Origin of the sequence: Polaromonas sp. (genome assembly GCF_029945895.1) — a bacterium.
Lineage (GTDB): Bacteria > Pseudomonadota > Gammaproteobacteria > Burkholderiales > Burkholderiaceae_C > Polaromonas.
On record NZ_JAQSDL010000041.1, the window covers coordinates 1 to 46110 of the forward strand.

Below are 46110 nucleotides of genomic sequence, written 5' to 3' on the forward strand. Positions count from 1 at the left end.
GCATCTGCGACGGCAACATGCAGGAAGGCAGCTTCCGCTGCGACGCCAATGTGTCAGTGCGCAAACCCGGCGCCGAACTGGGTACGCGCCGCGAGATCAAGAACCTGAACAGCTTCAAGTTCATGCAGCAGGCCATCGATTACGAGATCCGCTGGCAGATCGAACAGATCGAGGATGGCCATGCAATCCAGCAGGCCACCGTGCTGTTCGACCCGGACACCGGAGAAACACGTGCCATGCGCACCAAGGAAGACGCAGCGGACTACCGCTACTTTCCTGATCCGGATCTGCCGCCGCTGGTGATTGGACGCGACTGGGTCGAACGCACGCGCGCCGAGATGAGTGAACTGCCGCGCGTGATGGCCGCGCGCTTTGTTTCCGATTACGGCTTGCCCGAATACGATGCGGGTCAGTTGACGCAAAGCAAGGCTGTGGCGGCCTACTTCGAAACCGTCGCCACGACCAGCAGGCAAGCCAAGCTGGCCAGCAACTGGGTGATGGGTGAATTGTCCAGGCGACTGAACAATGAAGAAAAACAGATCGAGGCCTCGGCCGTCGGTGCGGCGCAACTCGCCGCCCTGATAACCCGGATCGCCGATGGTACGGTTTCAAACAACGCTGCCAGGCAGGTGTTCGAGGCCTTGTGGACGGGCGAAGGCGCGGAGGTGGATGCCCTCATCGAAGCCAAAGGCCTCAAACAGATGAGCGACACCGGCGAGCTTGAAAAAATCATTGATGACGTGCTGGCGGCCAATGTCAAAAACGTTGAAGAGGTGAAGGCCGGCAATGCCAAGGCCATGAATGCCCTGGTCGGTCAGGCCATGAAAGCCACCAACGGCAAGGCCAACCCCGCGCAGGTCAATGAGTTGCTGAAGAAAAAGCTGGGCTGAAGCGTGGCCGGGATGGCAGCAGATTGCTACTAAAAACGTAGCATCTTCCGCAATAACAGCAAGGGCTGACGGCCCTTTTTCTCTGTAGTTTTACTTTTTGGCAGTGGGCGCTGCCGCAGCGGCGGGCGTCGCACCGCCCATCGCCCACAACTGGTTGAGCTTGACCAGTTCTTCGTCGAAACGCATGTTGACGCGTTTTTTCTCTGCCTCCTGGTCGGCAATAAAACGTTTCTGTACCGCCACGCTGCTGTCGTTTTCTTCCAGCCGGCGCTTGAGCGAAGCCGGCGCCTTGGCCGGATCGGATTTGTAAAACTCGAAATCGGCATCAATCGCCTTGCGCTGGCCGGCCAGTTCAGTTGTGCGTTTGCTGGCGGCCTTGATGACTTCGTCGATCTGCTCCAGCGCCTCGGCGCGTTCCTTGTCGTGCACGGTCCGGCTCGGATAACGCAGCAGCAGCGCCCGGTCGCGGCGCTTTTCCTCTGCCTCGCGGGCACGCACTTCGGCGGCCACCCTGTCTTTCTGCTCCTGCGCGGCTTTTTCCTGCGCCGTCAGCGAGGGGCCGACGACACGTTTGACGGTGCCCGAAGGATTGATTTGCCGCTGCGGACGGTCGATACATTCGGCAATCGGACGGTCGGCGGTGATCTTGCGGCCCGCAGCATCGACACAGCTGTAGATGCCCTGGGTCTGGGCGATGCTGTTCACACCTGCGGCCAGTGCGATCCAAACCACAGCCGCCATCATCTGAACACGCATTTGCATCGCCGAAGGTCCTTAATCCACGCCGTAGCGCTGTCGGTAAGCCAGCACATGCTGGTAATGGGTCTGAAGCGAATCGCCGACCACAAGTTCCGCGCCGTCTTGCGGCGCAGGACTGGCCTCAGACAGATACTGCAGCAAGTCGGTCAAACGGGCAATCGCGAAAACGTGGAGGCCCAGTTGATTCGTAACATATTGCACGGCGCTGTAGTTCACGTCTTCGCCGCCCTCCGTGGCTTTTTCCTGGCGGTCCAGCGCAATCGCCACCGCATGGGGGGTCGCCCCGGCCGCCCGGATGATGGCGATCGACTCGCGCGTGGCCGTGCCGGCCGAAATCACGTCGTCGATGATCAGCACCCGCCCCCTGACCGGCGCGCCGACGAGTGTGCCGCCTTCGCCGTGGTCCTTGGCTTCCTTGCGGTTGTAGGCAAAAGGCACGTTGCGGCCCAGCCGGGCGAGTTCCACGGCAACCGCCGCCGCAAGCGGAATGCCCTTGTAGGCCGGGCCGAAAATCATGTCGAACTGAAGGCCGCGCGTTTTCTCCTCGAGCAGCAGGCCGCGCGCATAAAATTGTGCGAGCCGGCCGAGCTTGGCGCCGTCGTCAAACAGCCCCGCATTGAAAAAGTAGGGGCTCAGCCGCCCGGCCTTGGTCTTGAACTCGCCAAAACGCAGCACGCCCGACTCGATGGCAAACTGCACGAATTCCTGCGCAAGCCGGCCCTCTTCGGCGCTTGGGCGGCTGTCCTGTTGCTGCGCTGGCGTACCCTTTGTGATGCTCATTGGAAGTCCCATGTTTAAATTAACCAGCCTGAACCTCAACGGCATCCGTTCCGCCGCCACCAAGGGCATGCCCGAATGGGTGGCTCAGACCCAGCCGGATTGTATTTGCATGCAGGAGCTCAAGGCCCAGGCGGCCGACGTGGCCGGCCGTTTCGAAGACATCGCCGGGCTCAAGGGGCATTTTCACTTCGCCGAGAAGAAGGGCTACTCCGGGGTCGCGGTGTACAGCCGCCATGAGCCCAGCGATGTGATCACCGGCTACGGCTCGCACGAGTTCGACGCCGAGGGCCGTTATGTGGAGCTGCGTTTTGACAGGCCTGGCCGCAAGCAGGCGCCCAAGCTGTCCATCATCAGCTGCTACTTTCCGAGCGGCTCCTCCGGCGAGGAGCGGCAGGCGGCCAAGTTCCGCTTCCTGGCCGAGTTTTACCCCTACCTGGCCAAGCTCAAGGAAACGCGCGACTTCGTGCTCTGCGGCGACATCAACATCGCGCACCAGGAGATCGACCTGAAGAACTTCAAGGGCAACAAAAAGAACAGCGGCTTCCTGCCCGAAGAGCGCGCCTGGATGACCGAATTGCTGCGCGATGCAGAGGTCGCCGAAGAAGCACTTGAAGCAATGACCGGTGGCACCGGCCAGCCCACATCAAAGGCCACACGCGGTGGCGGCATGGTCGACGTGTACCGCAAGCTGCAGCCCACGGCCACCGACGAGGCCTACACCTGGTGGAGCAACCGCGGCCAGGCCTATGCCAAGAATGTGGGCTGGCGGCTGGATTACCACTTGGCCACGCCGGCCGTGGCAGCCCTGGCCCAAAGCGAAACGATTTACAAGACCCAGCGTTTTTCCGACCATGCGCCGATCACGGTGGACTACGCCTTCAAGCTCTGACCTCTGCGCTGGCGCCGGGCGCCACGGCGGCCGGCAGGCGCAAAGTGGCATGCAACCCGCCACCAGCGGCTGGCTGCAAACTGAGCGCACCGCCGTACAAACCCACCAGATCCTGCACGATGGCCAGGCCCAGCCCGGTGCCGGGAACCGACTCGTCCAGGCGCACACCCCGGGCGCCGACCAGCGCGAGGTTTTCAGCATCAATCCCGGGGCCATCGTCCTCGATATGGATCTGCATCTGGAGCGGCGCACTGCCGATGACGGGTTCGGTCTTCACCGTCACGTTTGACCGCGCCCACTTGCAGGCGTTGTCCAGCAGATTGCCCAGCATTTCCTGCAGATCCTGCTCCTCGCCGGCGAAAAACAGCGGCGCATCGGCAGCCAGCAGGGTGATGTCGATGCCTCTTGCGGCATGGACCCGCTCCATCACCCGCACCAGGCCGGCCAGCACCGGCCCGAGCGCGGTGCGCTGGCCAGGCAGGCGCTGGGTCGCGGCCACACGGGCACGGGCCAGGTGCCAGTCAATGTGGCGGCGTGACAGCCCCACCTGCTCCTTGACCAGCCGGGCCAGTTCGCTGCCCGGCGCTGCCAGCGTCCCCGTCGCGGCCTGATCCAGCACCGACAGCGGCGTCTTGAGCGCATGGGCCAGGTTGCCCGCCTGGGTGCGCGCGCGCGTCACCACCTCGGTGTTGCGGTCAAGCACGTCGTTGAAATCGTCGATCAGCGGCTGCACTTCGGTGGGAAAGCGCCCCTGCAGGCGCTGCGTCCGCCCCTCATGTACATCGGCCAGCGCGCGCTGCATGGCATGCAGGGGCGACAGCCCCACCGCCACCTGTGCCAGCGCCGCCAGCACGAGCAACACCAGCAGCACCGCCAGCGAAGCCGCCATCACACCATTGAAGCTGGCTACGGCCCCGGTGATTTCCTGCATGTCGGCCGCCACCACGATGCGCCAGCGGGCATCGGGCTGTTCAGCGATTTTTACCTTGCGCTCCAGGATCAGCAGCGGGGCGTCGAGCGGACCCCTGCCCTGGTGCACATGCACCGCGCCATCGGCCAGCTCATCGGCGAGCAGCGGCAGGCTGGTGTCCCACAGCGAGCGCGAGCGCAGCACGCCCGCGCGGGACAAACCATCAGCAGTGGTGCGGTCCAGCTGCCAGTACAGACCCGAATACGGTTTTTGCCAGCGCGGGTCGGACAGGGCCTGGGGGTCGATCTGTGGCTGGCCGGTGGCATCGAACTCGAGCCGGGCGGTGAGCTGGTCGAGCTGCAGCGTCAGCGCAGACTCGAACTGCCGCATCACGTGGTCGCGGAACAACCCGCTGAGCAGCACGCCTGCGAGCAGCAGCGCCAGCGCCAGCGCCACCAGCGTCGCGGCCAGCAGCCGAAAGCGCAGCGACGTGGCCCGGCGCCAGATGCTCATGGCGGCAGCACCAGCCGGTAACCCAGCCCGCGCACCGTTTCGATCAGTTCGGGCGGCAGCTTGCGGCGCAGGCGGCCCACAAACACCTCGATGGTGTTGGAGTCGCGCTCAAAGTCCTGGGCGTAAATGTGTTCGGTGAGCTCGGTGCGTGACACCACGGCGCCGGGGCGGTGCATCAGGTAGTCCAGCACCTTGTATTCATGGCTGGTCAGGCTCACGGGCTGGCCGGCCAGCGTGACACGGCCACTGCGTGTGTCCAGCGCCAAGGCGCCGCATTGCAGCACCGCCGAGGCCAGGCCGCCGGCGCGGCGGATCAGCGCGCGCACGCGTGCCAGCAGCTCTTCCATGTGGAAAGGTTTGGTGAGGTAGTCGTCGGCCCCGGCGTCGATGCCGGCCACTTTTTCGTGCCAGTTGTCGCGCGCCGTCAGGATCAGCACCGGCATCGTTCGCCCGCCGTCGCGCCAGCGCTTGAGCACGGTCAGGCCGTCCAGCACCGGCAGGCCCAGATCCAGCACCACGGCATCGAAGGCCTCGGTATCGCCGAGAAAGTGGGCATCACGGCCGTTGTCGGCCTCGTCCACCGCGTAGCCGGCGTCCCGCAGGCCGGCACGCAACTGGGCGCGCAGCGTGGGTTCGTCTTCAACCAGGAGGATGCGCATGGACGGGTCGCGGGGTGTCAGGGACGCGCATCGCGGCTGCTGCGGCGCTCGTCGCCACTGCCATGGCCCTTGCCGGGCAACAGCGCACCGGTCCGGGCGTCGAGCTTGAGCTTGACCAGCTGGCCCCCGGGCTCAAGCAGTTTGACTTCGTAGATCCAGCGGCCGTCTCCTTCTTCCTGTTCCAGTTCGACTTCCATGACCTGACCCGGGTGCTCGCGCTCCAGCCGTTCCAGCACGCTGCGCAGCGGCAACACCTGACCGGCCTGAACCGCCTGGCGCGCACGGTTGTGGTCGTCCTTGCTGCCGGACCAGGCCGGCTGCAGCCCCAGGCTGCCAACCAGCAGCACCAGCAGCACCAGCCCGCCCGGCCGCGAACCGCGGCGTTTGCCGGTGCTGAGGGAAGACGGGTCGGAGGTCATGGCGTGATTGTCCTGCACCTATTGTGAACCGCAGATGAACGGCGCCTTCAGGAAAGGTTCAAGCGGCCCTGCCAAAAATACATGCCCACACCCAGCCACAACGCAGGAAGCCCCCGCCATGACACTGCTCCGCAGCTTCTTTCCCGCCGCCTTGCTGCTGGCCGCCATGCTGGCCAGTGCGCTGCTGCCGGCCATCAGCCAGGCGAGCGACATCACGCCGGCAGCGCAGCTCAGTCGCTGGAGCGCCAAGGCCGGGACCCCGGGCAAGGCCGACAAGGGTTATTTCAACGACGACAACATCCGCTTCCCGGCCGGGCTTGACACCCCTTACCGCCGGGCCTGGAACGACTGAACACAAGGAGAACCACCATGCATGCCACCCCCTCCACCCACACCATCCCCACCACTGCCCAGGCAGCGCCGGCAGCGCCCACGCCGGGTCGCCGCGTGACCGACGCGCCGACGCGCATGTTCCACTGGCTTTTCGCGCTGAGTTTTCTCGGCGCCTACGTGACCGCTGACGGCGAAAGCTGGCGGCTGCTACATGTCACGCTCGGCTACACCCTGGCCGGCCTGCTGGTCTTTCGTGTGCTGTATGGCCTGCTGGGCCCGCGCCAGGCAGGCCTGGGCCTGATGTGGCGCAAGTTGGCCGGCGCGCCGGCGTGGCTGCGCTCGCTCACCCAAAGCCAATCGCCGGCCAGCATCAACTGGCGGCAAGGTCAGAACCTGCTGATGGCGCTGGCCGTGGTGGCCCTGCTGCTGATGGTGGTGCCGCTGACGCTCAGCGGTTATGCCACCTACAACGACTGGGGCGACTTTCTCGGCGGCGACTGGCTGGAAGAGGTCCACGAATTTTTCGGGGAGGCGTTTTTGTTTGTCGTTCTGGCCCACCTGGCGCTCATCGCGGGCCTGAGCCTGCTGCGGCGCAAAAACCAGGCCCTGCCCATGCTGACCGGCCGGATCGACGGCAAGGGGCCGGATCTGGTGCAGAAGAACCGCGGCTGGCTGGCCGCCCTGCTGCTGCTCGCCGTGCTGGCCTTCGGTGCCTGGGAGTGGCAGCAATCACCGAACGGCCTGATTTCCAACAAAGCCTGGAACAGCCCGGCGGCCGGACATGCCCACGATGACGACTGACAAGGCCTCTCCCGGCTTCCGGCTTCCATCATCACCAGCGAGGAAAGAATGTTGCGCAATGAGAATTGATATGGCGCAAGCACCTCTTCAATACAGCGGCCTAAAGTGGTTCATGGTCCGGCAACGCACGGACGGTCGCCCGACATCTCCATTAATTGGCCCCGCGCAGGGCAACCCGAAAATATCGGAACATGAAAAGGTCATCACTTTCATCTTGTTTCGCTACTTCCGTGCTGCACTGGCAGTTATCTGGCGGACACACCGCCAACCCATGAGGAAACCGGAATGAACCGATACTTTCGAACGCTGATCTGCAGCATGGCCTTGGGCGCTTTTGCATTGTTGGCAGGTTGCAACAAGCCGCCTGAAGCCGGCGGAGTTGCGCAGACGACCGCAGCCCATGTTGCAGATGCCGACGTGACAGCAAACGTCAAGGCGGCTTTGCTGCGGGACCCTGTCCTGACGAAGTTCGCCATCAGCATCATCACGCTGAAAGGGGATGTGCGCCTGACGGGTATCGTCAACACCCAGAGCCAGATCGATGCTGCCATCAAGCTCACCCGGGGGACCGACGGCGTTCACTCCATTCACGATGAACTGACCCTGAAGAAATGAATAAAACGACAGGCATATCGACATGAGCGTCACTATCTCTGAGAATCCAGGTGCTGCCCGGTACGGCAGGGCTTCCATCGCACTTCATTGGCTCATGCTCATCGTGATTGCCGCCATCTATGCCTGCATGGAACTGAGTGAAAACTTCCCAAAGGGCAGTGATCTCAGGGTCGGGCTCAAGAACTGGCATTTCATGCTGGGGCTCTCGGTTCTGATGCTCGTTGCCGTGCGTATGGTTCTCCGTCTGTCCAGCGCAACGCCGCCCATCCAGCCCGCTCCACCTCGGTGGCAAGTTGTGCCGAGCCGTCTGATGCTCGTGGCGCTCTATGCCCTGATGATCGGCATGCCGCTGCTTGGATGGCTGACGCTCAGCGCAGAGGGCCAGGCGATTCCGTTCTTCTTCGTCCAGCTCCCGGCACTCGTCAACGAGAGCAAGTCCGTCGCTAAATGGGCCAAGGACCTTCACGAAACTGGCGCCGGGATCGGCTACTTCCTGATCGGGATGCATGCAGCCGCAGCCCTGTTCCATCACTACTTCGTTCGCGACAACACGCTGCGCCGGATGCTTCCCTACTGACACTTGGACAATGGCTACAGCTCGCTCACCCTCCACAACCCTTGCAGTTGATCCATCCCGTGAAGATCTGTTGCCACCGATGGCGCGACACGGAGCACTTGCCGTGATGACACCGGCAAAACACATGTTGACCGTGACAGGCGATACCTCGTGAATGAGGAATCGCCCGCGGGCCTGACCCCGGCCACAGCTGCGCAACGCCTGCGCGACGAGGGTCCCAACGAACTCGGTGTGAGCCAGCGGCGCACCCTGCAGGGCATGGCCTGGGAGGTGGTGCGCGAGCCGATGTTCCTGCTGCTGCTGGGCGCCGGCGCGATCTACCTCGCCATGGGAGACGCGCATGAGGCATTGATCCTGCTCGGCTTTGTGGTCATCATCATGACCACCACCGTTTTGCAGGAGCGTCGCACCGACAACGCCCTGGAGGCTCTGCGCGACCTGTCCAGCCCGCGGGCCCTGGTGCTACGTGGCGGCGAGACGCTGCGCATCCCTGGACGGGAGGTGGTGCGCGAAGACGTACTCCTGCTGGCCGAGGGCGACCGCGTGCCTGCCGACGGCGAGCTGCTGCAGGCGCATGAGCTGGCAACGGACGAGTCCATGCTCACGGGGGAGTCCGAAGCGGTGGCCAAGCAACTGCCTGGAGAGCGGGTGTTCGCCGGCACGCTGGTGGTCAGGGGACAGGGCCTCATGCGCGTGACAGCCACCGGACGCCGAACCGAACTGGGGCGCATCGGCCAGTCGCTGCAGACCATTGAATTGCAGGCATCGCCCCTGCGTGAAGAAGTGGCGCGACTGACACGCCGTCTGGTGGTTATCGGCCTGTCTCTGTGCCTGGCGCTGTCCCTGCTCTTCTGGGCGCTGCGCGGCGGCTGGCTTGACGCGCTCCTGGCCGGCATCACCCTGGCCATGGGCATTCTGCCGCAGGAACTGCCGGTCATCATGATCGTGTTTCTGGCGCTGGCCGCGCGCCGCCTGGCCGCTCAGCAGGTGCTGACGCGGCGACTCAACGCCATCGAGACCCTGGGGCAGACCACCGTGCTGTGCGTCGACAAGACCGGCACCCTGACCGAAAACCGCATGGCCGTGGCGGCCCTCGCCGTCGGCGAGCAGACACTGGACCTGCGGGATCTGGCGCCAGCAGGTCTGCCTGAAGCCTTTCATGAACTGCTTGAATACGCCGTGCTGGCCAGCGAGATCGATCCGCACGACCCGATGGAGCGGGCCCTGCACGCGCTGGCCGCCGCACAGCTGGAGGGCAGCGGCCACCTGCATCCGCAGTGGACGCTGGCACGGGAATACGAACTGTCGCCCCAGCTCCTTGCCATGAGCCACTTGTGGCGCAACAGCACGCTTGCGGACGACGTCGTCGCCACCAAGGGGGCGCCGGAAGCGGTGGCTGCGCTGTGCCACCTGACCGATGTCCGTCGGGACCGGCTCGCTGCGCAGGCGGCGCGCATGGCCGATAGCGGCCTGCGTGTGCTGGGCGTGGCGCGGGCCCGCCACCACAACACCGGCGGCGGCTGGCCGGACAGGCAGCACGACTTCGATTTCGAGTGGGTGGGGCTGGTCGGTCTGGCCGACCCCCTGCGGGCCGAGGTGCCTGCGGCCGTGGCAGAGTGCCGGCGCGCCGGCATCCGGGTGGTGATGATCACGGGCGACCACCCGCGCACCGCTGCGGCCATCGCGGCCCAAGCCGGCATCGAAAGTACCTCCGTGCTGACGGGCGACGACATCGCCGCCATGGAGGAACCTGCGCTGGCACACAGGGTGGCGTCGGTCAACATCTTCGCTCGCGTCAAGCCACAGCAGAAACTGGCGATCGTGCAAGCCCTGAAAGCCCAGGGCGAGGTGGTGGCCATGACCGGGGACGGGGTCAACGATGCACCCGCGCTCAAGGCGGCACACATCGGCATCGCCATGGGTCAACGCGGTACCGACGTGGCGCGTGAAGCCGCTGCGCTGGTGCTGCTGCATGACGATTTTTCCTCCATCGTGCAGGCCATCCACCGGGGACGCCGTACTTTCGCCAACCTGCGCCAGGCGATGGTCTACACGCTGGCGGTCCATGTGCCCATCGTGGGCCTGGCCTTGCTGCCGGTACTGTTCGGTCTGCCGCTGGTGCTGGCACCGCTGCACATTGCCTTTCTGGAGCTGGTCATCGATCCGGCGTGCTCACTCGTGTTTGAGGCCGAGGAAGGCGCCGACGATCTGATGGCGCAACCGCCCCGCCGGATCGCCGAGCCCCTGCTGTCGGGGTGGCATGTCGCCTTGAGCCTGATTCAGGGTGGGCTGGTCATGGCCGTGGTGGTCGGCCTGTATGCCTGGACACTGGTGCAGGACGTGCCGGCCGGCATGGCCAGCACGGCGGCCTTTGTGGTGCTGGTGACGGCCAACGCAGCGCTGATCGTGCCCAGCCGGTCCAGCCTGAGCAAGTGGCGCAGCCTGTGGTCCGGCTTCACGCCGGTCAGCCTCTGGGTGCTGGGGGGTACCCTGCTAGCGTTGACGGCGATCACCACCGCGCCGCCGCTGACCCGGGCCTTCGGGTTTGCACCGCTGGCTGCGGCTGACTGGCTGGCCGCGCTGGCCGTCGGCCTGAGCCTGCTGGTGCCCTTGCACCTGATTAAAACCGTGCTGCCTGTCCGCAGCCGGCCGATGGGCCCTCCGGGAAAGCAGGCGCCCGGGCCGTGATCTCCGACTTCGGCCCACTCAGGTCATATGGCGCGGAGCACCGGATTCGGCGGCCACCGGGTCGCCAGGGTGATGCCCCAAGGTGTAGGGAATGGAAACAAAGGCCATCATCGCCACCAGAAAAACCGCCGGCAGGACGATGCGCACCATTGAAAATATGAAAGCCCTGAGATCCTGATTCATGATGAACTCCGTTGTAGCGGCTCAATATCAAGCCGCAAACGAATGATGAGGGTCGGCGCATGAACACGACCTGAACGGATCATTCCGCAAGAACTTTCCCGTCATGCTTGCCGGACGCCAGTCGCCATCCCCGGCACATCGGCGGAAAACAACTCAACGGTCCAGCGAATCGCACCGGCTCTAAACTCAAGCCATGCACATCCTCTGGACCTACCTGCGCCCGCACCGTACCCTGGCAGTGCTGGCACTGGTGCTGGCGGCCATCAGCCAGGTGCTGGCGCTGGTTGACCCGATCATTTTCGGCAAGATCATCGACGGCTACGCGGTCGGCCACCCCGGCATGTCCGATGAGGAGCGGGTCTCGGGCGTGCTCTGGCTGCTGGGCCTGGCGGTGGTGGTCGCCGTGGTGTCGCGGCTGGCCAAGGCGCTGCAGGAGTATGCGACGCGGCTGGTGGTGCAGCGCTTCGGCACACAGATCTTCAACGACGGCCTGCGCCAGGTACTGCGCCTGAAGTTCCAGGAGTTCGAGGACCTGCGCAGCGGGGAGACCCTGTCGCTGCTGCAGAAAGTGCGCGCGGACTGCGAACGTTTCATCAACACCTTCATCAACACCGTGTTTGCCGCGCTGGTCGGCATGGGCTTTCTCTGCTGGTATGCCATCACCACCCACTGGCTGCTGGTGCCGGTGTTCCTGGTCGGCGTGCTGGTGATGGGCGGGCTGACCGGGCTGCTGAGCCGCGAGATCAAGACGCAGCAGCGCTCCATCGTGCGCGAGACCAACCGCAATTCGGGCTTTATTGCGGAGTCGCTGCGCAACATCGAGCTGATCAAGAGCCTGGGCCTGACCTTCACCGAGATCCGGCGCCTGCAGACACAGACCCTGCAGGTCTTCGCGCTCGAGATGCGCAAGGTCAAACGCATCCGCCTGTTGTCCTTCCTGCAGGGCACAACGCTGAGCCTGCTCAAGCTCGGCATCCTGTTTGCCCTGTTGTGGCTGATCTTCCGCGACGTGCTGAGCACCGGCGAGCTGATCGCCATGCAGTTCATCTCGGTGGCGATTTTTGCGCCCCTGCAGGACCTCGGCAACGTGATCGTCGCCTGGCGCGAGGTCGAGGCTTCGTTGCTGAACTTCGACGCGTTGATGAAAAAACCGGTGGAGCGACGGCCCGAGTCGCCGCAGGACATCGGACCCGTCACGCACCTGCGCTTTGCCAAGGTCAGCTTCCGGCACAAGGGCGCACCCGACAACGCGCTGGAGGACATCTCGTTTTCCGCCGGCCTGGGCGACACCATCGCGTTTGTGGGCCCGTCCGGCTCGGGCAAATCCACGCTGGTCAAGCTGCTGGTGGGCCTGTACACACCGGCCGGCGGCGAGGTCTTCTACAACGACATCTCCACGCGCGAGTTGCGCTACAACGAGGCGCGCCGGCAGATTGGTTTTGTGACGCAGGAGACACACCTGTTTGCCGGCACCATCCGCGACAACATGCAGTTCGTGAAGGCCGACGCCACCGATGCGGAGATTGTGGCGGCGATGGAGCAGGCGTCCTGCGCCTACCTGCTGGACAAGTCCCCCGAGGGCCTGGACACACAGATCGGCGAGATGGGCACCAAGTTGTCCGGCGGTGAAAAGCAGCGCCTGTCGATTGCGCGCGCCCTGATCCGTCAGCCGCGCCTGCTGATTTTCGACGAGGCCACCTCAGCACTCGACTCCATCACCGAAGAACAGATCACCGACACCGTGCGGCGCGTGTCGGCGCGTAGCAGCCAGATCACGCTGCTGATCGCGCACCGGCTCTCGACCATCATGCATGCCAACACCATCTTCGTGCTGGAAAAGGGACGCATCGTGGAAAGCGGCAACCACGCCGCGTTGCTGGAGCGCAAGGGCCTGTACTACGCGATGTGGCGCCAGCAGATCGGCGAACGACCGGACCCGCGCCGCGCCCTGGAGCCGTTGCCGGAAGAAGAAAAAGATGACGTTCTGTCGCCTCCGGATGCTATGGATATATGAGCTATTAGCGCCCATTTCACAAGGGCTGAAGCCGATTTTTATTCTGATTTTGCGGGCGAATGCGCCTACCGAACCGCCTGGCCCAGCTGGCGTGCCAGGTGCACCTGGTGCAGCGTGATCTTCCGCACCTCGGCCTGGCTGGCCTGAATGTGGGCGCGCAGTAGCAGGGCTGCCTGGTCGCCGCGCCGGCGCTGGATCGCCTTGAGGATCTTGGCGTGTTCTTCATAGGTTGCATCGATGCGCGGCTGCTTGGTGAAGTCGAGCCGGCGGATCACGCGGATGCGTTCGGTCACGTCGCGGTGCACGCGGGCCATCTCGGCATTGCCGGCCGCCGCCACCAGTGCGCAGTGAAAGGCCTCGTCCCACTGCGCGACCTGAACGGTGTCGCTGCTGCGCTGCTCGGGGCTGACCAGCCAGATCGCGGCCAGGTCATCCAGCAGCGCCGGGTTGACCTTCAGGGCGTCTTCACACAGGCGATGTGCGGCGGTGGTTTCCAGCACCATGCGCAGGTCATAAAGCTCTTCGAACTGGTTGAAGTCAAAGGGCAACACGCGCCAGCCACTGCGAAACAACACCTCGACAAAACCTTCGTGCTGCAGACGGAACAGGGCCTGGCGCACCGGTGTGCGCGACACACCCAGGCGTTCGCTGATTTCAGTTTCGGTGAAGCGGTCACCCGGCACCAGCTTGAACTCGGACACGTCGCGCTTGAGCTGTTCGTACACCTCGTCGGCGCGCGAGCGGTGGGCGGCGGCCTCGACGAGGGCAGGCAAAGGGCGGGCAGCGGTGTGCATGGCGGAACTCTAGCAGTCTTGCAGCAAAGCCAGCAGTTGGGCGCTGGCAGCGGTCCAGCCAACAATGGCGCCCTGCGCCCGCACCATCTCCACCGCCGCCGCCCTGAAGGCCGGGAAGTAACTCTCGGTGCAGTCTTCCAGCAGCAGGCTGTCGTAGCCGCGGTCGTTGGCTTCGCGCATGGAAGTCTGCACGCAGACTTCGGTGGTGACCCCCATGAACAGCAGGTGCGTGATGCCTTCCTGCTGCAGCAGCTCGTGCAGCGGTGTGGCGTAGAACGCGCCCTTGCCGGGTTTGTCGATAACGATCTCGCCGGCCAGCGGTGCCAGCGCGGCAATGATCTGGTTGCCCGGCTCACCGGTGATCAGGATGCGGCCCATCGTCCCCATGTCGCCGATACGCAGCGAAGGATTGCCGCGGTTGCGCTTGGCAGGCGGGCAATCGGACAGGTCCGCCCGGTGCGCTTCCCGGGTGTGCACCACGAGGCCGCCGGCGCTGCGCCAGGCTTCGAGCACCGCCTGGCAGGCCGGCACGATGGCCTGCAACAGCGAGACATTGTTGCCCAGCGACTCGCCAAAACCACCGGGCTCGATGAAGTCGCGCTGCATGTCGATGATGACGAGTGCCGTTGACTTCATCTCGAAGTCGTAGGGGAGGGGTTGGGCCTGGGTTAGTTGCATGATGGATTCAGTACGGGTTTCATGCTGCCGCTGGGGGAATTTGCCAGTGCGGGCTGTTGAGATGCTTCGGGCTGGCCGGGGGTTGCCCGGCTTGTTGGTAAACCACACGCGCTACGAGCAAACCGTCTTCGACAGGCTCAGCCCGAACGATGGATCTGCGCAGGCGTCGGATCCCGCAGTCCGCCGGGGCGAGACCCGGCCTGCAGCTCACACCACCCCCCCTGCCGCAGGCTGATGATGCCCTCCACCCATGTGCGCGCCAAGAACATGCCGCTCGGCATCCGCGGCGGAAGTTTCAAAAACAATGCGGCCTTCGCTCATCACCACAATGCGGTCAGCCAGCTCGAGCAGTTCGTCCAGGTCCTCACTGACCAGCAGCACGGCGCCGCCCTGCTGCGCCACGCCTCGCAGGCGGATGTGGATTTCCTTGACGGCGGCAAAGTCCAGGCCAAAAACCGGGTTGGCGGCAATCAGCACATTGATCTCACCATGCAACTCACGCGCCAGCACGGCACGCTGCACATTGCCGCCCGACAAGCTGCGGATCGGCGCGTTTTCGCCCTGGGTCTTGATGCCGTAGTCCGTGATCCATGCGCGCGCACGGCTGCGCCAGTGGCCGAATTGCAATCGGCCGCCGGCGCACAGGGGCGGCCGGTCGAAGTCGCGCAGCGCCATGTTCTCGGCCACGCTGAGATCGCCGACGCAGGCATTGCGCAACGGCTCTTCGGGCAGGCTGCGCACCTTGAGCCGGTGGTTCTCTTCGCGCGTGGCAGCGTAGGGCTGGCCGTTGACCCGCACGGTACCCGCGGCACGTCCGCGCTGGCCGACCAGCGCTTCGACAAGTTCACGCTGGCCGTTGCCGGAGACGCCAGCGATGCCGAGGATCTCGCCGGCGGCGACCGCCAGGCTCAGGTCGCGCACAGCCAGCGTGCCGCGGTCGCCCATGACCTGCAGCCCCCCGATTTCCAGAGACACGACGGGCGCTACATAATTTATAGCTACTGACGCTCGTCCGCTATGGGCTGGAGGCACTTTTTCTTCCATGCCCAGGCTTTCGGGACGGGCCGCAGCCGCATCACCCACCATGGCCTGCGCCAGCCTTGCAGGGTCGCTCGCCGCGACCGACGTGGTGTGCACCGCCTTGCCGCGGCGCAGCACGGTCACGTCGTCGGCATAGGCCATGACTTCGCGGAACTTGTGCGTGATGATGAGCACCGTGCACCGTCCGCTGCGCGCGAACTCGCGCACCTGGCCGAGCACCTCGTCGGCTTCCTGCGGCGTCAGCACCGAGGTCGGCTCATCGAGGATCAGCAGGCGCGGCCGGAGGTAGAGCTGCTTCAGCAACTCGAGCTTCTGCTTTTCTCCCGCCGCCAGTTCCGACGGCCGCGCATCCAGGTCCAGACGGAACGGCGTGTGCGCAAGAAAAGCCTTGAGTTCATCGCGCTTGGCACGCCAGTTGATCACCGCGGGCAACTGCCCGCCGGCCAGCAGCAGGTTCTCCGCCACAGTCATGCCCGGCGCCAGCGTGAAGTGCTGGTAGACCATGCCGATGCCCAGGGCGCGCGCCACCACCGGGTTGTCGATCGCCTGCTCGCGGCCGTCGATCAGGATGCTGCCTTCCGAGGGTCGCTGGAAACCCGCCACACATTTGACCAGCGTACTTTTGCCGGCACCGTTTTCGCCGAGCAGCGCATGCACCGTGCCCGGCGCCACCTTCAGACTGACGCTGTCGAGCGCCGTGAAGTTGCCGAAGCGCATGCTCATCCGGTAGGTGTCCAGCGCCAGCGCACCGGTGGCTGGCGGCAGGCTGCCGATGGCTGCCGCTGCGCGACTCATGGCATGGCCAGTGCATCCAGCACCGCCTTTGACACCGCATGGGCGCCGAACACACCGCCCTGCATGGTGATCATCTTCAGCGCCGCCGCGTGGTTGCCGGCGTCGGTGGCAGCGGTGCAGTCCGACAGCAGCAGGCATTCGAAGCCGCGGTCGTTGGCGTCGCGCATCGTGGTGTGCACACACACGTCGGTGGTGATGCCGGTAAGAATCAGGTTGCGGATGCCGCGCGTGTGCAGCACCATCTCGAGATCGGTGGCGTAGAACGATCCCTTGCCGGGCTTGTCGATCACCACCTCGCCGGGCAGCGGCGCCAGCTCGGGAATGATTTCCCAGCCCGGTTCACCACGCACCAGGATGCGGCCACAGGGTCCGTCGTCGCCGATGCCCACACCGTTCGTGCCGATCTGGCGCGAGCGCCAGCGTTTGTTGGCCGGCAGGTCCGACAGGTCGGGCCGATGGCCCTCGCGCGTGTGGATGAGGGGGTAACCTGCGCCGCGCATGGCGGCCATCAGGATCCTGAGTGGCTCGATCGGCGCACGTGTCAGCGAGATGTCGTAGCCCATCTTGTCGACGTAGCCGCCTTCGCCGCAGAAATCGACCTGCATGTCGATCACGACAAGCGCGGTGTTGCCGGGCAGCAGGTCACCGTTCCAGGGCCAGGCGTAGGGGTTGGCGTTGACAAAGCGTGTCATGGCCATGTTCTCCTTTTCAGGCCTTGTAGCTGCGCGTCGGCGCATCGAAACCGCAGGAGCTCCCGTCGGTCACCTCCACCGTCCAGGGAAGCTGGTAAGTGCCGACCATCATGTCGCGCATGTAGGTGTAGGGGCAGTCCTGGGCGCCGCCCTTCACCGCCACGTAACCGCGGTGGTAGAGCTGGTAGATGTTGTTTTCCACGCCCCAGCCGCTGCGGGCCTCCCGCACCAGGTCGGGCCGCACTTCGGCCGTGATGATTTCGTCGGGCCGCCCGCCGCCTTCGACCAGCACCGTGCCATCGAAGTTGCAGAACATGCCCTCGCCCATGGAGTCAAAGGTGCCGTCGCTGCCGCACATGCAGACGTTGGCGGTGATCGCCAGGTTACAGAAGGCGTTGGCCTGGTTGGTGATCTTCCAGCTGTGGCGGATGGGCGCGGTGTAACCCGCAGTACGGATGATGATTTCGGCACCCTTGTAGGCGGCCTCGCGCGCCATCTCGGGGAACATGCCGTCGTGGCAGATGATGAGCGCCAGCTTGCTGCCGTTCGGGCCGTCGCAGACGGGAATGCCCAGGTTGCCCGGTTCCCAGGGCTCGACCGGGACCCACGGATGCAGTTTGCGGTAATACAGCTTGATCGCACCGGTGTCGTCGATGATCAGCCCGCTGTTGTAGGGGTTGCCGCCGGGGTTGCCCTCCATGATGGAGAAACATCCCCAGATGCGGTTGTCCACACAGGCCTGCTTGAAGGCCGCCACTTCGGGGCCATCGAGCGACACCATCAGTTCGGGCGCGATCGACATCGACAGGCCGTGCAGCGAATATTCCGGAAACACCACGAGGTCCATGGTGGCCTGGTTGCGCCTGGCCTTGGCCACCATGTCGCAGATGCGCTGCGTCTGCGCAGCGAGCTGCGCCGGTGTCTCGACCACCGGCAGCTGCAACTGCACCAGGCCCAAGACCACGCCATGTTTCGATTTGTTGAGTCCGCCGAGGCCTGTCATCATGTTTCCTTGCTTGTGTTTAACGGGTGGAGGAGAGTTCGCCCGGGCTGCCGCTCACCGTAGTGCCGGGCCGGCAGGTCATGACCAGAATCAGCAGGGTCAGCGCATAGGGAACAATGTTGAACAGGTGATAGCCCCAGCTGATGCCTATGGACTGCAGGGCAGGCCCAATGGCACCGGCGCCGCCGAACAGCAAGGACGCGTAGACGCAGCGGATCGGGCTCCAGCGCGCGAAGATCACCAGCGCCACAGCGATCAGACCCTGGCCGCTGGAGACGCCCTCGTTCCAGCTACCGGGGTAAAAGAGTGTGAGACAGGCGCCACCCAGGCCGGCGACCATGCCGCCGGCTGCGGTGGCCGCAATACGGATAGCCGACACCGAATAGCCGAGGGCGCGCGTGGCGTTGGCAGAGTCGCCCGCCATGCGCACCAGCAGGCCGGCGCGGGTGTTGGCGAAAGCCCACCACAGTGCCACGGCCAGCGCGATGCCGATGGGTACCAGCGCATTGACCTGCAAGGCCGAACGCACGGCGCCCGAATCGCTCCAGTTGCCCAGCGCGATAGCCGGCAGTTGCGGCGCCTGAGGCTGGATCAGTGGCTTGCCCAGGTAAAAAGCCAGGCCCATGCCCAGCAGCATCAGCGCAATGCCGGTGGCGATATCGTTGACGCGCGGCAGCGAACACAATACGCCGTGCAGGGTGGCCAGCAGCGCGCCGGTGGCTGCGGCTGCAAGCACGCCGATCCACGGCGACCCGCTGAGCCAGGAGGCACCGAAGGCCGACATCGCCGACAGCACCAGCACGCCTTCCAGCCCCAGGTTGATGCGTCCCGATTTTTCGGTGATGCATTCGCCGAGGCTGACAAACAGGAATGGCGCCCCGACACGCAGCGCGCCACCGATGATGCCGGCAAAGAAGATCAGCAGCTGGTCGGCGGTCATGGCTTGTCCTGCGGCAGGAGGATCGGACTCGGCTCGGACGGGCCGAAACGGTTGATGCGTGAGGAGAATGCTTTCCAGTCCACATCGCGCAGGGCCTCGCTGGCCAGGATCAACACAAAAGCAATGCCCTGCAGCACCAGCACCGAGGCGTCGGGCAAACCAAGGCGGCGCTGCAGCAGGCTGCCGGCCGCGCCGAAACCACCGAACAGGATGGCCACCGGGACGATGGCCACCGGATGCTGGCGCGCGATAAATGCCACCAGGATGCCGGCGTACCCGTAACCGGCGATCAGCGAGGCGTTGGCATTGGTGTGCACGGCTGCGACCTCGACGGCGCCCGCCAGCCCGGCGCAAGCGCCGCCGAGCGCGCAGGCCAGCAGGATCAGCCGCGAGGCCGGCAGGCCGACCAGTTGCGCCGCGCGCGGGTTGCCGCCTACAACACGCACCGCAAAGCCCGAAGGTGTCATGCGAAACCACAGGCCGGCCGCCAGGCAGGCGGCCACGCCGATCACGAGCCCCCAGTGCACGTCGGAGCCACCGATGCCGCTGATGCGCAAACCTTCGGCCAGCGACGGCGTGGACGGTTTATTCAGGCTGGCCGGGTCGCGCAGCGGCCCTTCGACCAGGTGCTTGAACAGACCGATGGCCACATAGGCCAGCAGCAGGCTGCTGATGGTTTCATTGATGCCGCGGTACTGGCGCAGCGCACCGGCCAGCATGATCCACAACGCACCGGCCAGGGCACCGGCCAGGCACACCAGCGCCGTTCCCACGAAGCCGGCCGGCAACGGCATGGCGGCGGCCAGCGCCGCGCAGCCGAGCCCGCCCAGCACCATGGCGCCCTCACCGCCGATGATGACCAGGCCCGCACGCGCCGGCACCGCGACACACAGGGCCGTGAGCATCAGGGGCGCGGCGCGCTGCAGCGTGTTCTGCCAGGAATACCAGTCGCCAAAGGCGCCCTTGAACAGCAGCAGCCAGACGTCCAGCGGATTGACACCCGCCAGCGCGACGAACACGCCAAACAGCAGCAGCGCTGCGGCAATGGCGGCCGTGGGCAGCAGGACGTTGGCGAGGGAGTTGCGCATCGGTCTGGCGTCAGCTACTGACGTGCATGTTCAGAGCCACCGCGGAACCGGCTTTGCCGGGCCGCTGGTGGCACCCCCTTTGAGGGGGAGGCGCCGCAAGCGCTTCGGGTGCGTTCGTCAAACACTGCCGATCACGCCTTCAACCAGGTAATTCATCTTCTCGAGTTCCAGGTCAGTCTGCTTGTGAACCTTGCCGGCCGGGATGATGGTTGCGCCCTTGTTGTCCTTGAGCGGACCCTTGAAGATATCGAACTTGCCGGCCACCATGCTGGCCTTGATGCTGTCGGCGTTCTTCTTCGCGGCGTCCGGCACCATGGGGCCGTAGGCGGACATCTTGACGTAGCCGTCTTTCAGGCCACCACGGATGAAGTTGGGGTGCGGCTTGCCGCTGCGTGCGGCGTCCAGGAAGGTGGTGTAGGCGGTCAGCCAGTTCCACTCGGCACCGGTCAGGTAGGCGTTGGGCGCCAGTTTGGCCTGGCTGGCGTGGTAGCCGCACACCATCTTGCCGCGTTTGGCGGCCGTTTCGACCACTACCTTGGGACCGTCCACATGCATGGTGAACACATCGCAGCCCTGATCGGCCAGGCTGTTGGTGGCCTCGGCCTCCTTGACGGCCATGGACCAGTCGCCAGTGAAGATCACGTTGCAGGTGATGCCGGGCTTGACCGAGCGCGCGCCCATGGTGAAGGCATTGATGTTGCGCAGCACCTGTGGAATCGGCTTGGCAGCGACAAAACCGATCTTGTTGCTCTTGGTCATGTGGCCGGCGATCACACCATTGAGGTACTGGCACTCCTCGATGTAGCCGAAGTAGCTGGCCGCATTCTTGGGATGTTTGCCCTCGGTCCAGAGACCGCCGCAGTGCGCAAAACGCACGTCAGGAAACTTGGGCGCCACAGCCAGCACATGCGGATCAAAATAACCGAAGGACGTGGGGAAGACCAGCGTAGCGCCGTCCTGGGCCACCATGCCGGTCATGGTTTTCTGGACAGCGGCCGTCTCCGGAACGTTTTCTTCCTCGACCACCTTCACGCCGGGCATCTTCTTGAGCTCGGCAGCGGCTTGGGCCTGGGCCTGGTTGTAGCCGTAGTCGTCGCGCGGGCCGACATAGATCACGCCGACGGTGATGGGTTTTTGCGCAAAGGCCAGTTCGCTGAAAGCGCCCAGCGTGCCGGCAGCGCCGAGCGCGGCCAGGGACTTGAGGGAATCGCGGCGGCTGAATTGTCGGGTGGTCATGAGGTCTCTCCTTGGATGAAGTTAAAGAAGTACTGCGGCAAACGGGAAGCAGGATTCATGCGAGCAGGCTCACATGGGCAGACACCACACGCCAGCCCTCGGGCGTACGCAGCCAGGTCTGGCTTTGCCGGCCGGCCCTCGCGCTGCCGGTGCGCCGGAACTCGACATTGGCGGTCGCCATGTCCTGGCCAAAGGTGGTGATGACGGTTTTGATCAACGTGCGCTCCAGCCCCTGCGCGGGGCGCCCGGCGCGGAAGGCCCGGATCGCGTCGTAGCCATAGAGGTTTTCGGTCGCGCCGTAACGCAGGGTGTGCGGGCTGTTCCAGAACAGCTCGTCGAGCACGGCCACGTCGTTGCCGGTCAGGGCTTTTTCGTAACGCTGGAACTGGACCGTGACTTCGGCCAGGACATCGGGAAGGTTGATGGCGAGCATGTCTGTTTTCTCTAGAGCTGGACCGGCCGGACATGCGCCACACCGGCATCGCTGAGGGTCCGGGCGGCGCGGAAAGCCAGGTCTTCGCGCCACGGCGCGGCAATCAGCTGCACCCCGATCGGCAGGCCGCCGGTGCCTGCAGGCCACAGCGGCGCGGTCACGACGGGACAGCCGGCAAAAGAGATGGGCTGGGTCAGCAGACCCATGGAAGCGCGCGCGGGCTGCTGCGTGCCGTTGATGTCCAGCCACTCGGTGCCGATGACAGGCGCGCTGACCGGCGTGGCCGCCGTGAGCAGCACGTCCCAGTCGCGAAACAGGGCGTTGACCTTGTCGCGGTAGATGCAGCGAAAACGCTGGGCACGCAGGTACCAGTCGACCGGCTGCAGGGCGCCGGCGATGAAGCGGTCCACCGACAGCGGCTCGAAGTCATCGGCGCGGGTGCGCAGGTCGTCCAGGTGCAGGCTGCCGCCTTCGCTGGCGGTGATGATGAAAGCCGCCGCACGCGCGATGGCGGCGTCGGGCCAGGTCACCTCGGCACGCGCCCCCAGGGTGCTGGCGGCCAGCGCCACCACCTCGCGTGCGGCCGGCGTGGCGTTGTCATGGAAGTAGCCGCCCAGCACACCGATGCGCAGGCCTTCGATACCCCTGCCGATCAGGGGCATGACCGGCTGCACGCGCAGGGCCTGGCAGCCCGGGTCCAGGGCGTCGAGGCCTTGCAGGGCGTCGTAGACCAGCGCCAGGCCGGCCACACTGTCGGCCAGCGGCCCGAGGTGGTCGATGCTGTGCACAAACGGATAGCTGCCGCGGCGCGATAGCCGACCGAAGGTGGGCTTGAGGCCCCAGACGCCGCACAGCGAGGCCGGCACGCGGATGGAACCGTTGGTGTCCGACCCGAGCGACACCGGCACCTGGCCGGCCGCGACTGCGGCGCCGGATCCACCTGACGAACCGCCGGCAATCCGCGTGAGGTCGTGCGGGTTGTGGCAGGGACCGTAATGGGTGTTCTCGGTGGTAAATCCGTAGGCGTATTCGTCCATGTTGAGCCCGCCCACCAGCACGGCGCCGGCCGCCTTCATTTGCCGGACCAGAAAGGCGTCGGCGGTCGCCGCCGCATCGCCGCGGTTGACCTTGGAGCCGGCCAGGGTCACCACCCCTTCGATGTCGAACAGGTTTTTGACGGCGTAGGGCACGCCTGCCAGCGGCCCGAGCGGCTGCGACGCCGCCCGCTGCGCATCCACCGCATCGGCTTCGGCGCGGGCACGGGTTTGCGTCTGGTCGGTGAAGGCGTTGACCCGGCCCTCGGTCGCCGCGATGCGCGCGAGACTCGCATCCAACAGCTCGCGTGCGCTGACCTCCCCCGAGGCGACAGCTGCAGCCATGGTTGCGGCGTCAAATGCTACATTTTTCATAGCTATTGGCGCCCGTCATCATTGGGCGGAAAGGCTGCCGGCCTATATATTTCCGCGAGTTCGTCGTGCGCGGCCAGGGGTGCGGCCTCCAGCAATGCGGCCATCACGGCGGTGCGCTGCAGGTTCAGCGCGACGCGCTGGGTGCGCGCCGCATCCAGTGGAAGTTGGAGCAGCGCGGCCGTGGTTTCGACGTAAGCCAGCATGCGGGTGTCGTTCATGATTGCCCTGCCCTTCAACGCCGCACTTCACGCTGGAAGATTTCCAGGCTACGCTTCTTGGTGCCGATAAAACTGGCCTCGGACAGCGTTTCCACCGTGCGCGGGCGCGCATCGCCATACGGCAGAATTTCGGCCACACGGGTGGGCCGCTTGGTCAGCAGCAGTACCTGGTCGGCCAGGTAGACGGCCTCCTCGAGGTCGTGCGACACCAGCAGCATGGTGGTGCCGGTCTGCATGAACACTTCCTGCAGCTTCTCGCGGATGAACAGCGTCATTTCAAAGTCGAGCGCTGAAAACGGTTCGTCCAGGAACAACACCTCTGGGTTGTTCGCCAGTGCCCGCATGATGGAAGCGGTCTGCTGCTGGCCGCCCGAGAGTTCGTAGGGGTAACGCTTGAGGTCAAACTTCACGTCGAAGGACGCGACCAGTTCGGCCATGCGCCGGTCCACTTCGGCCTTGGACCGGCCTTCGAGCTTGAGCGGGTAGGCGATGTTGTCGATGGTGCGCATCCACGGAAACATCGCTTCGCGGTAGTTCTGGAACACATAGCCGATCTTGGTGTCTTTCAGAGACTTGCCGTCGAACAGGATCTCGCCCGCGTCGATCGGCACCAGCCCGGCGATCATGTTGATCAGCGTGGACTTGCCGCAGCCGTTGGGGCCGAACACCGACACGATCTTGTGTTTCGGGATGTCGAGGTTGAAATCTTCATACAGCGGCCAGCCGGCGAAATACTTGGTCAAGCCGCGGATGGTGATGTGCGTGCCGGCCGGCCCGGGCTTGAACGCGGGCACCGGAACGTCGGCGTCGTAATTGGATGCATTCAGGACAACGCTCATCTTCCGCTCCAGTGGACAATTTTTCGTTCAATGACCAGAAAGAAAATGTTCAGCGCATACCCGAGCGCGCCGGCGGCCAGGATGGACGCGTACATGTCCTTCACGTTCATGACCTGCTGCGAGTTGATGATGCGGTTGCCCAGACCACTGTCGGCACCGATGAACATCTCGGCCACGATCACGATGACGAGCGCCATGGACACAGCCGAACGCAGGCCGACAAAACTCGGCTGCAGGCTCTCCCAGATCAGCACGTCCTTGAACACCTGCCAGCGGGAGGCCCCCATCACCTTGGCCGCCATCACGCGCTGCTTGCGTGCATTGATCACGCCGTAAGCGCTGTTGAAGACCACGATCAGCAGCGCACCGAAGGCGGCGATCGCCACCTTGTTGATGTCGGACACGCCGAAGATCATCAAAAAGAGCGGGATCAACGCCGAGGACGGTGTCGAACGGAAGAAGTCGATCAGGAACTCGACGCTGCGGTAAGCCTTCTCGTTGCTGCCCAGCAGCACACCCAGAGGCATGCCCACGGCGGCGGCAATCATGAAAGCCTGCACCGTGCGCCACACCGTGACCGCAAAATCCTTGAGCAGCGGACCGCCGGCCAGGCCGTTGACCAGTGCGCCCAGCGCATCCAGCGGCGGCGGCAGCAGGATGGCTTTGATGAAGCCCAGGCGAACCACCAGGTCCCAGACGATGAACAGCACCACCGGACCGATGAAGGGTAGCGCCCTGTCCAGCGCCGGTGTGCGCTGCACAACGGCCGCCGGTGCGCTGGCCGGTGGTGCCCAGGGCTTGGCGGGCGCCGCCGTCGCAGAAGAGGTGCCGTTCATTTTGTTCAGCCCTTGTAGAGCATCGAGTCCACCATCAGGCGCGAGCTGAAGATGCCTTTTTCGGAGAAAAGGTCGAAGAACTTCTGGAAGTGCGCAACGTCGGCCGGCTTGAATTCGTTGTACATCATGTAGGCCGCCAACGGCACTTCGCCGGTCAGCGCGCCTTCGATGGGGGTGTAACCCTTGAGATACTGGCGCGCCTCGACCGACTTGCTGCGCACATAGGCCACGCCCTTGCCGTAGGCGGCAACAAACTTTTTGGCTGCGTCGGGATTTTTCCTGATGAAGTCCGAGGACAGTGAGGCCGAGCCGCCGAACCACGGCGCCATGTTGTCACCGAGCACATATCTGGAGATCACGCCGGCCTCGAGCACCCGCGTGGTGCCGTTCATGCGGCCTATGGTGCCGGTGGGCTCCAGCGTGTAGGCGGCATCGATCTGGCCGGCGGCCAGCGCGGCCACATGCTGGCCGATCGGCAGCTCGACCACGGTTGCGCCGGTGGCGCCGCCGCGCTCCAGGATGGTCTTGGCGAGCGTCACGTTCTGGATGCCGGGGCCGGAGCCGACGCGTTTGCCCTTGAGGTCGGTCATCACCTTGGCCTGGCTCGCCACGGGAACGATGACTTCGTCGAGCACGTTCTTCACATTGCTCGGGTTGGCGCAGAAGATCTTGAAGGTGCCCGGCTGGGCCAGCTCGCCAATGGCGATGTTGGCCGAACCGGTGCCGTTGGCGGTGCCGTCGGAACGGCCCGACAGCACGGCCTCCATCACCTGCTGCGCGCCGGCAAATTTGAGTGCCTCGACGTCCAGGCCAGCCTCCTTGAAGTAGCCCAGTTCGATCGCCGCGTAAAACGGCAGGCCGGCGGCGATCGGCCAGTAGCCGATGCGGATCTTCGGTGCGGCCTGGGCACGCACGATGGCCGGCATGCCCAGTGCGCCAAGCATGGCCGCGCCGGTTTGCAGGACTTTCCTGCGTGAAGCCGTGGTGGAGGATGGAATGCGGGGAGAGGTCATGAAAAGCTCCTGGAGTGAAGGGGTGAAAGGGTGAGGATCTGCGGAAGGTGTCAGGCAGCGGCCGTCTTGAGCGAAGTCATGTAAGCGCGCCAGCCGCCCAGGTGCGAGATGTCCAGGGCCCCTTGCAGCGCTTGCGGCTCGCAGACAAAACCCTGTACCGTGCTGCCGTCGCGAAGCGCCAGCGTGCCTATGCCCAACGGCGCGGGGATCAGCGCCACAAACGAGCCGTAGGCCGCAAGCGGCATTTCCCAGATTTCAAGCGCGATACAGGCCCCCTGGCCGGCTCCGACCCGGAGCAGGCCGGGCTTGGGCGGGGTGGTACCCGGCAGCGCGAACAGCCTGTAATCCGGCGCGGTTTCGGCAGGACCTGCCAGCACGGCGCCGCGCTCGGTCAGTTGTGTGTTCAAAGGCATGCCCGACAGGTGGGCACCCACCACCGCCACCCGCACCGTCACCGGCGGGCGCAGGCCCGCGATGGTGCACATGCCGGGCAAAGGCAGTCCGGTCGCGCCCTGGCTCAAGCCGGTGCTGTGGTGGTAACGCTGGCCGAGCTCGGCCAGTTGCCAGTCGCTGCCGCAAGGCGCGATCAGGGTGATGCCGAACGGCAGTCCGTCCGCGCGCACGGCACTGGGCACCGACAGCGCGGCGTAGTCGAGCAGGTTCACGAAGTTGGTGTAAGCACCCAGCCTGCGGTTGAGCACCACCGGGTCCTGCTGCATCTGCGCAATCGTGTAGTGCGTCGGTGCCGTCGGCACCAACAGCACATTGATGTTGGCCCCCACACTCCCCACTGCGTGTGGATCCGGGTACTCGCTGCCCCTTTCATGGGTGCAGGGGGCTGGCCTTGCTTGGGGCGGCCCTTCGCTGCGGCCGTCGGCGGAACAAGACCACATCGCGTCGGCCTGCTGACCCAGGCGTTTTACTTCAGTCTGCACTTCGTAGAGATCGGCCGCGCTGTACTTTTGGCCTGCGGCAATGATGCTGCGCACCGGCTCCACCACCTCGGCCTCATGGGCGTCGAAGAAGCTGCGGATGGCGGTGTAGCGTTCGGCCACCAGCGCGCTTTCATAAAGCAGGGCCGCGACCTGCGCCAGCGGTGCAAAGTCGATGGCCACCGCCACGCCGCCCAGGGACTGCAGTCGCACCACGGCTTCGGAGAATGCCGCTTCGGCGGCAACGTCCCCGTAAAACTCCAGCGTCGCCGGCACGCCGAAACGAAAGGCCGGCGCAAACGGCTCGCTGGCAAGCACCAGCCGGCGCGAATACGGATCAAGCGCGTCATGCGACATCGCGTTTTCCAGCACCTGCACCGCGGTGGCCACCGTGCGCGCAAAGATGGAGACGCAGTCCACGCTTTGCGCGGCCGGCACCACGCCACGCGCACTGAGCAGGCCGCGCGAAGGTTTGAGGCCGACGATGTTGTTGAGCCCCGCCGGCACCCGGCCGGAGCCGGCCGTGTCGGTGCCCAGCGAGAAGTCCACCTGGCCTGTTGCCACCACATAGGCCGAACCGGAACTGGATCCGCCGGATACATAGTCGGGATTGAACGCATTGGGCACCGCCCCGAAAGGGGAACGCGTGCCGTTCAGCCCGCAGGCAAACTGGTCGAGGTTGGTCTTGCCGGCCAGCTGCGCACCAGCATCGAGCAGCTTCTGCACAACAAAGGCACTGGCCGGCGGCGTGTAGGCGAAAGCCGGACAGCCCGCGGTGGTGGGCAGGCCTGCGGCATCGATGTTGTCCTTGGCCGCAAAGGTCAGCCCCGCCAGCGGCCCGGCCGAGGCAGCCTGCGCACTGGTGGTTGCCGGCGCCGCAGCGCGGCAGATCCAGGCCTGCGGCGCCAGCACCATGCCGTCCGCAGTGGCCGGCATCTTGTCCGGTGCCGGCGGCGTGCCGGTCAGCTCAGGGGTTAAGGAAACTTGCACCAATTTAAAGCATCCATACTTGTGTACAAGATGAGATGCAAGAGGTGTGCCAAGTTCTGACGGCCGGTTCGGGCCGAAGGCGCCTGCGGGGGTGGCCGCTGATCTGCTATTTAATTAATAGCTGCATGGGCTTGAGGAGAAAGGACTGACAGCGGTTTTGACCTAGGTCTGCAGTTCGCCGGCAGCACTGCCCGCTGGCAGGCGGCGCCTGGAGACGCGACCGAATCGATTCGGAAAAACTGCGCTGATCCGGCGTCCCGGCAAGCAGGCGCCGTCAGCTCTCCAGCACCAGCCGTGTCACCACAGGCGGCGCCTCGCCCAGATGAAACGCCAGCTTGCGATCGCGCAAGGCCACGTCGCCCGCCGTCACGCGGTCAAAGCGGCGCAGGTGTTCGGTCCAGGATTCGTCGGTGATCTGCTCGACGTAACGCCCCGGGTCCGAGATGTCGCGTAGCAGCTCCCAGGCCAGGGCCCCCTGGCGCAGCCGGCTGCGCCGGCTTTCCTGCATCAGCGTGCGAAATTCCTGGGCTCGGGCCGGATCGACGCGGTACTCGATCATGGTGCGCACCTGGCCGGTCAGGGGTGGCGCCTCTGCGCTGGGTACCTTGAATTCGCGCGAAGGCGTCAGGTCCTCCTCGATGCTGCGGTCACGCAGCAGCAGTTGGGTGGCGCCCATGGCCACCATCGCTGTGGATGCCGCGATCAGCATGCTGGTAGGGACACTGGTGACGGTGGCAATCTGACCCCAGACCGCCGCGCCCAGTGCGCTGGCGCCCATGATCGCCATCTGGAAAATCGACATGCCGCGCGCGCGTACCCAGTCGGGCAGGGCGAGCTGCGCCGACACACTCAGGGTGTTGGCGGTGGTGATCCAGGCCGCGCCCGCCAGAAACATGGCCGGCGCAGCGACATAGGCATTCGGCGCAAAGGCGATGACGGCCGTGGCTGCCGACTGCAGGCCCATGCCGCCCAGCACCATCGCGTCGCGGGACAGGCTGCGGCGCAGCCGCGGCAGCAGAAAAGCCACCACAAAAATCGCGCCCGAGCCCATGGACGCCAGCAGCAGCGTGAAGGTGCCGGCACCGCCGCCGTGCAGGCCGCGGGCCACGAGCGGCAGCAGGGCCATCAGGGCGGTGGAATGAAAGAAGAACAAGGCCACCCGCAGCATCACCGCGCGCAGGCGCGCCGACTGGCGCACGAACTGCACACCGACACGCATGGCGCTGATCAGGCGCTCGCGGCCGAGCGGGCTGGGCACGTGTTCGCGGCGCCAGCGCATGATCACAAAACCGGACACCAGCGAAAGCACGGCGTTCAGGATGAAAACGTATTCGCTTCCGGCACCGGCAATCAGCGCGCCCGCCACCAGCGGACCGATGATGCGTGAGGCATTCATGGCGATGCCATTGAGGGCCAGGGCCGCCGGCAACTGCGCGCGCGGCACCAACTCCGGAACAATCGCCGAAAACACCGGCCAGCGCATGGCCAGCCCGACGCCGTTGGCAAAGGTCAGCGCCAGCAGCAGCGGCGCGGTCATGGCACCCATCACGATCGTGAGGCACAACACCAGGGCCACCACAGCCACCCAGAACTGCGTGATGATGAAGTAGCGACGCCGGTCCAGGATGTCGGCGAGCGCCCCGCTCGGCAAGCCCAGCAGGAAAACCGGCAGCGTCGAGGCAGACTGCACCAGCGCCACCCAGATCGGCGAAGTGGTCAGCGAGGTCATCAGCCAGGCCGCAGCGACGTCGTTCATCCACATGCAGATGTTGGCGGCCATCCAGGTGCCCCACAACATGCGAAAGACCGGCAAACTCAGGGGCGCCCAGGCCGACAACGAGGCCGGGTCGTGACGGCTCAGCACTGGCGCGCCGGGCAGGTCCGGCGGGAGGGAGTTGGGCATGGGGCGGTGTCCTGGAACGGGTCTGGCTTGAAGGGCCGGCAGCGAATCCGTTTCTGGTCGGGAACCGTTGCTGCCGGGCGGCAGACGCAAATGACCTTTTACTGCCCTTGCTGCGCCCAGATGCGGCTGATCTGCGCCGACAGCTCCATCGGATCAAAGGGCTTGTGAATCACGTCGATCGCACCGAGCTCGCGGTACTGCGCCACTTCGGCGGCCTGCACCTTGGCCGTCATGAAAATCACCGGCGTGCCAGCCGTGGCGGGCAGCGCCCGCAGGGCCTTGAGTGTGCTCGGGCCGTCCATACCCGGCATCATGACGTCCAGCAGCAGCAGGTCGGCCTGGGCGGTCGGTGCCGCGGCCAGGGCTTCGCTGCCGGATGGGCAGGCGATCACGGTGAAGCCGCCGACCGCTTCCAGGGCCATCTGCGCCACCATGCGGATATCGGGCTCGTCTTCGACATAAAGAATGCGGGCAAGTGTTTTGATCATGGCTATCGTCCTTGGTCAGGGAAGAGGTTCATCGGCCGGCAGGCTGGCCTGCAGCGCGGCAACGGCCAGGGCAATATCGGCGCACCGGGGTGACAAGCGTACCTGACCGGCGGACGATGCCTGTTCGAGCAGCAATTCCAGCGCCTTGGCGGCTGCGCCGACTGCATGAAAGCCGAGGGTGCCGGCCGTGCCTGCCAGTGTGTGCACCAGACGCTCCAGCTCCGCCCGCGGCGCCGTCTCGTCGCCGCTGGCCACGGCGTTCCACAGCGAGCGGATGTGCGCGATTTTTTCCGGCAGGGCACGCCGGTAGTCGGCGCGCTGCTGATCGAGAAACTTCTGGAAATCCTGCTGCGGGGTACTCATGCCATCAGCTTTTTCGCGCCCGCTCGTACAGCGGCATCACTTTGGGCAGGTTGCGCTCCATGTCGGCAATCCGCGTGGCGCCGGCCGGATGGGTGCTCAGCCATTGCGGCGGTGCACCTTTGTTGGCGGCGGCCATTTTCTGCCAGAGTGTGATGCCGGCGCGCGGGTCAAAGCCGGCGCGCGCGCCGAGTTCCATGCCGACCAGATCGGCCTCCGACTCGTCTTCACGGCCAAAACGAAGGTTGAGCAGATCCACGCCCAGACCAGCGACGGTCTGGCCCAGGTCCCCGAGGCCCAGCAGATTTGACAGCAGGCTGGCACCGATGTTGGTGGCCGCCGACTTGCCCATGCGCTCGCGCGCGTGTTCGCGCAAGGCATGGGCCATTTCGTGGCCCATGATCATGGCGACCTCGTCGTCATTGAGCTGGAGCTGGTCCAGGATGCCGGTGTAAAACGCAATTTTTCCGCCCGGCATGCAAAACGCATTGATCTGCTTGCTGCCTATCAGGTTGACCTCCCACTGCCAGTCCTTTGCACGCGGGTTCCAGGCGATGGCATGCGGGATGACGCGCTGGGCGATGCGGCGCAGGCGCTGCAACTGCGGGTGGCTGGCGGGAGCGAGGGCCTTCTGGGCCGCCGCTTCCTGCATCATCTTGGCGTATTGCTGCCGGGAGGCCTGCTCGATTTCCCCCGCCGGCACCAGTTTGGTGAAGCCCGAGTTGCCGCCGACGGCCACCCCCTCACGCTGGGCCTGGGCCGGCGCCGCGCCCAGCAACAAGGCCGCGGACAAGGCCGCCAGAGTCAGTTTCAATGCAAGTGTCATCGCCTTCTCCAAATAAAGGGCAGGTTCCGGTCGGCCGGGCAAAAAGCCCACAGCGTATTATTCCCGGATGAGCGAGACCTTATCCGACGATCCCCAGGCAAAACGTCAGCCAACGCCGCTTTCTGAAGCTCATCTTTCCCCAACCACTCCCGCCCAAGCCGCGCGCCCAAGCTGGGGCGAGACCCTGCGCGTCTACCTGGAAGCCCCCACCCTGCGCATGCTGCTGCTGGGCTTTTCCGCCGGCCTGCCGCTGCTGCTGGTGTTCGGCACGCTGAGTTTCTGGCTGCGCGAGGCCGGCATTGACCGCACCACCATCGGTTACCTGAGCTGGGTTGGGCTGGCGTATGGCTTCAAATGGGTCTGGGCGCCGCTGGTGGACCGGCTGCCGATTCCGCTGCTGACGCGGTTGCTGGGGCGCCGGCGCAGCTGGCTGCTGCTGTCGCAGTCCGTCATCATGGCAGCCCTGGTCGGCATGGCGCTGACCGATCCCAAAATCGCTCTGCTGCCGGTGGTCTGGTGCGCCCTGGCGGTGGCCTTCGGTTCGGCCACGCAGGATATTGCCCTGGACGCCTTTCGCATCGAGTCGGCCGACGTGCAGCGCCAGGCCGCGCTGGCGGCGGCCTACCAGACCGGCTACCGCATGGCAATGATCTGGGCCGGCGCCGGTGTGCTGTGGATCGCCGCGCGGGCCGAAGTCGCGGGTGCGGGCGGTGTCATCGGCTACCAGCACGGTGCCTGGCAGATCGCCTACTTCGCGATGGCGGCGTCCATGCTGCTGGGCGTGGTGACGGTGCTTTTTTCCCCCGAGCCTGCGCCGCGCGAGCTGCCGCCTGCGCGCAACGCCGCCGAGTGGCTGAAAAGCGCGTTGGTCGAACCCTTTGCCGACTTCCTGCACCGCTACGGCAAACAGGCGGCGCTGATCCTGATGCTGATCGCCGTCTACCGCATCAGCGACGTGGTGATGGGCATCATGGCCAACCCTTTCTACGTCGACATGGGTTACACCAAGGACGAGGTCGCCGCCGTCACCAAGATCTATGGCGTGATCATGACGCTGGTCGGTGCCTTTGTGGGCGGGGCGCTGGCCATGCGGTTTGGCGTGATGCGGGTGCTGATGCTGGGCGCCGTGCTGAGCGCCGGCAGCAACCTGCTGTTTGCCTGGCTGGGAACGCTCGGCCACGATGTCCATGCGCTAATCTTCGTGATCTCGGCTGACAACCTGTCCAGCGGCATTGCCTCGGCGGCCTTCATCGCCTACCTCTCAAGCCTGACCAACATCAACTATTCGGCCACACAATACGCCTTGTTCAGCTCCATGATGCTGCTGCTTCCCAAGTTTCTGGCGGGTTACTCGGGCACCTACGTGGACGCGTTTGGTTACAGCAGCTTCTTCACGGGCACGGCCTTGCTGGGGGTGCCGGTGCTGCTGCTGGTGTGGCTGACTTCACGCATGAAAATGCCTCCAAGTCCTTGACTCACAAGCGCAAACAGCTATTGTTTTCATAGCGCCTTGAGATGTCTCCGGCGAACCAGTCCGGGGAACTGCGACGGTTTACCTAACTTTACGGCGGCTTTAACGCGACTTGTTGCGCCGCGCGCACCATGAAGCGGTCATTTGACGAAGGAGCCTCCATGAGTGACAGTACCCCCAGCCCTTTCACCACCGACGTGCTGGCGACCAGCCCGGCGGCGGGCGCCACTGGCTACACTGATCAGCCCTCCAGCACTCGCGCAGCGAATCCGCCCATGACACAGCAACTTCTGATGATCGAAGACGACACCCGCCTGGCGACCATGGTGGGGGAATACCTGCGCCAGTCGGGCTACGGGTTCACCCATGCGGTCGACGGCGGCAAGGGCCTGGAAGCACTGCAAAACTGCAAGCCCGATCTGGTGATTCTCGACCTGATGCTGCCCGACATGGACGGTCTCGAAGTGTGCCGGCGCATCAAAGGGCTGGGCGGCGACGCCGGCCGCACGGCCGTGCTGATGCTGACTGCCAAGGGCGACCCGATGGACCGCATTGTCGGCCTGGAAATCGGCGCCGACGACTACCTGCCCAAGCCCTTTGAGCCGCGCGAACTGCTGGCCCGCATCCGCGCCGTGCTGCGCCGCGGCGGCGAGACCGCCAGCACGGGCGGCAGCCAGCAGGCCATGCGCTTCGGCTCGCTCGAGATCGACCGCGATGCGCGCACCGTGTCGGTCTCCGGCAAGGTCTGCGAGTTGACCTCCTACCAGTTCGACCTGCTGGTGGCGCTGGCCGAGCGCGCCGGCCGCGTCCTCTCCAGGGACCAGATCATGGAAGCCGTGCGCGGCCGCGAGCTCGAAGCTTTTGACCGTTCGATCGACGTGCACATGGGCCGCATCCGCAGCGCCATCGAGCTCGATGCGAAGGACCCCAAACGCATCCTGACCGTGCGCGGTGTGGGCTACGTGTTTGCCAAGCAGCAGGATTAGGGCTTTACGCACGATGTGGTCACGTTTTACCTCGCATCTGTATGTACGGATCTGGCTCGCCGTGGTGGCCACCGTTGTGGTGCTCGCCTTTCTTGTTGGCGCAGCCTGGCAGCTGAGCACCGACCCGCCCCAGTTGCCGATACGCGAAGTCCTGGTACACAACCAGGCCGGTGAATTGATCGGCCGGGCACAAACCAGAGCCGACCGCAAACGGGGGGACGACCTGGAGTTTGATGTGGCGACCAGGGACGGCCAGGCCCTGAACCTGCAGCTGCCCAGGCCCAAACGCCCGCCTGGCAGCTCCTGGACCCGCCCTCCCTTCGGCTTTGGCTGGATGCTGGGTGTGGTGGCGCTGGCTGTCGCGCTGGGCGCCTACCCCATCATCCGACGGCTGACGCAGCGGCTCGAAGGCCTGCAGCGCGGCGTCGAGCGCTGGGGCAGCGGCGACCTGTCGGCCCGCGTGGCGGTCCAGGGCAGCGACGAAGTGGCCTTTCTGGCTGAACGTTTCAACCATGCGGCGGAGCGCATCGAGACGCTGATGGAGTCGCAGAAAGCCCTGCTGGCCTCGCACAAATCGCTGCTGGCCAACGCCTCGCACGAATTGCGCTCGCCGCTGGCGCGCATCCGCATGGGCCTGGAACTGATGGGTGGCGGCGCCGGCTCGGCGCAGCGCGCCGAAATCTCGCGCAGCATCAACGAACTCGACCAGCTGATCGACGAAATCCTGCTGGCCAGCCGGCTCGATACCAAACAGGCCGACGCCGAACCGTTCGAGCTACTGGACCTGACCGGTCTGGCCGCCGAGGAATGTGCGCGGGTGCAGGCCGAACTCGGCACGGCGGCCCAGACCGAAAGCCTGACGCTGCAGGGCTCGGCGCGCCTGTTGCGCCGCCTGATCCGCAACCTGCTGGAAAACGCCAGACGTTACAGCACCGGCGCGGTCAGCCTCGAGCTCGGACAGACCGGCGCAGGGCCACAGCGGCGTGCCGTGATACGCGTCAACGACCACGGACCCGGCGTGCCGCCGGACCAGCGCGAACGCATTTTTGAGCCGTTCTATCGCCTGCCGGGCGCCAGCGAACGCGAAGGCGGTGTGGGGCTGGGCCTGGCGCTGGTCAAATCCATCACCGAGCGCCATGGCGGCAGCGTGCGCTGCGAAGCCCGGCCCGGCGGCGGCGCTTCATTTGTCGTCGAGCTGCCGATGCCCGTGGCGGCCTGACGCCACCTTGCCCGCGGCCGACGGCCTGCACCCACTCGGCACCCGACCCAGGCGCCGGGCAAGGCCCCCGCGGACGCAGGCATGAAAAAGTCTCATTTTGCGACACCGTTTTGCAAAAAAGCGACATCCCTCCCTCAAATAGGGGATGCCACAAAAACTATCTACCCCTTAAAGTCAAGGCGTTGCTGTGACAACATCGATCGCTGAAAACAAAAGCGGAAGACTCGAAATCGGTCAACAGATCATCAGTCTCAACGACGTCCCTCAAAAGACCTGGCAGGGCCACCGAAAGGTGGCTTTTTTTTGCCCGGATACACCCGCCGGAGTCACGTTTTCCCCGGGTTACCATCGCCAGCTACTTCATTGCAGGAGCTTCAGCGTGAACACCCACCCTCCGTCCAGGCCCGCGAGCCAGGGCTTCTCCACCCCGGCCCCGGAGCGGCTTCCCATGCTGCCGGTCGACACGATGTCCGCCGCGCAGCGTGAAGCGGCCGAGGCCCTGATCGCCGGGCCGCGCAAGGCCGTGTTCGGCCCCTTCATTCCCCTGCTGCGTAGCCCGGCGCTGATGTCGCGCGTCGGCCAGGTGGGCGAGTACCTGCGCTTTGACAGCATGCTGGAGGTGCGCATCCGTGAGCTGGCGATGTGTCTGGTGGCGCGCCATGTGTCCAACCAGTTTGAATGGCTGATGCATGCGCCGCTGGCGCTCAAGGCCGGCGTGCCACAGGCCAGCCTGGAGGCCATCGCCGCAGGCCGATACCCGCACAGCACCGCTGCTGACGAGGCGGCCATGGTGGACTTCGTGACCGAGCTGCTGCAGCACCACGGCGTGAGCGACAGTTCGTACGCCGCAGCCCTGCCGCTCTTTGGCGAACAGGGGGTGGTGGAGCTGACCACGCTGGTCGGCTACTTCACGATGGTCTGCTGGGTGATGAATGTGGCGCGCACGCCGGGCCAACCGCAGCCGGACTTCAGCGCCCTGACAGCCTTTCCGGCCTGAGGAAGCGCTGAACAAGTCCTTGCGGAGGCGCGGCAGCGGGATCGGGATGGGATGCAAGGCGGATTTCGCAGCCCATAGCGGGCTATGGGCAAGAAACTCAACGCCGCAGACCGCCCGAGCCCGGCTGATCGCGCGCCGCAGGGGACTTGTTCGGCGCTTCCCTAAGCGTCAGGACGCCAGCGCCGCGAGCACCCGAACCGCACTGATGTCGTGCAGGCAGCGCGTGTGGCCCAGCGGGCATTCGCGCTCGAAGCAGGGCGCGCAATCGAGCGGTGGCTGGTAGCCCGCGTCGTTCTTCAGCCAGAGCACCGTGGCTTTTGCACTCAGCGGCGGCGTGTGCAGCGGGCTCGAGGAACCGAAGATGGCAACCTGCGGCACGCCAAAGGCCGCTGCGACATGCATCAGGCCCGAGTCGTTGCTGACCACCTGGCGCGCCGCAGCGATGGCGCACAGCGCCTGCACCAGCGTGGTCTTGCCGGCCAGATTGATGCAGGCACCGGGCCGCAGCGCGTTGGCCGTGCCGGCGATCTCCTCGCACAACGCCGCCTCCTTGCCCGAGCCCAGCAACACCACCGGCAGCGTCAGGCTTTGCGCCAGTTCGGAAAAATGCTCAGCGGGCCAGCGCTTGGCCGGCCCGTATTCCGCGCCCGGCGCAAAAACGTCATAGCCGCCGCGCGCAAGGCCGAGTTCGGCCAGCGCCTGGGCCACCTCGGCCGCGGGCATCTGCAATTGCGGTCGGTCCGCGTCCAGGTCGGTGTCGCCGCTGAGGGCCGAATAGAACGCCACCATGGGCGGGCGCTGGCCCTTGGCCGGATTTTTCAGGCGGTGCGTCAGCAGGCCGATACGCGCCTCGCCCAGGTAGCCGACACGTTTGGGAATACCGGCCAGCAACGGCAACAAGGCGCTTTTCAGCGAGTTAGGGAGCACGTAGGCGGTGTCGAACTGGCCCGCGATCCGCCTCGCCAGCGCGCGGCGCCCCTTCAGCTGCAAACCGCCGTGGGCGAAGGGGAATTCGATGACCTCGTGCACCTGCGGCATGGCGCGGTACACCGGCGCCACCCAGGGGAGGGCGCCGACGCTGAGCCGCTCGCCGCGCGCGTGCAGGCGACGCAGCAGAGGCTCGGTCATGACCGCGTCGCCTATCCACTGGGGAGCAATGATCAAGGAGGCCCCCCCGAAACGGCCTTCGGCCGCGGCGGCCGCGGGAGGAAGGCCTGGCACCCTAGTGCCCTGCAGCGACGTGCTCGCCGTCCTTGAGCTTGTACAGCGTGCCGCAGTAAGGGCACTTGGCCTGGCCGGTGCGCGCCACATCCAGATAGACCTTGGGGTGGCTGTTCCACACCGCCATCTCGGCCTTGGGGCTGGGGCAGAACACGCCGCCCTGCGGGTTCAGGTCGCCGGCAAGCAGCTCAACGGTGAAAGAGGTACTCATGATCAGACCTTGGACAGCCAGGCGGCGTATTTCGGGTTGCGGCCGTTGACGATGTCAAAAAACGCGCTCTGGATTTTTTCGGTGATGGGGCCGCGTGAACCGCTGCCGATCTCGATGCGGTCCAGCTCGCGGATGGGCGTGACTTCGGCCGCCGTTCCGGAGAAGAAGGCTTCATCGGCAATGTAGATCTCGTCGCGCGTGATGGATTTTTCCCTGAGCTCCAGTCCCAGGTCCTTGCAGATGGCGAAAATCGTGTTGCGCGTGATGCCGTTGAGAGCGCCTGCGCTGGAATCCGGCGTGTAGACCACGCCCTTGCGCACGATGAACAGGTTTTCGCCCGCACCTTCGGAGGCAAAACCCTGGGGATCGAGCAACAGGGCCTCGTCGTAACCTTCGTCGGTGGCCTCCATGTTGGCCAGGATGGAGTTGGTGTAATTGCTGACCGCCTTGGCGTGGATCATGGTGATGTTCACATGGTGGCGCGTGAAGCTGCTGGTCTTGACGCGGATGCCGCGTTTCATGCCTTCCTCGCCGAGGTAGGCGCCCCAGGTCCAGGCCGCGACCATCAGGTGGATGGTGTTGCCCTTGGGGCTGACGCCCAGCTTTTCGGAGCCTATCCAGGTCAGCGGACGGATATAGCCGCTCTCGAGCCTGTTTTCGCGCACCACGGCCAGCTGGGCGTCCATGACCTGCTGCGGGGTGAACGGAATTTTCATGCGCAGGATCTTGGCGCTGTTGAACAGGCGCTCGGTGTGTTCCTCCAGACGGAAAATGGCGGTGCTGCCATCGGCCGTCTTGTAGGCGCGTACCCCCTCGAAGGCGCCGCAGCCGTAATGCAGGGTATGGCTGAGGACGTGGATTTTGGCGTCGCGCCATTCGACCATCTGGCCGTCCATCCAGATTTTGCCGTCGCGGTCTTCCATGGAGGGTGCTACTGGGGACATGATGCTGATCCTGTGGTGAATGTCGTGAGAGGTTTCCCGGCCGCTGGCCCGTCGTCGGCCGCTGGCCGGACCGGAGAACCGGCTGAAAACCCGAAACGCTGATTTTACGGGCCGGGCGGCGAGCCGTCGGCGGCCGGCAGCGAATCGGTCGGCGCCGGCCTGAAAAGTTCATGGTGGACCAGCTTGCCGCCGACAAAGGTGCAGGTGACATGCGACTGGCCGCCATCGGTCCAGCGGAACACCTCGGGCTGGGCGTCCTTGTCCGACTGCAGCGCGCCCAGGCTTCGGGTCATGGCCACCACATGCAGCAGCGTCATACCCGGCTTGAGCTTGGCATTGAGCATGACGGCGCTGTCGGCATAACCGATGGGGCGATTGGCCGCGCGCCTGAGCACCTGCATCATGCGGGTGAAGTGAAGCAGCAGCCACATCATCAGGCCGCCGACCGCCGCCGCCACACCCGCCCAGCCAAAACCGCGGTACGCCAGCACCACCACCGCGACGCCGGCGATCGGAACAAAAATTTTCTGGAAGTTCATGACGCTATTTTCGCAGGCGCCGCGCGCCGGCTGGCTGCGGGGAGTGCGTAGGAAAAACCGCATGGCCGTCACTGCGCGTTCTTTCAAGCAAAATCGGCCTTCAGCCCATGCGGGGCGGGCGCCAACAGCTATATATTTAATAGCATCTGAACCGCCCGCCCCATGGCGGCTGCCACTATGCGAGGCTTCGCACGACCTCGATCGCCTGCTCCACACGCTCTATCGCATGGATGGTCAGGCCTTCAATCGGCTTTTTCGGCGCATTCGCCTTGGGTACCACCGCCACGCTGAAACCCAGCTTGGCCGCTTCCTTGAGCCGCTCCTGGCCGCGCGGCGCGGGGCGCACTTCGCCGGCCAGGCCAACCTCGCCAAAAGCGATGAAACCCTTGGGCAGCGGCTTGCCGCGCAGGCTGGAGGTGATCGCCAGCATCACCGCCAGGTCGGCCGCCGGCTCGCTGATGCGCACCCCGCCGACGGCGTTGACAAACACGTCCTGGTCCATGCAGGCGATGCCGGCGTGGCGGTGCAGCACCGCCAGCAGCATGGCCAGGCGGTCCCGGTCCAGACCCACCGACAGACGCCGCGGACTCGGGCCGCCGCTGTCGACCAGCGCCTGGATTTCCACCAGCAGCGGGCGTGTGCCCTCCAATGTGACCATCACGCAGCTGCCGGGCACCGGCTCGCTGTGCTGGCTCAGAAAGATGGCGCTGGGGTTGCTCACGCCCTTGAGGCCTTTTTCGGTCATGGCGAACACGCCAATCTCGTTGACTGCGCCGAAGCGGTTTTTGATCGCCCGCACCAGCCGGAAACTCGAATGCGTGTCGCCCTCGAAATACAGCACGGTATCGACCATGTGTTCGAGCACGCGCGGGCCGGCCAGCGCGCCTTCCTTGGTCACGTGGCCGACCAGGATGATGCAGACGCCGCTGGCTTTGGCCGCGCGCGTCAGGTGGGCCGCACACTCGCGCACCTGGGCGACCGAGCCCGGCGCCGAGGTGAGCTGCTCGGAATACACGGTCTGAATGGAATCGATCACGGCCACGGCCGGCCGGGTGGCCTCCAGCGTGGCGAGGATTTTCTCCAGCTGGATCTCCGCCAGCACCTTGACTTGCGAGCCGTCCAGCCCGAGGCGGCGCGAGCGCAGCGCCACCTGGGCGCCGCTTTCCTCGCCGGTGACATATAACGTGCCCCCACGCTTCCCCACCCCGTGTGGGTCGCTGCCCCCCGAGGGGGCCTTCGCGCCTTGGGGCGGCCCGACGGTGCTCAAGCTGGCGTCGAAGCCACGCTGCAGGGAATCGAGCGCCTGCAGCAACAGCGTGGACTTGCCGATGCCCGGGTCGCCGCCGATCAGCACCACACCGCCTTCGACAATGCCGCCGCCGAGCACGCGGTCCAGCTCCTCGTGGCCGGTGGGTGTGCGTGCCATGTCGGTCGCTTCGATGTCAGCCAGGGTCGCGACTTCCGAGGGTTTGGCCAATGAGGCAAACCGGTTCTTCACCGGCGACTGACTTTCCGCGACGGATTCGATCAAGGTGTTCCAGGCGCCGCAATGCGGGCACTTGCCCAGCCATTTGGGGTTGGTGCCGCCGCATTCGGTGCAGGTGTAAATCGTCTTGTCTTTGGCCATGGGGGAATATTACTGTAATTATTCACAGTACGGGTAACTCCCAACAGATCCCGGCAGACAGGGGCTGGGCAGGAAAGCATCCTTTCATTTAACATGTTAAATAATTTCAGCATTCCACATGACTACTCCTTTTACCCACCGCAACCTGCCCCGCCTGCTGCTGCAGGCGCGCGAGTCGGTGATGGCGCACACCCGGCCGCGCCTGCGCGAGCATGCCCTGAGCGACCAGCAGTGGCGCGTGCTGCGGGTGCTGGGCGAACACGGCGTGGTGGAAACCGGCAAGGTTGCGCGCGAAGCCTTCATCCTCGGGCCCAGCCTGACTGGCGTGCTGACCCGCATGGAGCGGGATGGCCTGATCCGCCGCGCGCGCGATCCGGCCGACCAGCGCCGCACCACCGTGGAAGCCACGGACAAAGGTGTGCAACTGGTGGCCACACTCTCGGGGGCCATTGAAGCGCACTACGCCTGGATGGAAGCAAGCCTGGGAAAAGACAAGCTCGCGCAGCTGTATGCGCTGCTCGACGAGGTGATTGCACTGGAGCAGCCATGAGCTGGATGCCTGAAGGAACCGTGTACGGCGTACTGCTCAATTTCGAACACGAAGTTGAGGTGCTCGCGCCGCAGATGAACCAGCCGCCTTACAAGATGCCGCCGAAAGCGCCCGTGCTGTATGTGAAAACAGCCAACACCTGGAGTGCGCATGGCGCAGCCATTGCCGTGCCGGCACGGGTCCCCGAGGTCGAGATCGGCGCCACCATCGCGATGGTGATGGGGGAGACCGGTACGGTTGCCGGCTATGTGCTGATGAACGACCTGTCCGTTCCGCACGCCAGCTTTTTCCGCCCACCCGTCAAGTTCAAATGCCTGGACGGCTTTCTCGGCATCGGGGATCGCCTGGTGCCTGCCAGCGAAGCCGGCGATCCCGCGGGCTTCATGCTGGAAGTGCGCATCAACGGCGAACTCGGACAAACCGTGAACTTCAACCATTTGGTGCGCGACGCCGCCCGGCTGCTGGCCGATGTCGGTGAGTTCATGACCTTGCACGCTGGCGATGTGCTGATGCTGGGCTGCGATGCGGGCCGGCCCCTGGCAAGGCGGGGTGATCGTATCGACATCAGCGCGGCTGGCTTTGGCACATTGAGCAACAGGCTCATTGAGGAACCGAGCGACGCCGGGCCGCCCCGAGGCGCGAGCGCCCCGGCGGGGGGCAGCGACGACACGCCAGTGCGAAGCGTGGGGGCCACATCTTCATGAAACACGCACGTGTTGTGTATGAAGGCCAGACCCAGCACGCCATCGAGCGCGATGGGCGGCTGCTGCTCGACGACGGCCACCTCGTCAGTGAAGACGCCGTCACCTGGCTGCCGCCGCTGGCGCCCACGCCGCGCCCGCGCACCATTCTTGCGCTGGGCCTCAATTACGCCGACCATGCGAAAGAACTTGAATTCAAGGCGCCCGAAGAACCTCTGGTCTTCATCAAGGGTGAAGGCACGCTGACCGGACACCGGCAGTTCACGCGCCGGCCGGCCGACGTGCAGTTCATGCATTACGAATGTGAACTGACGGTGGTCATCGGACGGACCGCAAAAAAGGTCAAGCGCGACGACGCCTACGACTTCATCGCCGGCTACACCGTCGCCAACGACTACGCGATCCGCGACTACCTCGAAAACTGGTACCGCCCGAATCTGCGTGTGAAAAACCGCGACGGCTGCACGCCGCTGGGCCCGTGGCTGGTGGATGCGGCGGACATCGCCAACCCGATGGCGCTGGCACTGCAAACCAGCGTCAACGGAAAAGTCACGCAGTCCGGCAACACGCGCGACATGATTTTCGACGTGCCTTTCCTGATCGAGTATTTCAGCAACTTCATGACGCTGCAGCCCGGCGACCTGATCCTGACCGGCACACCCGACGGTGTGGTCGATTGCCGGCCCGGCGACGTGGTGGTCACCCGCATCGAGGGCTTGGGCGAACTTTTCAACACGATTGAATGAACATGACAAGAATAGATCACCTCATCAACGGCAAAACGGTTGCCGGCAACAGCTACTTCGAAACCGTCAACCCCGCCACGCAGGACGTGCTGGCCGAAGTCGCTGCTGGCGGCGAAGCCGAAGTCAACGCCGCCGTGGCCGCCGCGAAAGAGGCCTTTCCGAAGTGGGCCGGCATGCCGGCACCGCAGCGCGCCAAACTGGTCCGCAAGCTCGGCGACCTGATCGCCACCCATGTGCCGGAAATCGCGCAGATGGAGACCAACGACTGCGGACAGGTGATTGCGCAAACCGGCAAGCAACTGATCCCACGCGCGGCTGACAACTTCTATTACTTCGCCGAGATGTGCACGCGGGTTGATGGCCACACCTACCCGACCGAAACGCACCTGAACTACACGCTGTACCACCCGACTGGCGTCTGCGCGCTGATCTCGCCGTGGAACGTGCCCTTCATGACCGCCACCTGGAAGGTCGCGCCCTGCCTGGCGTTTGGCAACACCGCGGTGCTCAAGATGAGCGAACTGTCACCGATGACGGCGGCGCGCCTGGGCGAACTCGCCCTCGAAGCCGGCATTCCGCCCGGGGTGCTCAACATCGTGCACGGCTACGGCAAGGACGCGGGGGAGCCCCTGTGCCGCCACCCCGACGTGCGCGCGATCTCGTTTACCGGCTCCACCGCCACCGGCAACCGCATCGTGCAGGCGGCGGGCCTGAAAAAATTCAGCATGGAGCTGGGCGGCAAATCACCGTTCGTGATTTTTGATGACGCGAACCTCGAACGCGCGCTCGACGCCGCCGTCTTCATGATTTTTTCCAACAACGGCGAACGCTGCACGGCCGGCAGCCGCATCCTGGTGCAGCGATCGATCTACGCCGACTTCGTTGCGAAGTTCGTGGAACGCGCCAAACGCATCAAGGTCGGTGACCCGCTCGATGAAACCACCACCATCGGCCCCATGATTTCGCAGGGCCACCTGGCCAAGGTGCGCAGCTACATCGAACTCGGCCCGAAAGAAGGCGCCACCTTGCTGTGCGGCGGGCTGGGCGCACCGGACCTGCCGGAGCGGGTAAAAAAGGGCAACTACGTGTTGCCCACGGTGTTTGCCGACGTGGACAACCAGATGCGGATTGCCCAGGAAGAAATCTTCGGCCCGGTCGCCTGCCTGATCCCGTTCAAGGATGAAGCCGACGCGATCCGCCTGGCCAATGACACGCAGTACGGCCTGTCGAGTTATGTCTGGACCGAGAACCTGGGCCGCGCGCACCGCGTCGCCGCCGCCGTTGAAGCCGGCATGTGTTTCGTCAACAGCCAGAACGTGCGCGATTTGCGCCAGCCCTTCGGCGGCACCAAGGCCTCGGGTACCGGGCGCGAAGGCGGCACCTGGAGTTACGAGGTGTTCTGCGAGCCGAAGAACGTGGCGGTGTCGCTCGGTAGCCATCACATTCCGCATTGGGGAGTCTGAGCATGGGAACACTGGCACTCGCCGCCAAAATCACGCACGTGCCCTCGATGTACCTCAGCGAGCTGGACGGCCCGCGCAAGGGCACGCGGCAGGACGCCATCAACGGCCACCTGGAAATCGACCGGCGTTGCCGCGCCCTCGGCGTGGACACCATCGTGGTGTTCGACACGCACTGGCTGGTCAACGCGAACTATCACATCAATTGCGCGCCGCACTTCAAGGGCCTGTACACCAGCAACGAGCTGCCGCACTTCATCAGCAACATGGGCTTCGAGTTTGCGGGCAACCCGGCGCTGGGCCACTTGCTGGCAAAGGCCTGCAATGCGCATGGCGTGGAAACCCTGGCGCACGACGCCACCACCCTGAACCCCGAGTACGGCACGCTGGTTCCCATGCGTTACATGAACGCCGACCAGCACTACAAGGTGGTGTCGGTTTCGGCGTTGTGCCAGGCGCATTACCTCAACGACAGCGCGCGCCTGGGCTGGGCCCTGCGCCGCGCGATTGAAGACGAGTACGACGGCACGGTGGCGATTTTTGCCAGCGGCTCGCTGTCGCACCGCTTTGCGCAAAATGGCCTGGCACCTGAATACGCCTTCAAGATCTGGAGCCCCTTCCTCGAAACACTGGATCAGGAGGTGGTGCGCATGTGGCAGCGCGGCGACTGGAAGACGTTCTGCGCGATGCTGCCCGAATACGCCGCCAAGGGCCACGGTGAAGGCTTCATGCACGACACCGCCATGCTGCTGGGCGCCCTGGGCTGGTCGGACTACAACGGCCAGGCCGAGGTCATCACGCCCTACTTCGGCGCCTCGGGCACCGGGCAGATCAATGCGGTGTTTCCGGTCACGCCACAAACCGGCGCCGCCATTCCTGCCGCGCAGGCCTCGACCGCGCACGGCTACCAGGCCGTGAGCCGGCTCTGACCGACACTGGACAAGCCATGCCCCACCTCGTCATCCTCTACACCCCCAACCTCGAGGCCGCCACGGACATGACCGCGCTGTGCCGCGTTCTGGCCGACACCATGCTGGCCGTGAAAGACGACGAAGGCCAACAGGTCTTCCCCACCGGCGGCACGCGGGTGCTGGCCTACCCGGCGGCGCACTATGCGGTGGCCGACGGCAAGCGCGACTACGCCTTCGTCTACCTGAACCTGCGCATGGCTTCCGGCCGCTCCGACGCTACAAAAAAGAGAGCTGGCGACGCTTTACTGGCAAGCGCTACAGCCCATTTTGATCCTCTGATGAAGGAACGGCTGATCGGCATCACGCTGCAGATGGACGAAAGTTCCGGCCAGGTCTACGACGGCAAGCACAGCAACCTTCACCCTCTTTTCCAGAAAACCTGACCATGTTCAGCCCCGAACTCATTGCCCAGCTGGCCGCCGAACTGGACCACAGCGAGAAGACCCGCGTGCAGGTCGAGCATTTATCAAAGCGTTACCCCGGCATGACGGTGGAAGACGGCTACGCGATTTCCCGCGCCTGGGTGCAGATGAAAATTGCCGGCGGGCGTGTGGCCCGGGGCCACAAGATCGGCCTGACTTCGCGCGCGATGCAGATCTCCAGCCAGATCGACTCTCCCGACTACGGCACGCTGCTGGACGACATGTTTTTTGAACCCGGCGACATCCCCGCGGTGCGTTTCATCGCGCCGCGCGTCGAGGTCGAACTGGCCTTTGTGCTGAAGAAAAAACTGGAGGGCACACACATCACCGTGGACGACGTGCTGGACGCCACCGACCATGTGCAGCCTGCGATCGAGATCATCGACGCACGCATCGAGCAGTTCGACCGCCACAACAAGGCCATGCGCAAGGTGCAGGACACCATTAGCGACAACGCCGCCAACGCCGGCATCGTGCTGGGCGGCCGCAAGGTGTCGCCAC

Annotated in this window: 49 protein-coding genes; 19 read left to right on the top strand and 30 right to left on the bottom strand. The window is 65.1% G+C overall.

Annotated elements, in window-relative coordinates; genetic code table 11:
* Positions 1 to 890: Asp-tRNA(Asn)/Glu-tRNA(Gln) amidotransferase subunit GatB (gene gatB / locus PSV33_RS04850; RefSeq protein ID WP_300559377.1), on the top strand; the 890-nt coding region annotated here is incomplete at its 5' end.
* A gap of 90 nt (positions 891 to 980) precedes the next feature.
* On the opposite strand, the gene PSV33_RS04855 is transcribed toward gatB, so the two are convergent.
* Both PSV33_RS04855 and pyrE read right to left on the bottom strand, forming a co-directional pair.
* A complete protein-coding gene (locus PSV33_RS04855; protein WP_366945582.1) occupies positions 981 to 1652 on the bottom strand; it encodes a DUF4124 domain-containing protein in 672 nt (223 codons plus the stop codon).
* Positions 1653 to 1664: 12 nt separating this feature from the next.
* The gene (pyrE, locus tag PSV33_RS04860) at positions 1665 to 2429 is read right to left on the bottom strand and encodes an orotate phosphoribosyltransferase (protein WP_300559379.1); all 765 of its coding nucleotides are present in this window, start codon (positions 2427 to 2429) and stop codon (positions 1665 to 1667) included.
* Positions 2430 to 2439: 10 nt separating this feature from the next.
* Between pyrE and PSV33_RS04865 the strand changes: the two genes are divergently transcribed.
* A complete protein-coding gene (locus PSV33_RS04865) occupies positions 2440 to 3318 on the top strand; it encodes an exodeoxyribonuclease III (RefSeq protein ID WP_300559381.1) in 879 nt (292 codons plus the stop codon).
* Here PSV33_RS04865 and PSV33_RS04870 read toward each other — a convergent pair.
* Genes PSV33_RS04870 through PSV33_RS04880 form a run of 3 tightly spaced genes read right to left on the bottom strand, consistent with a single transcriptional unit; the run spans position 3308 to position 5819 of the window.
* The gene (locus tag PSV33_RS04870; RefSeq protein WP_300559384.1) at positions 3308 to 4741 is read right to left on the bottom strand and encodes a sensor histidine kinase; all 1434 of its coding nucleotides are present in this window, start codon (positions 4739 to 4741) and stop codon (positions 3308 to 3310) included. The genes PSV33_RS04865 and PSV33_RS04870 overlap by 11 nt on opposite strands.
* Positions 4738 to 5400, bottom strand: a complete 663-nt coding sequence (locus tag PSV33_RS04875) for a response regulator transcription factor (protein ID WP_300559386.1) — start codon at positions 5398 to 5400, stop codon at positions 4738 to 4740. Before PSV33_RS04875 ends, PSV33_RS04870 begins: the two co-directional genes overlap by 4 nt.
* A 17-nt stretch (positions 5401 to 5417) precedes the next feature.
* A complete protein-coding gene (locus tag PSV33_RS04880) occupies positions 5418 to 5819 on the bottom strand; it encodes a PepSY domain-containing protein (RefSeq protein ID WP_300559389.1) in 402 nt (133 codons plus the stop codon).
* 118 nt (positions 5820 to 5937) lie between these two features.
* Between PSV33_RS04880 and PSV33_RS04885 the strand changes: the two genes are divergently transcribed.
* The 5 genes from PSV33_RS04885 to PSV33_RS04905 all read left to right on the top strand — a co-directional run bounded on the left by PSV33_RS04885 (position 5938) and on the right by PSV33_RS04905 (position 10833).
* Positions 5938 to 6171 (top strand): hypothetical protein, encoded by a 234-nt coding sequence (locus PSV33_RS04885; protein WP_300559392.1) that lies wholly within the window; start codon positions 5938 to 5940, stop codon positions 6169 to 6171.
* Between the two features lie 17 nt (positions 6172 to 6188).
* Positions 6189 to 6953: a cytochrome b/b6 domain-containing protein gene (locus PSV33_RS04890; RefSeq protein WP_300559395.1), complete on the top strand. Its 765-nt coding sequence runs from the start codon at positions 6189 to 6191 to the stop codon at positions 6951 to 6953.
* A gap of 285 nt (positions 6954 to 7238) precedes the next feature.
* Positions 7239 to 7568 carry a BON domain-containing protein gene (locus PSV33_RS04895; protein WP_300559398.1) on the top strand — a complete coding sequence of 110 codons (330 nt, stop codon included), beginning with the start codon at positions 7239 to 7241 and terminating at the stop codon, positions 7566 to 7568.
* Positions 7569 to 7590: 22 nt separating this feature from the next.
* Complete coding sequence (locus tag PSV33_RS04900; protein ID WP_300559401.1) at positions 7591 to 8145, top strand: cytochrome b; 555 nt, start codon at positions 7591 to 7593, stop codon at positions 8143 to 8145.
* 150 nt (positions 8146 to 8295) lie between these two features.
* The gene (locus PSV33_RS04905) at positions 8296 to 10833 is read left to right on the top strand and encodes a cation-translocating P-type ATPase (RefSeq protein WP_300559404.1); all 2538 of its coding nucleotides are present in this window, start codon (positions 8296 to 8298) and stop codon (positions 10831 to 10833) included.
* Between the two features lie 18 nt (positions 10834 to 10851).
* Here PSV33_RS04905 and PSV33_RS04910 read toward each other — a convergent pair whose 3' ends face one another.
* Positions 10852 to 11016: a hypothetical protein gene (locus tag PSV33_RS04910; protein ID WP_300559407.1), complete on the bottom strand. Its 165-nt coding sequence runs from the start codon at positions 11014 to 11016 to the stop codon at positions 10852 to 10854.
* 193 nt (positions 11017 to 11209) lie between these two features.
* On the opposite strand from PSV33_RS04910, the gene PSV33_RS04915 reads away from it, so the two are divergent.
* Positions 11210 to 13030 carry an ABC transporter ATP-binding protein gene (locus PSV33_RS04915; protein WP_300559410.1) on the top strand — a complete coding sequence of 607 codons (1821 nt, stop codon included), beginning with the start codon at positions 11210 to 11212 and terminating at the stop codon, positions 13028 to 13030.
* 65 nt (positions 13031 to 13095) lie between these two features.
* Here PSV33_RS04915 and PSV33_RS04920 read toward each other — a convergent pair whose 3' ends face one another.
* The 19 genes from PSV33_RS04920 to PSV33_RS05010 all read right to left on the bottom strand — a co-directional run bounded on the left by PSV33_RS04920 (position 13096) and on the right by PSV33_RS05010 (position 31544).
* Positions 13096 to 13824 carry a GntR family transcriptional regulator gene (locus PSV33_RS04920; RefSeq protein WP_300559414.1) on the bottom strand — a complete coding sequence of 243 codons (729 nt, stop codon included), beginning with the start codon at positions 13822 to 13824 and terminating at the stop codon, positions 13096 to 13098.
* Between the two features lie 9 nt (positions 13825 to 13833).
* On the bottom strand, positions 13834 to 14502 hold the full coding sequence (locus tag PSV33_RS04925) for a cysteine hydrolase (protein ID WP_300559416.1): 669 nt from the start codon (positions 14500 to 14502) through the stop codon (positions 13834 to 13836).
* 207 nt (positions 14503 to 14709) lie between these two features.
* Complete coding sequence (locus PSV33_RS04930) at positions 14710 to 16338, bottom strand: ABC transporter ATP-binding protein (RefSeq protein WP_300559419.1); 1629 nt, start codon at positions 16336 to 16338, stop codon at positions 14710 to 14712.
* A complete protein-coding gene (locus PSV33_RS04935) occupies positions 16335 to 17030 on the bottom strand; it encodes an isochorismatase family cysteine hydrolase (protein WP_300559422.1) in 696 nt (231 codons plus the stop codon). Before PSV33_RS04935 ends, PSV33_RS04930 begins: the two co-directional genes overlap by 4 nt.
* Positions 17031 to 17046: 16 nt before the next feature.
* Complete coding sequence (locus tag PSV33_RS04940; RefSeq protein WP_300559505.1) at positions 17047 to 18033, bottom strand: formamidase; 987 nt, start codon at positions 18031 to 18033, stop codon at positions 17047 to 17049.
* 19 nt (positions 18034 to 18052) lie between these two features.
* Positions 18053 to 18973: an ABC transporter permease gene (locus PSV33_RS04945; protein WP_300559425.1), complete on the bottom strand. Its 921-nt coding sequence runs from the start codon at positions 18971 to 18973 to the stop codon at positions 18053 to 18055.
* The gene (locus PSV33_RS04950; protein ID WP_300559428.1) at positions 18970 to 20061 is read right to left on the bottom strand and encodes an ABC transporter permease; all 1092 of its coding nucleotides are present in this window, start codon (positions 20059 to 20061) and stop codon (positions 18970 to 18972) included. Before PSV33_RS04950 ends, PSV33_RS04945 begins: the two co-directional genes overlap by 4 nt.
* Before the next feature lie 117 nt (positions 20062 to 20178).
* Positions 20179 to 21297 carry a BMP family ABC transporter substrate-binding protein gene (locus tag PSV33_RS04955; protein ID WP_300559431.1) on the bottom strand — a complete coding sequence of 373 codons (1119 nt, stop codon included), beginning with the start codon at positions 21295 to 21297 and terminating at the stop codon, positions 20179 to 20181.
* 55 nt (positions 21298 to 21352) lie between these two features.
* Positions 21353 to 21730, bottom strand: a complete 378-nt coding sequence (gene hpxZ / locus PSV33_RS04960) for an oxalurate catabolism protein HpxZ (protein WP_300559434.1) — start codon at positions 21728 to 21730, stop codon at positions 21353 to 21355.
* Positions 21731 to 21741: 11 nt separating this feature from the next.
* Positions 21742 to 23139, bottom strand: coding sequence for an AtzE family amidohydrolase (locus PSV33_RS04965; protein ID WP_300559436.1), 1398 nt, complete (start codon positions 23137 to 23139; stop codon positions 21742 to 21744).
* A 2-nt stretch (positions 23140 to 23141) separates the two neighbouring features.
* Positions 23142 to 23357 (bottom strand): AtzG-like protein, encoded by a 216-nt coding sequence (locus PSV33_RS04970; protein ID WP_300559438.1) that lies wholly within the window; start codon positions 23355 to 23357, stop codon positions 23142 to 23144.
* A 14-nt stretch (positions 23358 to 23371) separates the two neighbouring features.
* Entirely contained in the window at positions 23372 to 24196 is an 825-nt protein-coding gene (locus tag PSV33_RS04975) for an ATP-binding cassette domain-containing protein (RefSeq protein WP_300559441.1), read from the bottom strand.
* Positions 24193 to 25032 (bottom strand): ABC transporter permease, encoded by an 840-nt coding sequence (locus PSV33_RS04980; protein ID WP_300559443.1) that lies wholly within the window; start codon positions 25030 to 25032, stop codon positions 24193 to 24195. Before PSV33_RS04980 ends, PSV33_RS04975 begins: the two co-directional genes overlap by 4 nt.
* Before the next feature lie 5 nt (positions 25033 to 25037).
* On the bottom strand, positions 25038 to 26045 hold the full coding sequence (locus tag PSV33_RS04985) for an ABC transporter substrate-binding protein (RefSeq protein ID WP_300559445.1): 1008 nt from the start codon (positions 26043 to 26045) through the stop codon (positions 25038 to 25040).
* 50 nt (positions 26046 to 26095) lie between these two features.
* The gene (locus PSV33_RS04990; protein ID WP_300559508.1) at positions 26096 to 27913 is read right to left on the bottom strand and encodes an allophanate hydrolase; all 1818 of its coding nucleotides are present in this window, start codon (positions 27911 to 27913) and stop codon (positions 26096 to 26098) included.
* Positions 27914 to 28241: 328 nt separating this feature from the next.
* The gene (locus PSV33_RS04995; RefSeq protein WP_300559448.1) at positions 28242 to 29870 is read right to left on the bottom strand and encodes an MFS transporter; all 1629 of its coding nucleotides are present in this window, start codon (positions 29868 to 29870) and stop codon (positions 28242 to 28244) included.
* A gap of 98 nt (positions 29871 to 29968) precedes the next feature.
* Complete coding sequence (locus PSV33_RS05000) at positions 29969 to 30358, bottom strand: response regulator (RefSeq protein WP_300559450.1); 390 nt, start codon at positions 30356 to 30358, stop codon at positions 29969 to 29971.
* Between the two features lie 15 nt (positions 30359 to 30373).
* A complete protein-coding gene (locus PSV33_RS05005) occupies positions 30374 to 30721 on the bottom strand; it encodes an Hpt domain-containing protein (protein ID WP_300559453.1) in 348 nt (115 codons plus the stop codon).
* Between the two features lie 4 nt (positions 30722 to 30725).
* The gene (locus tag PSV33_RS05010) at positions 30726 to 31544 is read right to left on the bottom strand and encodes a M48 family metallopeptidase (RefSeq protein ID WP_300559456.1); all 819 of its coding nucleotides are present in this window, start codon (positions 31542 to 31544) and stop codon (positions 30726 to 30728) included.
* 67 nt (positions 31545 to 31611) lie between these two features.
* Between PSV33_RS05010 and PSV33_RS05015 the strand changes: the two genes are divergently transcribed.
* From PSV33_RS05015 to PSV33_RS05030, 4 genes are all read left to right on the top strand, one after another.
* Complete coding sequence (locus PSV33_RS05015; protein WP_300559459.1) at positions 31612 to 33018, top strand: AmpG family muropeptide MFS transporter; 1407 nt, start codon at positions 31612 to 31614, stop codon at positions 33016 to 33018.
* Between the two features lie 272 nt (positions 33019 to 33290).
* Positions 33291 to 34001 (top strand): response regulator transcription factor, encoded by a 711-nt coding sequence (locus PSV33_RS05020; protein WP_300512170.1) that lies wholly within the window; start codon positions 33291 to 33293, stop codon positions 33999 to 34001.
* A gap of 13 nt (positions 34002 to 34014) precedes the next feature.
* Positions 34015 to 35220 carry an ATP-binding protein gene (locus PSV33_RS05025; protein WP_300559461.1) on the top strand — a complete coding sequence of 402 codons (1206 nt, stop codon included), beginning with the start codon at positions 34015 to 34017 and terminating at the stop codon, positions 35218 to 35220.
* A 379-nt stretch (positions 35221 to 35599) separates the two neighbouring features.
* Positions 35600 to 36217, top strand: coding sequence for a carboxymuconolactone decarboxylase family protein (locus PSV33_RS05030; protein ID WP_300559464.1), 618 nt, complete (start codon positions 35600 to 35602; stop codon positions 36215 to 36217).
* 168 nt (positions 36218 to 36385) lie between these two features.
* Here the strand turns inward: PSV33_RS05030 and waaF are convergent, their stop codons facing one another.
* From waaF to radA, 5 genes are all read right to left on the bottom strand, one after another.
* Positions 36386 to 37381 (bottom strand): lipopolysaccharide heptosyltransferase II, encoded by a 996-nt coding sequence (gene waaF / locus PSV33_RS05035; RefSeq protein ID WP_300559467.1) that lies wholly within the window; start codon positions 37379 to 37381, stop codon positions 36386 to 36388.
* A gap of 58 nt (positions 37382 to 37439) precedes the next feature.
* Positions 37440 to 37649 (bottom strand): zinc-finger domain-containing protein, encoded by a 210-nt coding sequence (locus PSV33_RS05040; protein ID WP_300559470.1) that lies wholly within the window; start codon positions 37647 to 37649, stop codon positions 37440 to 37442.
* Between the two features lie 2 nt (positions 37650 to 37651).
* Positions 37652 to 38593, bottom strand: a complete 942-nt coding sequence (locus tag PSV33_RS05045) for a branched-chain amino acid transaminase (RefSeq protein ID WP_300559473.1) — start codon at positions 38591 to 38593, stop codon at positions 37652 to 37654.
* Positions 38594 to 38697: 104 nt separating this feature from the next.
* Positions 38698 to 39132 (bottom strand): glycerate kinase, encoded by a 435-nt coding sequence (locus PSV33_RS05050; RefSeq protein WP_300559476.1) that lies wholly within the window; start codon positions 39130 to 39132, stop codon positions 38698 to 38700.
* A gap of 175 nt (positions 39133 to 39307) precedes the next feature.
* A complete protein-coding gene (radA, locus tag PSV33_RS05055; protein ID WP_300559479.1) occupies positions 39308 to 40759 on the bottom strand; it encodes a DNA repair protein RadA in 1452 nt (483 codons plus the stop codon).
* 118 nt (positions 40760 to 40877) lie between these two features.
* Here radA and hpaR point away from each other — a divergent pair, with 118 nt between their 5' ends.
* From hpaR to PSV33_RS05090, 7 genes are all read left to right on the top strand, one after another.
* The gene (hpaR, locus tag PSV33_RS05060; RefSeq protein ID WP_300559482.1) at positions 40878 to 41309 is read left to right on the top strand and encodes a homoprotocatechuate degradation operon regulator HpaR; all 432 of its coding nucleotides are present in this window, start codon (positions 40878 to 40880) and stop codon (positions 41307 to 41309) included.
* On the top strand, positions 41306 to 42013 hold the full coding sequence (locus PSV33_RS05065; RefSeq protein WP_300559485.1) for a fumarylacetoacetate hydrolase family protein: 708 nt from the start codon (positions 41306 to 41308) through the stop codon (positions 42011 to 42013). Before hpaR ends, PSV33_RS05065 begins: the two co-directional genes overlap by 4 nt.
* Positions 42010 to 42756 (top strand): fumarylacetoacetate hydrolase family protein, encoded by a 747-nt coding sequence (locus PSV33_RS05070; RefSeq protein WP_300559488.1) that lies wholly within the window; start codon positions 42010 to 42012, stop codon positions 42754 to 42756. The genes PSV33_RS05065 and PSV33_RS05070 overlap by 4 nt, the downstream gene beginning before the upstream one ends.
* A 2-nt stretch (positions 42757 to 42758) precedes the next feature.
* Positions 42759 to 44219 (top strand): 5-carboxymethyl-2-hydroxymuconate semialdehyde dehydrogenase, encoded by a 1461-nt coding sequence (hpaE, locus tag PSV33_RS05075; protein WP_300559490.1) that lies wholly within the window; start codon positions 42759 to 42761, stop codon positions 44217 to 44219.
* A 2-nt stretch (positions 44220 to 44221) separates the two neighbouring features.
* Positions 44222 to 45145, top strand: coding sequence for a 3,4-dihydroxyphenylacetate 2,3-dioxygenase (gene hpaD, locus PSV33_RS05080; protein ID WP_300559493.1), 924 nt, complete (start codon positions 44222 to 44224; stop codon positions 45143 to 45145).
* 17 nt (positions 45146 to 45162) lie between these two features.
* The gene (locus PSV33_RS05085) at positions 45163 to 45570 is read left to right on the top strand and encodes a 5-carboxymethyl-2-hydroxymuconate Delta-isomerase (RefSeq protein WP_300559496.1); all 408 of its coding nucleotides are present in this window, start codon (positions 45163 to 45165) and stop codon (positions 45568 to 45570) included.
* Between the two features lie 2 nt (positions 45571 to 45572).
* A partial coding sequence (locus PSV33_RS05090; protein WP_300559499.1) for a 2-oxo-hepta-3-ene-1,7-dioic acid hydratase occupies positions 45573 to 46110 on the top strand: 538 nt, incomplete at its 3' end.

What these genes read in the sequence shown, in the direction of transcription:
- PSV33_RS04950 (WP_300559428.1), bottom strand. Translation starts at nt 20,061, where the DNA reads ATGCGCAACTCCCTCGCCAACGTCCTGCTGCCCACGGCCGCCATTGCC.
- PSV33_RS04965 (WP_300559436.1), bottom strand. Translation starts at nt 23,139, where the DNA reads ATGAAAAATGTAGCATTTGACGCCGCAACCATGGCTGCAGCTGTCGCC.
- PSV33_RS04940 (WP_300559505.1), bottom strand. Translation starts at nt 18,033, where the DNA reads ATGACAGGCCTCGGCGGACTCAACAAATCGAAACATGGCGTGGTCTTG.
- hpaD (WP_300559493.1), top strand. Translation starts at nt 44,222, where the DNA reads ATGGGAACACTGGCACTCGCCGCCAAAATCACGCACGTGCCCTCGATG.
- PSV33_RS04880 (WP_300559389.1), bottom strand. Translation starts at nt 5,819, where the DNA reads ATGACCTCCGACCCGTCTTCCCTCAGCACCGGCAAACGCCGCGGTTCG.
- PSV33_RS05085 (WP_300559496.1), top strand. Translation starts at nt 45,163, where the DNA reads ATGCCCCACCTCGTCATCCTCTACACCCCCAACCTCGAGGCCGCCACG.
- PSV33_RS04925 (WP_300559416.1), bottom strand. Translation starts at nt 14,502, where the DNA reads ATGCAACTAACCCAGGCCCAACCCCTCCCCTACGACTTCGAGATGAAG.
- PSV33_RS05040 (WP_300559470.1), bottom strand. Translation starts at nt 37,649, where the DNA reads ATGAGTACCTCTTTCACCGTTGAGCTGCTTGCCGGCGACCTGAACCCG.
- PSV33_RS04985 (WP_300559445.1), bottom strand. Translation starts at nt 26,045, where the DNA reads ATGACCTCTCCCCGCATTCCATCCTCCACCACGGCTTCACGCAGGAAA.
- PSV33_RS04995 (WP_300559448.1), bottom strand. Translation starts at nt 29,870, where the DNA reads ATGCCCAACTCCCTCCCGCCGGACCTGCCCGGCGCGCCAGTGCTGAGC.
- PSV33_RS04865 (WP_300559381.1), top strand. Translation starts at nt 2,440, where the DNA reads ATGTTTAAATTAACCAGCCTGAACCTCAACGGCATCCGTTCCGCCGCC.
- PSV33_RS05000 (WP_300559450.1), bottom strand. Translation starts at nt 30,358, where the DNA reads ATGATCAAAACACTTGCCCGCATTCTTTATGTCGAAGACGAGCCCGAT.
- PSV33_RS04900 (WP_300559401.1), top strand. Translation starts at nt 7,591, where the DNA reads ATGAGCGTCACTATCTCTGAGAATCCAGGTGCTGCCCGGTACGGCAGG.
- PSV33_RS04895 (WP_300559398.1), top strand. Translation starts at nt 7,239, where the DNA reads ATGAACCGATACTTTCGAACGCTGATCTGCAGCATGGCCTTGGGCGCT.
- PSV33_RS05020 (WP_300512170.1), top strand. Translation starts at nt 33,291, where the DNA reads ATGACACAGCAACTTCTGATGATCGAAGACGACACCCGCCTGGCGACC.
- radA (WP_300559479.1), bottom strand. Translation starts at nt 40,759, where the DNA reads ATGGCCAAAGACAAGACGATTTACACCTGCACCGAATGCGGCGGCACC.
- PSV33_RS04870 (WP_300559384.1), bottom strand. Translation starts at nt 4,741, where the DNA reads ATGAGCATCTGGCGCCGGGCCACGTCGCTGCGCTTTCGGCTGCTGGCC.
- hpaE (WP_300559490.1), top strand. Translation starts at nt 42,759, where the DNA reads ATGACAAGAATAGATCACCTCATCAACGGCAAAACGGTTGCCGGCAAC.
- PSV33_RS05015 (WP_300559459.1), top strand. Translation starts at nt 31,612, where the DNA reads ATGAGCGAGACCTTATCCGACGATCCCCAGGCAAAACGTCAGCCAACG.
- hpxZ (WP_300559434.1), bottom strand. Translation starts at nt 21,730, where the DNA reads ATGCTCGCCATCAACCTTCCCGATGTCCTGGCCGAAGTCACGGTCCAG.
- PSV33_RS04955 (WP_300559431.1), bottom strand. Translation starts at nt 21,297, where the DNA reads ATGACCACCCGACAATTCAGCCGCCGCGATTCCCTCAAGTCCCTGGCC.
- PSV33_RS04970 (WP_300559438.1), bottom strand. Translation starts at nt 23,357, where the DNA reads ATGAACGACACCCGCATGCTGGCTTACGTCGAAACCACGGCCGCGCTG.
- PSV33_RS05050 (WP_300559476.1), bottom strand. Translation starts at nt 39,132, where the DNA reads ATGAACTTCCAGAAAATTTTTGTTCCGATCGCCGGCGTCGCGGTGGTG.
- PSV33_RS05070 (WP_300559488.1), top strand. Translation starts at nt 42,010, where the DNA reads ATGAAACACGCACGTGTTGTGTATGAAGGCCAGACCCAGCACGCCATC.
- pyrE (WP_300559379.1), bottom strand. Translation starts at nt 2,429, where the DNA reads ATGAGCATCACAAAGGGTACGCCAGCGCAGCAACAGGACAGCCGCCCA.
- PSV33_RS04855 (WP_366945582.1), bottom strand. Translation starts at nt 1,652, where the DNA reads ATGCAAATGCGTGTTCAGATGATGGCGGCTGTGGTTTGGATCGCACTG.
- PSV33_RS05010 (WP_300559456.1), bottom strand. Translation starts at nt 31,544, where the DNA reads ATGACACTTGCATTGAAACTGACTCTGGCGGCCTTGTCCGCGGCCTTG.
- PSV33_RS04920 (WP_300559414.1), bottom strand. Translation starts at nt 13,824, where the DNA reads ATGCACACCGCTGCCCGCCCTTTGCCTGCCCTCGTCGAGGCCGCCGCC.
- PSV33_RS05005 (WP_300559453.1), bottom strand. Translation starts at nt 30,721, where the DNA reads ATGAGTACCCCGCAGCAGGATTTCCAGAAGTTTCTCGATCAGCAGCGC.
- PSV33_RS04915 (WP_300559410.1), top strand. Translation starts at nt 11,210, where the DNA reads ATGCACATCCTCTGGACCTACCTGCGCCCGCACCGTACCCTGGCAGTG.
- PSV33_RS04890 (WP_300559395.1), top strand. Translation starts at nt 6,189, where the DNA reads ATGCATGCCACCCCCTCCACCCACACCATCCCCACCACTGCCCAGGCA.
- PSV33_RS04990 (WP_300559508.1), bottom strand. Translation starts at nt 27,913, where the DNA reads ATGCCGGCCACTGCGGACGGCATGGTGCTGGCGCCGCAGGCCTGGATC.
- PSV33_RS04945 (WP_300559425.1), bottom strand. Translation starts at nt 18,973, where the DNA reads ATGACCGCCGACCAGCTGCTGATCTTCTTTGCCGGCATCATCGGTGGC.
- PSV33_RS04980 (WP_300559443.1), bottom strand. Translation starts at nt 25,032, where the DNA reads ATGAACGGCACCTCTTCTGCGACGGCGGCGCCCGCCAAGCCCTGGGCA.
- PSV33_RS05065 (WP_300559485.1), top strand. Translation starts at nt 41,306, where the DNA reads ATGAGCTGGATGCCTGAAGGAACCGTGTACGGCGTACTGCTCAATTTC.
- PSV33_RS04910 (WP_300559407.1), bottom strand. Translation starts at nt 11,016, where the DNA reads ATGAATCAGGATCTCAGGGCTTTCATATTTTCAATGGTGCGCATCGTC.
- PSV33_RS04875 (WP_300559386.1), bottom strand. Translation starts at nt 5,400, where the DNA reads ATGCGCATCCTCCTGGTTGAAGACGAACCCACGCTGCGCGCCCAGTTG.
- PSV33_RS04930 (WP_300559419.1), bottom strand. Translation starts at nt 16,338, where the DNA reads ATGAGTCGCGCAGCGGCAGCCATCGGCAGCCTGCCGCCAGCCACCGGT.
- hpaR (WP_300559482.1), top strand. Translation starts at nt 40,878, where the DNA reads ATGACTACTCCTTTTACCCACCGCAACCTGCCCCGCCTGCTGCTGCAG.
- PSV33_RS04975 (WP_300559441.1), bottom strand. Translation starts at nt 24,196, where the DNA reads ATGAGCGTTGTCCTGAATGCATCCAATTACGACGCCGACGTTCCGGTG.
- PSV33_RS04935 (WP_300559422.1), bottom strand. Translation starts at nt 17,030, where the DNA reads ATGACACGCTTTGTCAACGCCAACCCCTACGCCTGGCCCTGGAACGGT.
- PSV33_RS04885 (WP_300559392.1), top strand. Translation starts at nt 5,938, where the DNA reads ATGACACTGCTCCGCAGCTTCTTTCCCGCCGCCTTGCTGCTGGCCGCC.
- PSV33_RS05045 (WP_300559473.1), bottom strand. Translation starts at nt 38,593, where the DNA reads ATGTCCCCAGTAGCACCCTCCATGGAAGACCGCGACGGCAAAATCTGG.
- PSV33_RS05025 (WP_300559461.1), top strand. Translation starts at nt 34,015, where the DNA reads ATGTGGTCACGTTTTACCTCGCATCTGTATGTACGGATCTGGCTCGCC.